Raw genomic sequence first — 57333 nt, 5'->3', positions numbered from 1 at the left:
TGTACATCCAATCTCCGATGGCGCCATAGGCATAATGGTTAAAGGAGTTCATGGAAGTGGCCTGAAAACTGCCATCTGGTTTAATTCCATCCCAACGCTCCCAAATGGTGGTGGCACCTTTCTTAACGGGGTATAACCAGGATGGGTAAGTTTCCTGAAGAAGCAGTTTATAGGCCACATCATTATATCCAAAACGCGTTAAAACATGGCAGAGATAAGGTGTACCCAAGAAGCCTGTAGTGAGGTGATTTTTATATGAAGCTACATTTTCGGCTAGCCTTGCCGCAGCCTGTGTTCTTAGATTTTCGGGCAACATATCAAAATTTAGCGCCAATACATAGGCGGTTTGTGAGCTCGACACCAATCTTCCCGAAGGCGTTACATATTCTCGCATAAAAGCATTCTTGATGTCTTTTAAAAGTGCTTCGTAAATTTTAACCTCTTCATTTTTACCCAGTGCCCTTGCTGCATCAATCACATTCTGTGTGGAGGCAGCATAAAAAATCTGGGCAATTAAAAACTTATCGGTTAAAGCTGCTTTACCATCGCGGTCATCGGCCATGGTGTAAAAAAGCCAGTCGCCATAATGCGGACCGCTGTTCCACAAATTTTCTTTGCTGATACTTTTGATATAACCCACCCAGGCCTTCATACTATTGAATTGCCTTGCCAGTAAATCTCGATCACCGTAAGCCTGATAATAGTTATAAGGAATAATGGTCGCCACATCGCCCCAACCGGCAGAACCAGCATTTACCTTTGCCCTGCAATCGGGAATGACTACCGGAACATTTCCATTCTCATGCTGATCAACGGACAAATCGAGCAGCCATTTGGAAAAAAATCCTGATACATCCATATTAAAAGCCGCTGTATTAAAAAAGACCTGTGCATCGCCTGTCCAGCCCAAACGCTCATCTCTTTGCGGACAATCAGTAGGCACATCTAAAAAGTTTCCCTTTTGCCCCCATTGAATGTTGCTTTGCAGCTGATTAATCAGCGGATTGGAAGAGGTAAATTCACCCGTAGGTTTCATATCCGAATAGATGGCAATTCCTGTTAAGTCATTTTTATCCAATGCTGCTTTATAGCCTGAAATTTTAACGTAGCGAAAGCCCTGAAAAGTAAAATGTGGTTCAAGAATATCTTCCCTCCCCCCTGTTAAAATGTATTTATTTTCCTGTTTGGCTGCACGAAGATTATCGGTATAAAAGTTCCCTTGCTGATCGAGCACTTCTGCATGGTTGACCGTAATGGTATCTCCCTTGTTTCCATGCAATTTCAGTTTCACCCAGCCTACCATGTTTTGACCGAAATCCGCAACCGTTTCGCCTTTTGGCGTTTTAAATATTTTAATGGGTGATATGTTTTCGTGTTTACTCACCGCAGGTCCAACAGGAGCAACGAGGTTATCTTTGTTATAACTTGCTACTTTTACAGTTTTCCAGGAAGAGGATTTTAGGTTTGTAGCCGTTTTTACCAAAAGCGCATTAAAGGTTTCTCCATTGTAGATATCTGATTTTTTTACTGGCCCATCAAACGATACTTTCCAGCTGCCATCTGAATTGATTGTGGTTACTGATCCATCGGCATGGGTAACTTCAAGCTGATAAAGCAATCCTACCTCCTTACCATAGGTATTTCTTTTGCCCTTAAATTCGAGGTTTCCCCTGTACCAACCGTCGCCTACTGTAACAAAAGTTTCATTGCTTCCTGCTTTTAAAAGCGAAGTAACATCATATGTTTGATATTGAAGTCGTTTGTGATAACTGGTCCAGCCAGGTGTAAAATATTGATCACCTACGCGTTTACCATTAATAGTGGCTTCATACAAACCGTGTGAGGTGATGTAAAGCCTGGCAGATTTGATGTTTTTGGTCAGCTCAAATTGCCTGGCAAATATGGGTGCTGGCCCTACTTTACCTTCAGTGGCAATCTCACTTTCTATCCAATCTGCCGTCCAATTTGCATTGCTAAGCATGCCTGTTTCAAAGAATTGAACTTCGCTCCATGCAGAGCTGTTTTTCTTTTCATCGGTAATTTTAACCTGCCAGAAATAGCGTTGCCTGTCTTTCAGCTTGGGTCCGTTATAAACTACATGAGTAGACTGATCACTATTAACCTTTCCCGTATTCCAAACCAGATTTTTGTTGTTTAACAGATCGTTTTGTGAGCGGGCCAGCCTTATTTCATATGATTTTTGCATCGTCTGCCTCAAATTAGTTTTGATTTTCCAGCCAAACCTGATTGCAGCCGTATCAATACCAATGGGGTTTGATTTGTAGTTTAAGGTTAATCCCGATAAACTCAAGTTCTGAGCAAATGTAAAAATCGAAGCAAATTGAAATAAGAAAAATAGTAGGCTTTTTTTCGTTCTCATAAAATTAGTTTGTAATCAACCTTCAGTTGGTTTTAAAAAATAGATGTTTAATTCGAATTAAATCATCGATTTTTGTAGTATTTGGTTAACTAAAGATAGTATTCTAAATATGAAAATCTTATAGGAAGCCTAATGTATCTGAAATTTTATACAACATTATGAAATAAAATTAAACTTAATGTTAAATAAAATTAAAGTTTATCATTCATTAACAAATGAGGATCACCTCTACGCTTAGCAGTTTCGCTAGCTTTTTTATTTTGCCACTAATGTGTCCAAGGCCAACTGCACAATGGTGCGCAGGACCAGCGTTATTCCATTCTTCAACAAATTTTCTTGCACCAATTTCGAAACGATATCTGCTATTTGTATTTCCGATTTCAAGAATTGGACCGGCTACTGATTCACCCTCAGCGATCAGAAAAAATATTTTCCCCTTATTTTCTACAACAGAAAGTAGTGTTACTGCGCCATGTTTTACCGACATTTCTACTGAAAGGCCACTTCCCACCTTGCCATGATAAACCTGTAACGGTTTTACTTTTATTTTGCCTTCGGCGATACCCAAATGCCCCGGTCCGTCATGCCCCATCAACACCACATCATCATCAAAATCTAAAGCATAATATTCAGTAAATGAACCGCCGGCACCAAAACCATCCATAATTTTCATAGCCTGTGCATTTTTAATCTCATATTCACCTGCAACAGGTACCCCACCGGCAGTTAAGAGCGAATTCCCTAATATGATGGAGCTCATGGTTTCGCCGTTAGCATTTCCAGTACCTTTATGATAATAGGCCATCGATCCGAGGCCATATTGCTCAACCAATTGATCAAGCGCAACTGAAGTCCTGGCTGCTTTTTTCAACTCATTTTCTTCACAGGCAGGATCTATTTCAAAAACAGCGTTGAATTCTTTCAGTTTGTCATCGATTTGCTGACTTGAAACGCCTTCAGCCAAAGCGGTAAGTTCATCGGGTTCGATAATTTCAACATGGTTTCCGAAAACAGCACATTGTAAGGTGATGTCTAAATAGATATCAAGCATTCCACTATAATAATTTCCCATCAAACCCAATGTATTATGACTCATCAGGTGCGCAACCTTTGCCGCATCTACCCATTGCTCAATTTCTTCCCAGGTTTGTTGATCGGTTAGGGTTCCGGTAACCTGCTCGAAAGGAATAGCAGCCCGTTTAAAAACATTTGCAATTTCCGGCACCGGACAAGCAGAACAGAATGCCAGCCATTCGCCAGTCATTTTGGTGCGGTCGTTCAATTTATTGAAACTATGATAATCGATAGCAGCAGATGGAGATAGATTTAATATGATTACCGGAACTTTTGCCCGCCTCACCACCGGCAGCACTGTTGAAGAAAGCGCATAAGTAGTAACATATAGAAAAATGATATCCACATCCCCTTTTCGAAAATCATGCCCTGCCGTGAATGCTTTTTCAGCATTTTCAATCAAACCTAAATTCAACACTTCTGCACCATAACTGTTCAATTTTTCCGCCACCTGATCGAGATAACCAATCAGGCGATTTTCCAGTCCTTCGAATTGCGGCCAATAAGTATCCAGACCGATACCGAACAAGCCGACCTTTAAATCATGTTTTGTTATATACCTAAATTATGTAAAGCATTTAATAACAAGTTCATGGAAGTTAATTTTTTGTTCTGGAACTTTGTAAAATATTCATTGCTGAACATTCATCCTGATGAGCATCTAAAATTCAGCCATTCCAAACCTTATCTGTCTTTTCAAGGTATAGCTATTATGGATTTCAAAAACAAGAATATTTTAGTAGTAGGTGGCAGCTCAGGAATAGGTCTGGCTTTGGTAAAAGATTTAGCCGCAAAAGGCGCTCAGGTTTATAATGTTTCCAGAACCAGTAGCGAGGAATGGCCAGAAGGCATAAGACACAGCGAGATGAACGTGTTAGACAATCTTGATTCGTTAGTTGATTTTTTGCCGGAAGCATTACACGGATTGGTTTATGCAGTAGGCAGTATTACCTTAAAGCCATTCGGCCGGATTGCGCCAGAAGATTTTTTGAATGATTACCAGCTAAATGTTATTGGGGCTGCAAAGATTATTCAACAGGCACTTAAGCCGCTCAAAAATTCAGGCTCATCTGCCATTGTACTCATCAGTTCTGTTGCCGCACAAACAGGCATGGGTTTTCACAGTAGCATCGCTGCAGCAAAAGCTGGCGTAGAAGGTTTGACAAAATCGCTTGCGGCAGAATTCTCAGCTTTGAAAATCAGGGTAAATGCTGTGGCACCATCGCTAACTGAAACGCGGTTATCTTCGAGCCTGCTCAATACCGATGATAAAAAGACCGCTTCAGCCAAAAGACATCCACTGGGAAAATACGGACAGCCTGAAGATATTGCCTCGGCAATTGCTTTTTTACTTTCGGACGAAAGCAGCTGGATGACCGGCCAAATTATTAATATTGATGGTGGTATGGGAAACCTAAGAACCAATCTATAATGGTTAGCGGTAATTTATTGCGTAAGAAAACGCAAGTTAACCACCGCCAACTTTTAGGTATAGCAAAATTATACTAAATGCGATTTTAAATCAGCAGGTGAATAATTGATGGATTTCAAAGTTTTATCATCCGCCTTTCTAAATACCAGGAACAATCCATCAACTTCTTTGTAATAAGATTCGGTTTGATCTTTATCGAAATAATGTTTAATCGTTAACTCCGCCTCCTCAACGGTTTTACAGGCTTTACTCATATTGGAGCGGTGAACCTCATCAAATAAGGTTTTGAACTTGCCGCCCAAACCAAATTCGTGAATAGCACCTGCCAAAACGTATTGCAAATCGCAAAGTGCATCTGCAACTTCAACTAAATCATCGTTTTCAATCGCTTCCTGTAATTCTTTTAATTCTTCTGCTAAAAGTGCCACACGCAGATTTGCCCGTTGGCGAGATGGAATAATTGGTGATTCTAAAATTGGATGTTTAAAAGTAGTATGAAATTCTGCAACCTGGTTTAATGAGTTCGTTTCCTGCATAATGTTGTTGATCTGTATTTAGGCTGGCAAACTTAAGAAATATTGCGCTATTGTTAAATTGCTGTAGTGACTTAGCTGTTCACTTTCAGAAAATGGCTGGTTTATTAAGCAGATGCACTTTCCATTGCAAGCATTTAGATTTATTTTTTATCCCTGATAACTTTGAAAAACTCCTCCTTGTAAGTATCTCCGACTGGTATAGACTGATCGTTAATATAAACGGTATTGCCATCTATCATTTTAATTTTTTCTAATGATATGATATAAGATTTATGAATACGATAAAACGGAGGCTTGGGTAAGTCTATTTCCAATTCTCGGAGTGCCTGATAAGTGATAATTCGCTGAGAAGCGGTGTAAACGGAAACATAATTTTTTAGTCCTTCGATGTAAAGGATGTCATCATAATTAACCTTTATAAATTTATTCTTCGTATCACCTTTAATGAAAATAAAACCATTGCTGCTTGCTGGAGGAGGAACATTTACCACATCATATTGTGCAGGAGAAATGATTTGCTGTGCCTTTGTTGCCGCTTTATAAAAACGCTCGTATGAAATTGGCTTTAAAAGATAATCTACTACATCCAGATCGAAACCTTCCAGGGCATATTCGGGGTAAGCGGTGGTTAAGATTACTTTGCATTTGCCTCCGCATATTTTCAGAAACTGGATTCCGGTGAGTTCAGGCATCTGGATATCCAGAAAAACCAAATCCACCTTTCCCTCCTGTACCAGGTTAAGCGCCTCGAACGCATTTGTCGTGGTGCCAACCAACTCTAGAAAAGGCGTTTTATTAATAAATGTTGCAATAATGTCTGATGCGTAAGATTCGTCATCAACAGCTAAACAGCGGATCATCATGTTATGGTTTATAATTGTCGGCCTATTTTTGGGATAAAATTTTCAAAGTTCATTCTCTTGTTAGGATAATTTCCCATTCTGACAATGATGACCTTATTTTCAGGATTAACATACAAAAACTGACCTAAAATCCCCTCTGCGGTATAGTCATGAGCTTTTAGTTTAAAATAATAACCATTGTATTTTGTTTTTTTAATCGGTACGCTAGCCCCGACTTTTGTTAGTGCAGCTGTTGCACTTAACGAATCTTTGAAATAACGATAATCATAACATGCCCACCATTGATTTTTATAACCTAAGGCATCCAGCGTATCGGCATTTGTAGTCGTTTCAATCCATCTTTGCGAGATGATTTGTTTCCCGTTCCAGTTTCCTTCATTCAGGTAAAGTCTACCTAATTTAGCAAAATCTGCTGCGGTAGCGTTTAAACAACAAAAGGCTTTTGCTGTTCCCTGGCCATCTAAACTCCAAAGTGCATTCGATTCTGCACCCAAAGGTTGCCACAAATATTCAGCAAAAAGATCCTGAATTTTTCTACCACTTGCTTTTTCTAAAATATTGGCCAGAAGTTGCGTATTTACACTTTGATACTCGAACTTTAAGCCTGGCTCTCCTTTCATTTTTAACCCGGCGATTTGATTTTTCAGGGAGCTTCCATAATACAATTTGGTGATGGCAGAAAATGGAGTTTCTTTATTCTCATCATAATCAATGGCCGAACGCATATCAAGAACATGTTGTATGGTTAACTTCTTAAAGCGATGATCATTCTTTTCCAGCTCCGGAAGATATTTAATAACCAAATCATTTGGAGATGAGATTATACCCTTATCAATGGCAATGCCGATTAAAGTCGCCACAAAAGATTTGGCAACTGAAAAGCTGGAGTGTAGCGTATTCTGATTGACCTGATCTTCATAGCGCTCGTAAATGATCGTATCGTTTTTAATGATGATAAATGCATTTGTATTGCTTCTTTTGAGGAAAGTGTCCAAATAGTTTTTCAGCTGCTGATGTTTTAGCTGCCTGGTGTTAGCGATAAACCGGAATGGCATTTTAGCCGGCATTATTCTGGCTTTCCTGAATTTGCTGCTATCACTCAAATCGGGTTGCCACCACCTTACCGCCCTGATGGGCGCACAAGCCGAAATGAATAATCCAATTAAAATCAAAACAGCAGCAATCGCTTTATTTAATGAACCCGTCTTCATATACTTAAAATCAAAGTGGTTTTGTAGGTATTGCCATTGTTCGAAATCAGCAATTCATGTTTTTCAGGATATATTAAATCCAATCTTCTGTGTACGTTCACCAAACCTACTCCACTCGAATGGTCTTTCTGCGCATGACTAATTTTATTACTCACTTCAAAACTCAATCGTTTCCCGTTTAATTTAAGTTTAATCCGTATCGGATGTTTTTCATCACTCACTACGCCATGTTTAAATGCGTTTTCTACAAAAGGAATGAGCATGAGTGCAGCAATTTTTTGTTCGGCAATACCGTCTGTGCTGAAATCTACGTAGAAATGAGGCTCAAAACGCATCTTAAAAAGTGCAATATAACTCTCCAGATATTCAACCTCTTTACTTAGGGTTACCATTCCATCCGGACTCTCGTTTAAAGTGTATCGCATCAAATCAGAAAGCCTTAATACAGCACTCGCCAACTGATCAGAAACCGGAATCGCCAGTGAATACACATAATTCAAAGTATTATAAAGAAAATGAGGATTTATCTGAGATTTTAAGAAAGCAAGTTCTGATTTTACCACCTCAGCTTTCAGCTTTCGGTTAGCAATTTCGGTTTTAAAATTTTGTTGAACACTATAAATTGCTGCAGGAACCACCAGGAATGCCAGACTGTAATAAATATTATCTGCAATGTATCTAGATATCGGTGTTTCATCTGGATAATTTTGCATACCAAACCAGTTTTTGTATAACACTTGCTCAATTAAATACCGCGAAGCGATAAACACGGCAATGGTAAAAATTATGGCTCCAATTAGCTGAGGAATTTTTTCACGTTTTAAAAAACGGGGATAAATCCATAAATAACAGATGTAAAACTCCACAATCTGAATAAAATTCATGGAAATATCAAAGGCCGATTGGCGTAACGTAACGCCTCTAATTAATGCCTCGCCATAAAAATAGGCTAAAACTGTTATCCAACAGATGAGATGTATCAATATAACTTTGGTTCCTTTCATCCTGTAAACTTAGCCTAACACCTTAAAATTTCCGATTTTGTTATCCCAACGGGTTAAAAAATTATCCTAATCCCTAATTTCCTTCTAAATATTTTAAAGTAATAGCAGCATCCACACATTGCAGGCAAAATGCCCAGAGTTGCCCAACGGTGCCGACAGATATTTAAATCCTGCTTTTTCATACATCGATATGGCGGTGGTTAACTCAGGAAACGACTCGAGGTAAATTTCATTATAGCCAAAATGCTGAGCGGATTCAATGCTTTTCTGCATCAATGTTTTGCCAACACCTTTACCTCTTGCTGCGGCTGATGTATAAAGTTTCACCAGCTCCACACAACCATCAGGCAGGCCATCGGTAGGATAAATGCCGCAACCGCCAATAATTTTTCCATCCTCTTCAGCCACCCAGTAGATTGATTGTTCTGTTTTGAACACTTCAGATAAGTGATCGGTAGTCGGATCGGTGTAAACCGTACCAGGCTGATCTATTTTGAATTCCCGGAATATTGTTCTGATTACTGCTGCGAGTTCTTGATTATCTTTTTCTTCTATATTTCTGTAAGTGATGGCCATGGCTTTTTTTCTCAAAGCTAACATTTAAGAAAATCCAAACAAAACGGCTATTGATTCTATTTAATTAAGAAAAAGAAAAGTTATGGAAAACGAAAAAGATAAAACACCACAGGAAAATACGAACGCACAACCCAAACCTACAGATGATGTGCAACTGGATATTGAAACGGTTGTGCCTGAAGCCCATAAACAAGAGGTTGATCCTTCTAAACCGGTAGATGAATCTCCAAAAAAAACTACTGATAACGACCCTGACGAGCATCGTGATGATGAAAGTGAATCTCCTGAAAGTAAAACAGAAGCGAGTAAAGAGCAGTCTGGAGCAGAAAGCAAATCGCCGGAAAGCGAAGGCAAAGAAGTTACTGAAGGAGAAGATGATCCATCTACAGAACAACAGGATGATAGGAGCCAGAACGACAAACCAGAAAATAATGAAGCGGCATCCGAATCAGGTGATGATGATTCAAAGGATGATGATGCGAACGATGAGCGCAGCAATATCGAAACCATCACCCCAAGTGCTTAATGGTAATTTTTGTTAAACCAATACACACGCTGAAATAGTTTTGCTAATTTGGCGTTATGATAAACATGAAAAACACACTATTGCTATGCCTGTTCACACTAACACTGTTTAGTTGCGGGATAAACAGGCAAGCGCAGCAAATAAAAGCGCTCGAAGATTGTACTTATAAAATCACAGGCATTCAACAGGTTTCCATTGCCGGAACAGATGTGAAGAAGCTAATGGATGAGCAAAGTTTTAGTTTAACGAGTTTGCCGGGTGTTGCACTTGGGTTACTAAGAAAAGACATCCCGTTAAAGGCCAACCTTAATTTAGAGATTACCAATCCATCGGCAAATTTGGCAGCCATTAATCAGTTTGAATATAAAATCCTGGTTAACAATACAGATTTGGCTCAGGGTATTGTGAACCAAAATGTAAGCATTGCGCAAGGGCAAACCGTTACTGTACCCGTTCAATTAATCAGTAACATTTACGGGCTGGTTTCAAATGGAAATGTTTTCAACGATGTTTTAAAGGCCGCTCAAAGAGGATCTGCTTCGAAAGACGAAAAACTAGGACTTTTAACCATTAAAATTAAGCCAACTTTTATGCTTGGGAATACACCGGTGAAATATCCTGGTTACATTACCATAAATAAAGACATTAGCAGCAAGATATTGCTCTAAACAAAAAACTCCCTTAAGCTTACTTACGGGAGTTTTTTTTCGTTTAAAATTTATGGTCAGGCACCATGATCATGCCTTTAATCCCGATCGGATCAAGATTTTCCCTTACCACCTTAATCTCCGTTGATGATAATTTATCAGGCATAGTGGTAGAAGTTGCAGAGAGGCTGGCTGTTTTAGCAGCCGTTGTTACGAAACTTCCTGTTCTGGCATATAGCAATGCATACCCTAATAAAGTTTCCGTTTCATCACCCCATGCCTTGGTTAAATCTTCAAAGGCACTTTTATCTACGCTGAGGCCAGCATAATATCCGCCAACGCCAAGCTGATTTTTGGTTTCAAACTCGGGAATATACAAATCGAGTTTATCAATTCTGATGGGGAAAAAGCCAACCGGTTTCCCGTAAGTGGTTTCTCCAATCAGCTTAACATCAATTACCGGTTTTAAACTATTAATTGTTAATTCGCTGGCAGAAGCCGTAGATCCGGTGACAATAAAATAGATCCTGCTTAAGGCTAAAGAACCTGATTTTGCAAACTTTTCAATATTATCCGCTGCACTAGCCGAATAATTTAAATCTGCGTAGGTGGCGTATTTGCCGTTTATTCCTGTGGTAAAACTTTGAATATCACCGCTTGCATCGAGCAAAGGCTGATGCGCTAGTACCGATGCCTTCCGTTGTGCTGTTGTCAGTCGTTGCAAATAGCTATTATAAAAGGTGGTGTACATGGTATTTCCGTTCTGACCAACAGGCGCTGCCAGATTAATGATCTCTGTAGCGGTAGAAACATAACCGCCGCCGTTATAACGAAGATCCACAACCAACTCCGTTACGCCTTGCGACGAAAAATTAGCGAAAACGGTTTTCAAAGCTGCGGAAACGTTATTAGTGAAACTATTAAAAACAAGATAACCTACTTTTTTGCTGCCCACGGTGTAAACATTGGTAAATAAAATTGGGTTAACCGTATAGCTGCTGCTGTTCACCACTACACTTTTGCTGGCACCATTTAAATCAGTAAATGTTAAGCTAACTGAAGGACTGCTCCCAAAAATCGCTTCGTTTAAAAAACTGATAATGCCGCTGGTGGTGCTATAAGTTAAACTGGTTCTTCCGTTAATACTGGTGATTCTGCAACCCCTTGTTAATCCTTGCTGGCTGGCCGGAGAGTTTGGATAAACATATTTCACCCTTAAATCATTAGTAGTATTGTACATTACTGAAAAGCCATAGTCGTTAGCTGTTCCGTTTACATCAGCTTTTAAATTCAATACCGAAACCTTTCCATTCGTAGCGGTGTAATCTAAAAAAGAATATTTAGGCTCAGCAGCATTACTAACATATTCATAAGGCTTACCTGTTGTAGGATCAGTTGAATACTGCGTTAAGGCATAAAGTTCGGATTCATTTGAGCTATAACTGCGTGGGTTAAATGCTGCGTAGGTAGGTAGAGAAGTGTTCCAATAATATAGTTCTTTGCTATAAAGAAAAATAGAATCCTTTGTCAACTCAGCTCTGGAAGCCGTTGCCGCTGTCGTTGTTCCCGGCGTCTCTGCCGGGGCAGTAGCATCTTTTTTGCAAGCGGAAATAAAGCCAAAAAGGCTTAGCAATACAACCGTATGGAAGCAAAAATTTTTGTTTATCATGTGTGTTTTGTTTGCTTATTTTTTTGTGATATACGTTTATTAATCGAGAGTGGTTGTCAGCGCATAACTTTTTCTGTATCAACAAACTAAATTTAAATTAAAATATTGTTGTTCAGTCTTGATGTACCGTCGAATAACTCAAATCTACCGATTAAATTACAATGAGGTGAAAAAGCAAAACGCCTACTCAATAATAATATAGCACCTGCTATTTCCGCCATTTTATTTTAAAGATTAATAGTAGGCTGATTAGGCCATTAGAAATGTCGCTTTTGCACCGTAGCATTTTACTTTGCGTTACAGATATTTGAGTAAAGAAAAATACGATGAGCAAAAATGAAAAAATAACTGAATTTATGGCTAATTTAACTCATCCATTAAAAAAAGAAATGGAGGAAGTTATTGAAATAATCTTAAATGCCAATTCAAAAGTTGAAGGACATATTAAGTGGGGCGGGCCAAGCTTTAGTTTTAACGGCGACATGGCCACAATCAATCCAAAAATAACAAAGTATGTAATGGTTATTTTTCATAAAGCTGCTTTGCTCGAAGATGACTTTAACTTTTTGGAAGCGCAAACGAAAGGCAAAGCATATGCAAAGTTTTATTGTATGGATGATGTGAATAAACACCGAAAAGATTTAGAACAAGCCGTAAACGCCTGGGTAACATTAATGGAAAATTCTTAACTAAATTCAAATACCATGGAAAAAATCGAATTCAAAACCGAAATTAACGCCAGTCCGGAACAAGTTTGGAACATACTTTTAGGAACCGATACTTATCCTAAATGGACTGCAGCATTTGCTGAAAATTCTTCAGTAGAAACCGATTGGCAGAAAGGAAGCAAAGCTATATTTGGAGATGGTTCTGGCAATGGCATGGTTGCCACGATTGAAGAAAATATTCCAAATAAATATCTATCCATCAAACATATTGGAGAAATAAAAGATGGTAAAGAGAATTTGGATGTAGATTGGGGCCCTGCCTTTGAGAATTACACTTTAGAAGATAAGGATGGCAAAACAGCGCTACTGGTTGATTTAAATATTACTGCCGAGTGGAAAGATTATTTTGAAAAAACCTGGCCAAAAGCATTGGCTATAGTAAGAGAGTTGGCTGAAAAACCACACATCGAAACATAAAAAAACGAAAGCCTCTGAAAAATTAATTTCAGAGGCTTTTTTGATGTGGTGCCACCTGGATTCGAACCAGGGACACAAGGATTTTCAGTCCTTTGCTCTACCGACTGAGCTATGGCACCATCCGTTTGGGATTGCAAATGTAAGATTCTTTTTATCAAATGCAACAACGTCTTTTAATTTTTTTCTCAATCGCTGAGATCCCGCTAATCAAAAAAGCCCATCATTACTGAAAGGCTTTGGAAGTGGTGCCACCTGGATTCGAACCAGGGACACAAGGATTTTCAGTCCTTTGCTCTACCGACTGAGCTATGGCACCTCCCGTTTGGGATTGCAAATGTAGTGTTCTTTTTGCAAAAGCAAAACTTTTTTTCCATTATTTCAGTTGCATGCTGATTATCAATTAATTAATTTTTATCAGGAAAAAACACGCCTAATCTTTCCGCTTAGAATCAATACAAACAATAAATTTAAATGATTTTTTTATGCATGCATAGCATTTTATTTAGATTAATATCCTAATTTAGCATAAACAATATAATATTGCATGGTGGCTCAGATCCTATTTCTAGTAATAACACTTGCAGCAATTGCGCTGTTTACGGTTAATTTTCGCAAAATTATCCGCAATATCCGCTTGGGAAAATCAGTTGATCGCAGTGATCAGCCTCAAAAAAGATTAATTACCATGTTAAGGGTTGCTTTTGGCCAATCGAAGATGGTGGTGCGTCCAATCCCCGCTTTCCTTCACTTTTTTGTTTACATCGGTTTTGTAATCATTAACATCGAAGTGTTGGAAATTATGATCGATGGAATTTTTGGAACTCACCGTATATTTCATGGCCTTGGCGGACTTTATAATTTTTTAATCGGGTCATTTGAAATACTGGCCTTAACCGTTTGGGTATCCTGCGTTATCTTCCTGATCCGCAGAAATGTGTTGAAACTAAAACGCTTCCGCGGTGTAGAAATGACGAACTGGCCAAAATCTGATGCCAACTATATTTTAATTACCGAAATTTTGCTGATGAGTGCTTTTCTGTTAATGAATGCTGCCGATGCAAAACTTCAATTTTTAGGTTCATCGCACTATACGCTTGCAGGATCGTTTCCGGTAAGTCAGTATTTAATGGATTTGTTGCCTTCATCGGAAGGCGCATTGATTACGATCGAAAGGGCATGTTGGTGGTTTCACATCATCGGAATATTGGCCTTTTTAAATTACCTGCCATACTCTAAACACTTTCACATTCTCTTTGCCTTTCCAAATACCTATTTCTCTAATTTGGAACCAAAGGGTGAATTTACAAATATGGCTTCGGTTACAAACGAGGTGAAAGCCATGCTCGATCCTTCATTTGTTCATGCTGAAACTGAACCTGGAAAATTTGGGGCAAAAGATGCAACTGATTTAAGTTGGGTAAACCTGATGAATGCCTATACCTGCACAGAATGTGGCCGATGCACCTCAGTTTGCCCGGCAAATATCACAGGAAAACTTTTATCGCCCCGAAAAATTATGATGGATACCCGCGACCGGATTACTGAGATCGGAAAAAACATTGATAAAAACGGCGCAGAACATCAGGATGGAAAAGCTTTGCTTGATGATTACATTACCAGAGAAGAAATTTGGGCCTGCACCAGCTGTAATGCCTGCGTAGAGGCTTGCCCCGTAAATATCGATCCGTTGCAGATTATTACTGAACTGCGTCGTTATTCAGTAATGGAAGAATCTCAGGCACCTGGAAGTATTAATGCAATGTTTGGCAATATCGAAAACAATCAGGCACCTTGGAAATATTCTCCTGCTGATCGTTTTAACTGGGCACAGGAAAGATAGTTTTCAGCTGAAAGCCATCATTGATGAAGTGAGTTTCGAAACTCCATAAAATAAAACTATAAAAATTCAGGTCTAAATGCCTGACACTAAATATTTGATACTTAAACATGGAATTTAAAGTACCAACAATGGCCGAATTGATGGCCGCAGGAGAAGAGCCAGAAATATTATTTTGGGTAGGATGTGCAGGGAGTTACGATGAACGGGCGCAAAAAATCACCCGCGACATTTGTAAGATTCTGCATCACGTGGGCATTAAATACGCGGTTTTAGGCACAGAAGAAAGTTGTACCGGAGATCCGGCAAAAAGAGCCGGCAACGAATTCCTTTTTCAAATGCAGGCCATGACCAATATTGAGGTATTAAATGCTTATAATATTAAAAAAATCGTTACTGGCTGCCCGCACTGCTTCAACACCATCAAAAACGAATATCCGGGATTGGGCGGAACTTACGAGGTGATCCACCATACCCAACTCATCCAAGATTTAATTAATGAAGGCAAGTTAAAAGCGGAAGGCGGCGAAAGCTTCAAAGGCAAAAAAATTACTTACCACGATCCTTGTTATTTGGGCCGTGGAAATGGGATCTACGAAGCACCAAGGAAAGCGCTGGAGGTTTTAGATGCACAGTTGGTGGAAATGAAACGTTGCAAAAGCAATGGGTTATGCTGTGGAGCAGGTGGCGCACAAATGTTTAAGGAGCCAGAAAAAGGCAAAAAAGATATTAACGTAGAACGGATTGACGAAGCCCTAGAAACCAATCCTCAGTTTATTGCAGCAGGTTGCCCGTTTTGTATGACGATGTTAAGTGATGGCATTAAACTTAAAGATAAAGAACAGGAAGTAAAGGTGCTGGATATTGCAGAAATTACCGCCAGAGCAAACGGACTTTAAGCTGCAAATAAAATCAAAAGGGATAAGTCTTAGTCAAAAGCTGAGACTTATTTCATTTTAGGGCAGTTTAATGATTCGCTCCAGATTATCACGAATCAGATTAAGATCTTCAGCTTCGATATTTTTTAACGGAATCACTACCTGCGTGGCCATAGAATCTACATCGCCACCCCTATCCTTGTAGGTTTGAACAATTACATCATCGCCTTTGGTTTTCAAATACAGTTTCCCGGCAGTTGTGTTTCCGAGGTAGTCCATATCTTTAAATTTTGATAATTTAAAGGCAAAATATTCCGTTTTACCATTGTTAAAATATCTTTTGTAACGACAAAAGCCATTGTTAGTAATGTTGAGTTCGTAACGTTTAATTTTGCCATTTTCCTGGCCACTATCGTAATGATCGGTTAGTGATTTTTGCAAAAAACCTACATACTGTTCAATAGACTCCGGATCTGAAAAAGCGCATAAAATGATGCATAGAGCTGAAAGAAAGGATATTTCCAAGCCGATTGTAAACTTTTTCATTGGGATGTCGTTTTAAACACAGCAATTTAATTAAAATAGTAAATTTGTATATGAGTTTTTCTCCACAATCAAGAGTTTGGGTTTACCAGAGTGATCGCAAATTCACTCCTGCTGAAGAAATTGCAATTTTAGATAAGTTATCATCCTTTACCAACCAATGGAAAGCACATGGAAATGAATTGCTGGCTAAAGCAGAAATCAGACATGGATTTTTCATCATCCTTACTGTTGATGAATCGCAGGCTAACGTGACCGGTTGCTCTATTGATAGCTCTGTCAGGTTAATCAAAGAAATAGAACAAGAATATCAGGTAGATTTATTTAATCGCTTCAACATGGCTTATAAAGTTGGCAATGATGTGGTGGTAAATAGCAAAGAAGATTTCGAAACGTTGATCAACATTAAGCAAATCAATTCAGAAACGATCGTATTTAATAATATGGTGCAAACCCTGGCCGAATTGGAAAACAAATGGGAGGTGCCTTTTAAAAATAGCTGGCACTCTACTGTTTTTGCACACCTAATTCCATAAAAATTCACGCAAACTGAAAAATACATAAATTGCGTTAGAGGTAACCTTTTCTTTGGGTCGTTAGCACCCGGTTTAATCTTTTAAATTGCAGCGGCATAAAACAATTATGCATTAAATAACATTATATTGCTTATATCAAATAATGTTTATGAAACGCTGGCTGAAAATTTCTTTAGGTATATTATCTGGTCTGATTATTTTAGTAATCCTTACCTGGCTTGCGGGGGCGTTTTACATTAGCAGAAACAAAAAAGAAATTTTAACTTCTATTTTGGGCCAGTTAAACAAAAATTTAAACGGTAAAATTACGGCTACCGGGATGGAGCCTACTTTACTAAAAAGCTTCCCTGGTGTTTCCGTTTCACTAAATGGCATTTTACTGCGAGATAGTTTATGGTCGCAACATAAACACGATTTAATCAAAGCAAAAGATATTAATGTTTCGCTAAATGTGCTCTCATTAATCGTTGGAAATGTTAACATTAATCAAATCGCAATTAATGATGCATCAATTTACATCTATACCGATTCGAACGGCTACAGCAACACCAGTATCTTTAAAAGCAAAAAAACCGATACAACTAAAAAATCAGATTCAAAAACACCAGATTTAGCGGTAAAAAAAATCGATCTCAATCGTGTTACGCTTATACTCGACAATCAAAAAAGGCACAAGCTTTTTAATTTTAATATTGATCAGGTAGCAGGAAGAATGCAATACCCGGATAGTGGCTGGACTGGTAAAATAAAATTGAAGACCCAGGTAAATAGCTTTGCTTTCAATACGAGAAAAGGAAGCTTTTTAAAAGATAAATCTTTAGAGGGAACACTTTCAGCACACTATTCCCGAGAGCTTGATGCTATTATTTTGGATCCTGAAATATTGAAAATCGGAGGTCATCCTTTCAAAATCGGCGCTAAAGTTGAACTTGATAAATCAGCTTTTGCAATTAGCATTGCCGTTGATGATATCTTATTTAAAGATGTAGCCATGTTGCTTTCTCCAAACATCTCGTCGAAGCTTTTGAAATTTGGCATTGAGAAACCCATCAATATTAGGGGAAAAATTATTGATGATGGATCAGGAAAATACGGCGATCCCTTAATTAATGTTGGCATCACTGTTCGCGATAATGTAATATCTATTCCTGCGGGCAAACTCACGGCTGCTAACTTCGATGGGTCTTTTACTAACCTTGACACCGCCGGCGGAATTATTGGTGATGAAAATTCGGCTATAAAATTTCATCGTTTAACAGCCAAATATTACAATGCGCCCCTTAAAATTGATACTTTCACCGTAACAAACCTGGCCAGACCAATTGCAACGGGATTGGTAACTTCGCAGTTCCCGCTATCAAACCTAAATAATTCTTTGGGTACACAAGATTTTGAGTTTAAACAAGGTACAGCCGATTTAAGATTATATTGCAAGGCCGATATTGATAATTTTCGCTTCACCAAACCGGTAGTATCCGGGAAAATAAAAATCGATAATGCTGATATTCTTTACATCCCCAGAAAACTCCGACTGGTTAAAAGCGCCTTAAATATCAACTTCGATCAAAATGATTTATCTATTCAGAACGGTCATTTTCAGCTAGGTAAAAGTGAATTGAATGTAAGCTGTAACATCGCAAACTTTGCCAATCTGTATTATACTGATCCGGATAAAATTCTGGTGAATTTGAAGATGCACAGTCCGCAACTATATTTAAACGAATTTTTGCCTTTTTTAGGCCCAAGAACAAGCAAGAAAAAAACGAGCGGAGGCAGTTCAATTAAAACAGCATCAAAAGAACTGAGCAATGTTTTAGAGGTTTCGAAGATGAATATTAACCTTACCGTAGGAAAAGCGATATACGATAACTTCCTGGCGAAAAATCTGGTTGCCGATATTTCTTTACGTGGTGAAGGAATTTACTTCAACAAAATAAGTGTGGCGCATGCAGGCGGAACATTGGCTTTAACCGGAAACATTATTCAGGAACCGAGTTCAAACAGTTTCAAAATCAACTCGAAAATTAACCACGTAAGCGTAAAAGATTTCTTTTATTCATTTGATAATTTCGGTCAGAAAACGATCACCAATAAAAATTTAAAAGGTTACTTATCTTCAACTGTAAACATAGGAGGAAGAATCTCTCACACAGGTAAAATATTGCCTCGTTCCATTAATGGTAAGGTTGTTTTTAACTTAAATAATGCGGCGTTAGTAAATTTTGAACCAATGGTAAAGGTTGGTAAGTTTGCTTTTGCTAACCGAAACCTATCGAATGTAGAAATTAAAAACCTGGATGGAACCCTAAACATCCGTGGCGACAAGATAGACATCAGTCCGATGCAGATTAACTCAAGCGCCATGAATTTTAATGTTAAAGGTGTTTATGCTTTAGGCAACGGAACTAATGTAGCTTTAGATATCCCGTTGAGAAATCCCAAAGGGGATGAGAACCTTACCCGTCAGGAAAAGCGTGAGGCCAGAATGCGGGGAATTGTACTGCATTTAAAAGCGGTTGATGATGAAAAAGGTGGAATCAAAATCAGGTGGAATAAGGATCATGATTAGTCCTTTCTGTTTTTTTGGCTTGATAGTTTTTTGGTTGTTTGGGTTTAAACAAATAAAAAACTCAACACCCGAAACAACTAAAAAACCAAACATCTAAAGACTGAATACTAAAAATCCAGTGGTCCCAGCCTATTCATATTTCTTAAAATCAAATATTGGCGGTGTCTGATATATCGTGTAGGATTTTTGGGTGTCCACCTGATGGGATTAGGGAAGCAAGCCGCAATTAATGCCGCCTGAGCTTTAGAAAGCTTATGGCATGATTTACCATAATAACTTTGCGCTGCTGCTTCGGCACCGTAAATCCCATCCCCCATTTCAATCACGTTTAAATAAACTTCCAATATCCGCTCTTTACTCCATAACATTTCGATGAGTAAAGTGAAATACGCTTCGAAACCTTTTCTAACCCATGATCGGCCTGGCCATAAAAAAACATTTTTTGCCGTTTGCTGCGATATGGTACTTCCGCCTTTAACTTTTTTGCTTTTCGCATTTGCGGCAAAGGCTTTCTCGATGGCTTTAACATCGAAACCAATGTGTTTTAAAAACAGCTGATCCTCGGCCGAAACCGCAGCACGTTTCATATTATCAGACATGTCTTCAAAATCAACCCATTTTTTCTCGGTTTTAAAAGACTTACCGTCAGATTTGCGCTCAATGTTCCGCAACACCATCAACAACGTAATTGGCGGATTGATGAAGCGATAGGCCAATACCCATAAAAACGAAACCATCAAAAAGTACAAAAATACCTTCGTGGCAATATTGGTAATCTTTTTTAATAAAGGTTGCTTGCTTTTTGATTTGGTAGAACGCGATTTAGCCATGGCGCAAAGGTAGCAAAATATGAAAACATTTATTTCGAATGATGGGCCTTACGATCTTTATCCGGAAACAGAAAACCGTATGGAAACATATTTGTTGTCTTTTGAGAAGATAAAAACAAAAAAATCATGAGTATAAAAGTCGCCCTGATAACAGGAGGAAGTAAAGGTATTGGTTATGGCATTGCCGAATCACTTTTAAAAAATGGCTATAAAGTTGCCATCACAAGCAGAACCATCAATAGCGCAAATGAGGCAGCAGCAAAATTAGTAGAGTTTGGAGATGTTTTAGCCATCGAAGCTGACGTAAAAAATTTCCAGTCTCAACAAGGTGCCGTAAACCTGGTGATTGAAAAATGGGGACAGCTCGATGCACTCATTGCTAATGCAGGCGTAGGAAATTTTGCACCAATAGATGAGATGGATGTTGAACTCTGGAATGATATCATCGACACCAACCTTACCGGGGTGTTCTACAGCATAAAAGCCAGTGTAGAGGAAATTAAAAAAACCAAAGGAAGCATTTTTACCATATCCAGTTTGGCAGGCACAAACTTTTTTGCTGGCGGCGCCGCTTATAATGCCAGCAAGTTTGGCTTAACAGGTTTTACACAATCTGTAATGCTCGACTTAAGAAAATATGGAGTAAAAGTGAGTACCATTATGCCGGGTTCAGTAGCCAGTCATTTTAACGACCATCATCCCGATGCTGAAAATGATGCCTGGAAAATTCAACCCGAAGATATGGGAAAACTAATTGTTGATCTTTTGGCGATGCCAGCGAGAACGTTGCCTAGCAAAGTGGAGATCAGACCTACTACACCGAAAGGATAAAAAAAAATAGCCTCCAATAAAATTAGAGGCTATTTTTTTTAAAGCGTATCAGCAGGTACGCGTGGATTAACAAAATGTCGGGTATTGGTATTATTGGTTTTCATCTGCCCTTCAGCGTAATCAATTTCTTTAATAATATCCTTACTATCTTTTTTATCGTAATCATTCTCAAAAAGGCCATCTGCTTCTTTTCTTGCATTTGTATAGTCTTCAAGCATTACATAAATAAATCCCAGATTAAAGAAAGCAGAATAACGCATTTTCTTATCCGTTTTTTCATCCTTATTGAAACGTACTTTAACATCATTAAAATAATCAATAACAGGCTTAAAATTTTCTTTGATTTCAGGGGTAATGGGTTGATTTGCCTTTATTGATAATGCAGCAGTTTTTAGTTGCTCAATCATCTTATTATTAAGCTCATATTCAGGATGTTTTTTCTCTCCCTGAAACCAAATAAGATAGTTATATTTAGTTTGGCGGTATCCATAAAGATTAGTCAAAGTGTTGCTAGCCTGATCTACCCTACCTTTAATGGCATCAGTTAACAATTTCGATTTGATTGCTTCTTTATTGTTATTCCAGTAACCAGCAGCGTCTGCTCTGTTCGCATATTCGCTTGAACTGTGTGTAGATTTGGATGAAGGAGATTGTAGAACGTTATTTAACAAATCTTTTCCCAAAACATTATTGGCTAAACGCATACTACCTGAAAATGAATAGGTAATTACCGACCAGTAATAATACTTCCTTCCGGTTTCCTTTCCTGCTTTGTCTTTTACAATTTCTACACGCTCTTTTACTTCTGCACCATCAATCATAAAATCACCAAATGTTAAATAAAGAGATAAGTCGGCTTTAGTACCTTTATTAATTTTTTGGAATCCGGCAATACTCGCCCGGTCTTCAATTTCGGCAGTTGAAACATTGCTTGCCGATGAATTTAAAGTGGCAGATACGTTAAAGGTTTTGTATTCGGGAGGTAGTGGAGCTGTAGGCAGCAGCGTATAAGCATAAGTGGCATAGGCCCGATCGAGATCAATTTTTTGCGCATTTAGTCTTGCACAAACAAAAATTGATAAAATTAAGAAGGTAAGTCTCAGTTTCATATTTGATTTTATCTCGCATAAACAAAAATAAAACCATAAAACACAACCTTTACTACACAATCATTTGACACCTAAAGTCATTGTAAATGGGTATAAAATACCACGTTATCTTCACGAAACGTGAAAAACATTCAACAGTATCGCCCATAAAAAAAGTCCTTCCAGAAAACTGAAAGGACTTTTTATTGATTCGTTTAAGAATGCTTATTCAGCAATTACTTCAAAAGGAACCTGAACTTTAACTTCTTTGTGTAAGTTTAAGTTAGCAACATATTCGCCAACAAATTTAGGTTCAGTTTCGAAAGTAATGCGACGACGATCTACATCAAAACCTTGCGCTTTTAATGCTTCAGCGATTTGGATGGTATTAACCGCTCCAAAGATTTTTCCGCTTTCGCCAGCTTTAGCACCGATAGAAAGTTTAACAGCAGTTAAACGCTCAGCAATACCTTCAGCATCTTTCTTAATTTTATCTTGTTTAAAAGCAGCTTGCTTTAAGTTTTCAGCTAAAACTTTTTTAGCAGAAGAAGTAGCCAAAGCGCCAAATCCTTGAGGGATTAAATAGTTACGACCATAACCTGGTTTTACTGTAACTACATCATCTTTCTCACCAAGGCCTTTAATATCTTGTTTTAAAATAATTTCCATATCTCTGAGCCTCCTATTTTAATTGATCTGCAACGAATGGTAACAAACCGATGTGACGAGCACGTTTAACAGCTTGAGCAACTTTACGTTGGAATTTTAACGAAGTACCAGTAAGGCGTCTTGGTAATAATTTACCTTGATCGTTGATAAATTTCAACAAGAAGTTTGCATCCTTGTAATCGATGTATTTAATACCATTTTTCTTAAAACGGCAATATTTTTTACGGTTATCCTCTACTTTAGGGGCAGTAACGTATTGAATTTGTTCTCTTGCCATTACGCTGCAACCTCCTTAGTTTTTTTGTTAAACGCACCACTACGTTTTTTCTCATTGTAAGCAACAGCGTGTTTATCTAAACGGATAGTTAAGAAACGTAACACACGCTCATCGCGTTTTAATTGAAGCTCTAATTTTGCGATCAAATCTCCTGAAGCTTTGTATTCAGTTAAGTTGAAGAATCCGTTTGATTTTTTCTCAATTGGATACGCTAATTTTCTCAAACCCCAATTATCCTCTTGGATAATTTCGGCACCGTTATCTACAAGAACCGCTTTGAATTTAGCTAATGCCTCTTTCGCTGCTTCTTCAGATAACAATGGGGTTAGAACGATAACAGTTTCGTACTGATTCATTGTTATAAATTATGTTTTTAATTTTTTAATCCCGAGGTATATTACGGGGTTGCAAAAGTAACAATATATTTCTTAAAATCAAATGATTGAGCAGAAAAAAGTCGTTAGCTAGTGGCGTGTAATACAGTGCGCATATTTAAGATGCAAAATACAAATGATTTGGAAAGCAGTTTTAGTACCAATCGGTTCCCTCAGCCCCGCTCTCACTACAATCTTTTTATAAACACCTGTCATGCTGAGGCACGACGGCTTATTTGCGTTGATGGTAATAAAAAGTATTTCCGTTAAATCGGGTTTAATAACTACGGCCTCTGCCTTGTAAGGCGCCTTAACAAATCATCATCAATCGATATTCACCCTCTTTCTCCTGAGGAGCCCGGTGGATGCTAGGCAAAACCTTTCCTTCCGGAGAGTCTGTTGCCAACCTCCACAAATTACCCAAACCCAAACTCAAGGTCGAAGCTTCTTGTTTCGCCTGATAATGCAAGTCAAAAAAATGTTCGCTCAGGAATGTATCAAAACCCACCTCTGGTCCATCATATAGCGCTTTAAGCTGCTCGCGAATTTCCGGGATCAGGATTTTCTGTTCTGCTTCGTTGTTGGCTAAAATTTCACTGGCAGCACCAAAGTATGTGCAGAGAAAAGTATCGGTACCAATGGGCGAACGATCTACATGAAAAGAATATACATCTGTTGAAATAAAATCCAGTTCCTCATCACGCTGATAGGTTTTAATCAAATTAAGCGAAGGCGACGCCCCATAATCACTTAGGCACTGAAAATCGCTGATGATGATTTCCCTGGCTCTACTCCCCTCCTTCGACAACTGCAAGGCACTGAGTTCTCCCATCGAAACTTCGGTTAAATCTTCCTTGAGTTGAAGCTTAGAAACGATCTCTGAAAAATCTCCGGTTAAATTCCGATGCCAGCAAACTGCATTTACTTCTCCTTTCATTTCTAAATCAATCAACTCAGAAAAAGATGAAACCACCTCAACATAGTTGTAACCTGAAAAACCGTGTTCCATACGCAGGAAAAATCAATAAGTTGTTTATTTCCTCGCAAAAATAGAGAATAGATTAATCATGAATGAATTTGTTTTTGCAGTTGCTTAAAACTAAATCAGCAGTAAAACAAAAAAGGAGATGACTTGATGAGCATCTCCTTCGTTAGTTTGGTTTATTTTAAAAATTAGCGGGTTTGTATTGTATTGGTAAAAGATTCGTTATTGTGTTTCACCACGAATGTTAGCGAATCACCATCTGCCTTACCGATGTTGAATTTTTTAATCAGCTTTGTTCTATCTTTAAAAACCTGAGAGTAAAGTTCATCGTTACGCTCATTAAATACCGCAACTTCAATTGGCATATTATCTTTTACCTGATAATCCAAAGTAATTAAATCTTTATTTTTTGTGATTTTAGGTTTAATCACTTCAGTGATTTTAGCTGTTGAAATTGCAGCTTTATTGCTTGAAATCTTCACGGCATATTCTGCAACCGTAGCACCAGATTCTACTTTAATCAGATAAGCGCCATCAGGCAAAGAATTTAGATCGTATGTTTTGGTAAGGCCAGCAATGCCGTTAAATTTTTGTTCAAAAACTAAATCATTATTATCAGAAAAAACAGAAAAATTAAATTCTTTGTTATTTCTCATCAAAAAACTAATTGTTTTCTGCTTTTCATCTTTAACTTTCAAAGAAAATTCATTGTCATTTGCCTGAGCAAGGGAAACAGTTAGCGATAATGCAGCAATTAAACCGATTTTAAAGAACTTTTTCATAACTAAATCAATTAATGGGTGAACAATTATTTTATACCGCTAAATTACAATGAGAATTAACACGCAAATTGCGCTATATTTTCAAATTTATATGTAAAATTACCCCTGTTATCATTAATTTTATATCCGATCATCAATTAAGCATATTATTTAATCTTAATTTAACATAAAATTGTCATGAAAACTTTAAAACCGAGCTTCGAAATCGTTGAACCCTCCTTCGGAAGCTCGTTTTATTATTCGAAATATGTCGAGAATGAAAATAACAAAGCGCATTTATGGCATTACCATCCAGAAATTGAAATGGTTTTTGTAAATGGTGGTGCCGGAAAGCGGCAGATTGGTAGCCATGTTTCTTATTATACCGATGGAGATTTAATTCTGATCGGCAGCAACCTTCCACATTGTGGCTTTACTGATAACAACACGGGTAATAAAAATGAAACCGTTATTCAATTCAAAGCAGACTTTTTAGGTGCTGAATTTCTAAATCTGCAAGAAAGCAAATGGATCAAAGCCTTGTTTAACAAAGCTAAAGGTGGCATAGCCTTTGGTGAGGCGACTAAAAAAGCTGTAGGCAATAAAATTGAGGGAATGGCCGACCAGCCTCCATTTAAAAGGTTAATTACACTATTATCTGTTTTGAAATCACTAGATTCTTCTAAAGATTTCACCATTCTAAATGCCACCGGTTTCTCGATGGAAATGCAGATCCAGGATAATGATCGGATTAATATGATATTCAACTATGTAAAAGATCATTTTCAGCAGCAGATTAGTTTGGAAGATGTTGCAGAAATGTCTGCAATGACCGTACCTTCATTTTGCCGCTATTTTAAAAAAATCACCAAAAAAACTTTTACCCGTTTTGTTAACGAATACCGTGTGGTACATGCTTCAAAACTCCTTGCCGAAAAACGCATTAGCATTACCGCCATTTCGCTAGAAAGCGGCTTTAACAACTTTAGCCATTTTAATAAGATTTTTCACGAATTCACTGGTAAAAGTGCCTCAGAATATCGAAACGAATTAAAATCAATTATTAAATAATTAGCTATCAAAAACTACCGAATAATATTTCTGTAAATCGTATCTTGTGGGATGACGATTCTCAACTTCAACGGCAAGGGCAAACTTTATATCTTAACCTTTTATCTGCTACCTTTTGCAGTATTCGCTCAGAAAAAAGACGATCTCTTTAAACGCCTAAAAGCAATCCATAATAATGGTGTTACCTATTATAATACTGATGGAATTAATTTTACCAGCCAAACCTTTACCAATGCATTTACAGAAAAGGATTTAAAATACGTTTACAGAAAATATGCTATTGGCAATGAAGATGCTAAAGTAAAAGATAACACATTGCCTTACAATAATTATAGTGTTGTAAAAAGCATAAAGATAACTGATAGCTTAAGCGAAACCTCATCTTACTACTTTATTGAAGACAAGCAAAAAATGGTTACCGTAATTTGCTTTAGCTATTTTGAAAACCCCGGCAAACAGTTTGAACATAGCTTTATCGATTTAATTGTTGAGGATAAAATCCCTATGAATGTTTTTGAAGATAAAAGAATTGACAGTATCGATTTTGCAGGCAGAAAAATCCAATTAAGCAATAGTTGCTACTGGACCAATGTGAACACGGTGCAATGCCCCTATTATGGAGAAATGAATTGGTCTGTCCACCAAACCCGCGAAAGCGCCACAAAAGCAATTCAAAATCAGTTGGCACTCACCAAAACCAGAAAAGGCCTCAAACTCATATCTGAAGAGGAAGTTGATGTTATTTTTGAACATACGCCTGCGAAAGCCCGGAAAGTGGTTTATGGTTTCACCGGACTCACCAATTTGGCAGTTAAAACTTCGGGAGGAAAAACATTGACCGCTTATTATGTTGCCTGTGAGGTGAGGAATAATTACGTGAGCTGTGTAATGAGCTTTTGGAATAACGATCAAATCAATGAAAGCGGCTTACCACCTTTACTGGAAAAAGTAATGCAACTGCCCAAATAGTCAACTTTTCAACATTCCAGAAATCGACATTTTAACTCCACAAAATTTTCCTATTTTCGTGGCGATGGAAAATTTTATTGTTTCTGCCCGTAAATACCGTCCGGCCACGTTTGAAACCGTAGTTGGGCAGCAGCATATTACCGGAACACTAAAAAATGCCATCAAAAATAATCAGCTTGCCCAGGCATTTTTATTCTGTGGACCAAGAGGTGTAGGTAAAACAACCTGTGCCCGTATCCTGGCCAAAACGATTAATTGTACCAACCCTACTCCAGAAATGGAGGCTTGCGGCCAATGCGATAACTGCCTTTCTTTTCAGAACGGGCATTCATTTAATGTTCATGAATTAGATGCGGCATCAAATAACTCTGTTGATGATATCCGCAGCCTGATTGAACAGGTTCGCATACCGCCACAAGCCGGAAAATACAAAATTTACATCATTGATGAGGTTCACATGTTATCGCAAAGTGCATTTAATGCCTTTCTGAAAACTTTGGAAGAACCACCATCGTACGCTATTTTTATTTTAGCAACCACTGAGAAGCATAAAATTCTGCCAACTATCTTATCACGTTGCCAGATTTTTGATTTCAATCGCATTCAGGTTGAAGACATTGCAAATCATCTGACCAAAATCGCCCAGCGTGAAAACATTGCTTTTGAAAGTGATGGCTTACACATTATTGCGCAAAAGGCTGACGGAGGGTTACGTGATGCCCTTTCAATGTTTGACCAGATTGCCAGTTACGCTAACAAGAATATCACTTATAAAGCCGTAATCGATAACCTGAACATTCTTGATTATGATTATTTCTTTAAGCTTACCTCTTTTTTAACTGCGGCAGAAGTAAGCCAAACATTATTATTATTTGATGAGATATTAAATAATGGCTTTGATGGGAATAATTTTATCAATGGACTGGCTACCCACTTCCGTAATTTGCTGGTTGGGAAAGATGCTGCAACCATAAAACTTTTAGAGGTTAGTGAAAATATTAAACAAAAATATTTAGATCAGTGCAGGCAAACTGAACTGTCTTTTTTGTTAACCGCTTTAAATCTGGCGAATACCTGCGATTTAAATTATAAAAACTCAAAAAACCAAAGGCTGCAGGTAGAACTGGCATTAATTAAAATGTGCCATATCCGATCGGTAGTACATTTAGCCCAACAACCTTTAAGCACAAGTAACACAGCAACTGACGGAGATCAGGATAAAAAAAAAACTAATGTCGTAGCTGAGAAAGCAGAAAGCGGAAAGCCTAAGACAGAAAGTGAAAACACACCACCAGTAGCTATAACCCCTCCAAAAACAGAAGTTCCGGTAAGTATTCCATTAGATAAACCGAAGGAAAATCCTAAACCTGCAATTTCATCTGCTACTTCGATCAGCATCAATATTCCTAAAAAGACGGTTGGCACATTGATTCCATCTTTAAATGATTTGGAGCGACTTGCAGCTGGTGAAGATGATGGAAGTCCGAAAACCGTAACCGGAGAAGCCCGCGAATCTTTTACTTACGACCGGTTATTAGAAGTATGGAATAACTATATTCAGATACTAAAAGAGGCAGATAAGATTAACCTTTTTACGATCTTAAACAACTTTGCCCCTACGCTTGTCAATCCTACTTTAATTGAGATTTCGGTAGAGAGCAAAACTCAGGAACAATTCGTGGTTCAGGAATCTGTTGAACTGATGAACTATTTAAGGAATACCCTTCAAAATTTCGCAGTAGACATTACTTTTAGACAAGTGGAGCGGAAAATTGAGAACAGGCTTTACGGTAATCGGGAAAAATATGATTACCTGGTAAACAAAAACCCTAAACTTGATGAATTACGCAAAAGGTTCAATTTAGACATTAATCCATAATTTATGAATGATGATAAAAAAGCAACCTTAAAGGCGCTGGTCATTTCCTCAATTGGTTTTACCGTTTTGTTTGGGGTAATCATGGCATTGATGAATGGAATGGGTTATGCGCTAGTTGCAGCACCAATTGCCGGTTTACTGTGGGGCCTTTTGATGTACTTTTTCATCAACTCAAAAAAAGTAAAACAGCAAACCCAAATTACTGGTGTTGAAGAGAGCGACATCATTTACTCGGGCGGTGCCAATCATTTTAAAAACGCAGAGGCCGTTGGTGGAAAACTTTATCTGCTTAAAAATAAACTGGAATTTAAATCACACGGCTTCAACATTCAGAATCATGCATTCATCATTAATACTGATGAGATTGCAGAAGTCATCTTTTTTAACACATTAGGATTAGTACCCAATGGATTGAAACTGATCCTGAAAGATGGCGATGAAGAGAAATTTGTAGTGAACAACAGAAGTTTGTGGAAAACGGCAATCACAGCACAGATGCAAAATCAACCATCATAAAAAAAAGCAGGCTAAAACATTTATAGGTTAGCCTGATTTTAATTCCAAATTGAATTGCCCGTTCAAACCATTGTTAGGATGGTTTTTTCTGGCTATTTTTGGGGTGTATCATTAATTGGATAACCTTCCTCATCTAAATCGTCACGATTATCTTCATCGGTACGGGCCAAAATTTCATCTTCCGGACTCAGCTTTACGCTTTCTCCATTATCCACATGCATGCCTAACTCATCCAGATTATCTTCAGCAATTTCTTCATTTCGGGCGTACTCGTCACCAACATAAGGGTTTGCCTCATCATAAGTCGAATCGTCATCACGGGCACCTGCAGCAACTGTTTCATATCCCATTGGATGATCATAATCTTTATCTGTACCTTTTACGTCTAACTCGTAACTCTGCTTATTTTTATCATAAGCCAGATTTTCCTTATTAATTTCCGGGTTTTCCGTAGTACTGTGTATTTTATCTTGTGATCCTTTGTTCTCGTTAATTGACATGGTATTTTCTCCTATTTTAGTTAAAGTTATAACAATTCCCTACTCGTATGGTTTTTCAGGGAGAAAATTTTGTGATCTGTAACGAAGAATTAAATCGCCAGAAAATTTAAATTCTCTAAAATAGCTGTAAAATCCTCACAGAAAAGTAGCATTGAAAATTTACCGGTCTTAATTTTATTGGGCAGAAAACCGAAGTACTTCTTAAATGCATTGGTGAAATGAGTGGCATGTTTGTAGCCCATTTTTTTTGAGGTTTCGGCCACTGTAATATCTTCTTCAATCAACATACTTTTTGCCTGCTCCATTTTATGCTGATTCAGATAAGCGTAGACTGTTTTACCGAAAACTGCTTTAAAATCGCGTTTCAAATTAAACTCATTTGTGCCAACCAAGTGTGCCAATGCCCTTAAGGAAAGTTGATTACCGGTTTGAGCGATTAGAATTTCGCGGGCCTGATACATTCGCTCCACCTCTAATTTTTTAATTTTCGCCCCTGCGTTATGGGTTTGCAGCTGTTCGAATTGTGAAATTTGCAGCGCAAAAAGTTCAATCGCCTTCGACTCGAGCAATAACTGGTCGGAAAATGCGCTTTGCGATGAATTACCCAAACGCTGCAGAACCGCAGCGATTTCGGGACTAATTTGCATGTTTGCTTCTGATAACGGGAATGGGGCGCCCGATTGATCATCGAACCATAAGCGTTGGTACGCAGCATGATCGCTTGGCAAAAACCGATCTATAAATTCAGGGCTGATATTGATACAGATAATATCATCGTCAGCACCTACCAACATTTTGCTCGATTTAAGAGCTGTACGATAAATATTATGCTGGTACTGATCAATTTGACTGTAAGTTTCGATGGCGCCCGACTTGCTTAGTCTAACGGCCCCTTGCAGAACGAAAATCATCTGAAAGGTAACATACCGCGAAGCGTCAGGGTGACTTAGCCTGATCTCCAGTTTCGTCCGGTCATTAATATAATTTCGGTAGCTCACTTCCATATTTTGATTATACAGAAACACACTCTCCAAATTCCCATTAAAAACTCCCTCCTGCGTTACTATTTCTTCCGATTGCGTCATATTCAGATTTTATCTTTGCGCAAAGTTATTCTTATTAAGACCTATTCTAAAGAACAACTTGAAAAAGTTACAAACTAATCAATGAAATTACTTCTTCTTTCTACGCTTTTTCTTTGCTTTTCTTTTGTTGCATTTGCGCAAACGGCTACGTTATCGGGCAAAATAACAAATCATAATGGGCAGCCATTGGATGGGGCAACAGTAAATATTAAGGAGCTGAACCGCAGTACCATGACAGATGAAAGAGGAAGGTATGAATTCAGTGGTTTAAAATACGGCACTTACACCCTATTAATTAGCTCAGTAATTTCCGAGCGAAAAATTCAAACGGTAAATATTAATTCAGCCAGCGTAATTTTTAACGCCAAGGTAAAAGAGCATGTAGATCGCGATTTGCAAGAGGTAAGTGTGGCAGGTAAAACAGAAAAACGAAAAATGGAAACCAGCGGTTTTGCCATGTCGATTATCGAAACCAAAGAGGCATCGCTCAGAAATCTTACCACCAATGAACTTTTAGACCGGGCAGTTGGTGTGCGTGTTCGGCAGAACGGCGGCGAAGGTTCGCCGATAGAATACAACTTAAACGGCATGTCGGGCAGTACGATTGGGCTTTTTCTCGATGGAATTGAAATTTCCACCTACGGATCTTCCTTCAATTTGAATAATATCCCGCCATCTATGATAGAACGGATCGAAGTATACAAAGGTGTGCTCCCATCTCACTTAAGCGGTAATTATGTTGGTGGCGCCATCAACGTCATTATGAAAAAAGACGCCTCTGCCAATAACATTACCGCGGCAGTTTCCTATGGTTCATTTAATACTTACCGGGCTGATGTGAGTGCTTTGTATCGCAATCAGAAAAATGGTTTCACTGCTAGGGCTTCCGGTTTTTACAGTCACTCTGATAACAATTATGAGATGTGGGGTAAATTTTCCAAATATACTTTACCTGGCGGAAGAATTGTTCGAAACTATAGAACCAAACGACCAAATGATGAATTTGAAACTGTTGGCGGGCGTTTTGAGGCTGGCTTTACCAATGTAAAATGGGCCGATCAGTTTTTTGTTGGCTATAATGTATCTGATTCTTACAAACAAATCCCTCATGGAATAACCATGACTAAGCCCTATTTCGGCCGATTTAATAAATACCAGGCGCATGTTTTCAGTTTAAATTATAATAAAAATAACTTTTTGGTTGATGGGCTTGCGCTTACCGTAAATGCGGTTCACAGTAGAAGAACAACCTATCTAGAAGATACCGTTAGCCTGAAATATAATTGGGATGGCACTTTACTCGTAAAAAATTCTGAAGGGCCACCAGAAACTTATGGTTACAGCCCAGGGCAGGGACAACAGGGAGCAGCGGTAATGAGTAATATCGAGCGGCAGATTTCTAATATCAGATCTAACCTGGCCTACACGATTGTTTCAGGTCACAGGTTGTCCCTTAATCATAAGTTCGAACAATCTGACCGCAATGATCAGGATCTACTTATTCCGGAGAGAAGCAGGTGGATCACTCAAAACGGATTAACCACCAACATTTTTGCGATGAACTATGAAGCCGAACTGTTCAAAGGCAAGCTCAAAACCAACATATTCGGTAAATATGCCATCTATCAAACAGATCAGAACAGACCGATAAATGAAGTTAACGGGCAATTAATCTATCAAAATAGCAGCACCACCAGAGATAATAAGGGATTTGGCGGTACACTTTCTTATGAAGCCATACGCAATGGCTTTTTAATCCTGTCTGCTGAGAAATCGTTCATCATGCCGACTGACAGACACATTTACGGTGAACCGGAAAACAACCTTCTAGCAAACCCCAACATTCTACCTGAACTCGCAATTAACTATAACCTTGGTGGACGCTACCAGTTCGTCGCAGCTGATAAACATAAATTCTCTCTTTATGGTAACGCGTTTTGGAGGAATGGCTACGATAAAATTATTCAGCAAACGCGAATCGATCCGGTAATTGAGGGACGGGAAAATCAGGTAGAAGATATTCAGGTGACTCAATTTGTTAACCTTTCGAAAACCCAATCGGTAGGTTTTGAGGCTGAAGTCAACTACATCTACAACAACCGGCTGAATGCTATGCTGAACTTCTCGAAATTCAATTCGCTTTATAAAGTAGAACTTGATGAGCGTGGAAATCCAAATAGTTTATATAACAAACAGGTTCCAAACGAACCCTTCTTTACCGTGAATGGTAACCTTCAATATCGTTTCAACAATGTTTTTCAAAAGAAATCGGTAATGAACGTGTATTATAACGCCGGTTATGTAGCCTCATTCAGCACCATCTGGATCGAATCAGAATGGTTTACTACGCCAAATCAATTTACGCATGACCTGGGTGCAAGTTACCGTTTCCCCAGCGGAAAACTCGTAGCCAGCTTAGATTGTAAAAATATGCTGAACGCGGAAGTGTATGACAATTTCGGCGTTCAAAAACCCGGAAGGGCATTCTATTTCAAATTAAACTACACTATAAATAATTTTAAATAAATAACGTATGAAAACTAATTTATTAAAAACCGCAATCTTCGTTTTAGCTATCGGTGCGCTTACTGCCTGTAAAAAAGATGGTGGAGACACCTCAGAAACAGGAGTTTCTGGGGCTGACATCTGGGACAGAAAGTACATCACATTAACTGCTGCTTTCCCAGATGCTGAAGGTACCGCAGGAAATGGAGGCACGAGGGCCTTTGCCATTACAACAGCGCAGGCAATTAATCCAAACTTCGAAGTAAATGTATTTACGAATGGTTATGGGCTAAGGTCGCAGCGTACTGCCCGTGTACAGGGTTCTGCTAATGGAAATTTTCTATACAACATTCAATATACAGGTACAGATGGTGGTATCTTCAACAAATATAAAGTAGATGGTGATAAAAACTTTGTAGATACGCGTGAGGAGGTGAACACCGAGCCAATTTTGGGTACTGCGCCTCGCTGGGTAGTAGCTGCTGACGGTATTGGTATTGGCGTTTTTGCCTCTTCAGTAATAACAGGTGCTCCGGCTACAGGTGCGGGTGCAGACTTTGTTGATGTGAAAAGCACAGCGAAAATAGCGGTACTGAACTTAAATGATCCTCAGATTACCCGTCAGACGGAATTTACCATTCCTTTTACCGCAGAACAAACTAAGGCAGGTTATCAAATCGGCCGCATCGATGTACCGGTATTAAATGCAGCTAAAACAAAAATTTTTATTGGCTGTAACCTGACCAGAACAGATGTAACTAAAAAATCTGGTGTCAACACTGCGGGTACCGCTCAAACCTGGTCTACAGGCACAAGAGAATTGGGAACAGCTACATTGGTTGTAGATTATCCTTCTTTAGCTAACCCTAAATTAATTTTTGTTGATCCGAACATCAGTAAAATAAACAACCACTCTTATCGCACCATGACACAATATGTAGGTACTGATGGAAACGTTTATCAGGCCACGGCAACTTCCGGTAGTCAGATTTTACGCATCAACGCGTCAACAAACGAGTACGACAACAATTATAATTTCAACCTGAAAACAGCGCTTGGTACATCGAACAATGTGGCAATCAGTGCCTGGAGGTATATAAAAGATGGAATCGGAATTGTTTTATTTACAGAAACAGGCGTTCAGGGCGGATATTTGGCTTTAATAGATTTAAATGCCAAAACTGCTACCAGGTTAACTACAGAAAATCAAAACAATAGTGGGTACTCTGGATTAACAGCAGCTCAAAACGGAGGAACTGCTTTAACTGGTACTTTTGGTCAATTCCAAAATATTGGTCTTGCAGGTGATAATGTGTATGTTCCTTTAACACCAAATGGCCTTGATGGAAACTTATATGTAATTAATTACAAAACGAAAACCATCACAAAAGGTGCAAAATTGAAAAATCAATCAGGCAGCTTTTACTTAGGCGCTTACTAAATTAACCAATCTTTTTCGTGAATGGGCGATCATAACGATCGCCCATTTTTTTTGCATTTTAAATCCATATTGCCATCCCCCATCATTATCACAAATGTTTATTTTTTTTTTAAATTCATGAGATGATTTGCCGCTCTCATGAATAATAAATTTCAAAATAAATACAGAATACCCTCTGCCCGATTACAATCTTGGGATTATACCAATGCAGGGGCATATTTTATTACCATTTGTACAGAGGATAGACACCACTATTTTGGCAAGGTGATTAATGGCAAAATGGTGCTGACAAATGCTGGGGTAATTGCCGATATTCTATGGCATGAAATCAAACATCACAATAAAAACATCGAATTGGGCGAATTTATCGTGATGCCTAATCATATACACGGCATATTGATTTTGAATGATAATGGCATGAAAAATATAGAGACAGGGCATGCCCTGTCTCTAGCGCCCAAACGCCCCAACCGCCCCCACCCGATCCCATCGACGAAAACCCAAAATCACCTGGACAAAAACGATTTCAAAACCAGGGCAAAAATTCCGTCTCATCTATCATTGGCGGCTATAAATCTGCCGTAACCAAACATTGTAACAGATTGGGAATTGAATTTGGTTGGCAAACCCGCTTCTACGATAATATCATTCGTGACCAGCAAGCATTCGAAAATATTTCCAATTATATTTTAAATAATGCCGCTAAATGGGAAATGGATAAATTCCACGCAAATAAATAAGATAACAAAAAATCCCCGGCTGAAAATTAATCAACCGGGGATTTAACACTAATAAATCTTTTACTATAACGAAGCTAATGCAGCATTTAATGTCTCACTAGGACGCATTGCTTTGCCTGCCAATTCATCATTTGGATGATAATAACCACCAATTTCCTGCGCTTTACCCTGAGCACCAATTAATTCTTCTTTAATTTTTGATTCGTTTTCAGTTAACGCTCTTGCGAGTGGCGCAAATCTAGCCTGCAACTCAGCATCTTTGGTTTGTGCGGCTAATGCTTCAGCCCAATATAAAGCCAGATAGAAATGAGAACCGCGGTTATCAATTGTACCTAATTTTCTACCTGGAGATTTATCCTCAGCTAAAAATTTAGCATTTGCTTCATCTAATGCATCTGCTAAAACTTGTGCTTTTGCATTGTTTTGTGTTTGCGATAAATGCTCTAATGAAGCCTGAAGCGCTAAAAACTCTCCCAATGAATCCCAACGTAAATAACCTTCGTGGATAAACTGCTCAATGTGTTTCGGAGCAGAACCTCCGGCACCGGTTTCAAATAAACCGCCACCATTCATCAAAGGAACGATAGATAACATTTTAGCAGAAGTTCCTAACTCTAAGATTGGGAATAAATCCGTCAGGTAATCACGTAATACGTTACCGGTAACAGAAATGGTATCTTCCCCCTTACGAATACGAGCTAAAGTAAATTTTGTTGCTTCAATTGGAGCAAGAATACGAATATCTAAACCAGTGGTATCGTGGTCTTTTAAATAATGATTTACTTTTTTAATGATTTCTCTATCATGTGCTCTGTTTTCATCCAACCAGAAAACTGCTGGCGTTTCAGATAAGCGAGCCCTGTTTACTGCCAGTTTAACCCAATCCTGAATAGGTGCATCTTTAGTTTGGCACATGCGGAAAATATCTCCTGTGGAAACCTTTTGATCGAAGAAAACTTTTCCGTCAGCATTGGTCACACGGATTACACCATTTGCAGCTGCCTGGAAAGTTTTATCGTGAGAACCATACTCTTCAGCTTTTTGTGCCATTAACCCAACATTTGGAACCGAACCAATCGACGTAACATCAAAAGCACCATTTGCCTTGCAGTCATCAATTGTAGCCGTGTAAACACCAGCGTAAGAACGATCAGGAATTAAAGCGATGGTATCTTCTGGTTGTCCATCTTTGTTCCACATTTGCCCTGAAGTGCGAATCATCGCAGGCATAGATGCATCTACAATTACATCACTTGGCACATGCAAATTGGTAATTCCCTTATCAGAATTCACCATGGCTAAAGCTGGTCCGTTTTCAATTGCCTGAGCAAGGGCAGCCTCAATTTCCGCTTGTTGAGCGTTGCCTGCAATTTTAGCATAGACATCACCTAAACCATTGCGGGTATCAATATTTAACGTTTTAAAAAGATCGGCATATTTTGTAAAAACATCTGCAAAATAAACTTCCACGATGGCACCGAAAATAATCGGGTCAGAAACTTTCATCATGGTTGCCTTTAAATGCGCTGACAACAATACGCCTGCAGCTTTAGCTTCCTCAATTTCTTTAGCAACAAAAGTTTTTAGTGCTGATAAACTAAGTGCAGAGCTATCAATCACCTCTCCTGCTTTCAATGGCGAAAGGCCTTTTAGTTCAGTTACAGCTCCATCTTCAGCAACAAACTCAATTTTAAACTGCGAAGCCGCTTCAACAGTTGTAGATTTTTCTGAACCATAGAAATCACCTTCACTCATGCTGGCAACTTTGGTTTTCGAATCTGCAGACCATTTACCCATTGAATGTGGGTTTTGCTTAGCATAGTTCTTAACCGCTTTAGGCGCTCTTCTGTCAGAGTTTCCTTCACGTAAAACTGGATTAACTGCCGAACCTAAAACTTTAGCATATTTAGCTTTGATTACTTTTTCTTCCTCAGTTTGAGCGTTATCCGGGTAATTCGGTAACGCAAAACCTTGCTGCTGCAATTCGGTAATGGCATCAACCAATTGCGGAATAGATGCTGATATATTTGGTAACTTGATGATGTTTGCCTCTGGAGTTGTTGCTAATGCACCAAGCTCAGCCAAAGCATCGCCAATTTTTTGATCGTCTTTTAAATACTCCGGAAAGTTAGCCAAAATTCTTCCTGCTAAAGAAATATCTCTGGTTTCTACATCAATACCAGCTGATGCGGTAAAAGCTTGTACGATAGGTAAAAGTGAATAAGTTGCCAACATTGGCGCCTCATCGGTTTTGGTGTAGATAATTTTTGATGTATTTGACATATTTATATTGATTTTGCTTAAAAGGTTAACATTTTGCCTGATTTAGGTTGTAAACCAGGTATTTTTTAAAATCGCCTAAAGATAAAATAATCGAATGAATTAAGGAACATTGTAATGTTATTTATGGTTTGCTTGTTTTTCTAATAACTTAATCCAGTATTGTTTATTCAAAAACATCTATACATTTTTTCTGTTGTAATTGCTGTGAAACATATCCCATTTTTTTGAAAAACATAAACTATGAAAAATCAGATTTTATACGCAACAATGTTATCGGCTTCAGTTTTAGTCAGCTGCCAGTCGAATTCTAACAAAACTTCCGAGCCGCAAGGCGATTCGACAACTTTAAGTACAGAAACTCAGCAAGTAGAACTGCCAGCACCAGACACCACAGCATCAAAAGACAAGTTTAGTAAGGTGCTCGGCTGGCCGGAGAACAAAACTCCGGTTGCACCCGCAGGATTTGTGGTGACTAAATTTGCATCCGATATTAAAAGTCCGCGAAATACCTACATTGCACCGAATGGGGATGTATTGATTGTTTTAAGTAATTCTGAACGCAGTACCAAAGAAAAGATTGCCAACACCGTAACCGGAAAAGCAAAATCGGAGGTAGCCGGTGCCAGTGCCAATACCATTTTATTATACCGCGATGCCAATAAAGATGGCGTAGCAGAAATTAAAACCACTTTTTTATCTGGACTTAACCAACCTTATGGGGTAACCATTATTGGTAATTCATTTTATGTAGCCAATACCGACGGCTTGTGGCAATATCCTTACAAAACCGGCGACACGAAAATCTCTGGCACAGGAAAGAAAATTTTAAGTTTGCCTGCTGGAGGTTACAATAATCACTGGACAAGAAACCTGATTACCAATGAAGACAAAAGCAAAATCTATATAACAGTGGGTTCAGGAAGTAATGTGGGTGAAAATGGCATGGAAAACGAAGTTCGACGTGCTAATATTCTGGAGATTAACCCAGATGGTACCGGCGAAAAGATATATGCCTCTGGTTTAAGAAATCCGGTTGGTGTAGATTGGGCGCCTGGAACCAATATGTTGTGGACGGCTGTTAACGAGCGTGACGGATTAGGAGATGATTTAGTTCCTGACTACATTACCAGTGTAAAACCAGGTGCTTTCTATGGGTGGCCTTATGCTTATTTCGGCCCAAATGAAGATCCAAGATTGAAAGGTAAAAACCCAGAATTGGTCAAAAAAACCATTGCACCTGATGTTCCGGTTGGTTCACATACTGCCTCTTTAGGCCTTGCTTTTTACAAAGACAATAAATTCCCTGCAAAATATCATGGGGGTGCTTTTATCGGGCAACATGGTTCATGGAACCGTTCGGCCATATCAGGATATAAAGTTTTATTTGTTCCTTTTAAAGATGGAAAACCGGCAGGAAAACCTGAAGACTTTTTAACTGGTTTTATTGCTGATCGAGATAAAGCAGAAGTTTACGGAAGACCGGTTGGTGTAACCCAAACACCAGATGGCGCTTTGCTTGTTGCTGATGATGTAAGTGGCATAGTGTGGCGAGTAGCTGCAAAATAATTTAAACCCTAACATCCGCAGTTATGATTAATTTTATCTGCGGATGTTTTTCTGTTTTTTAAACCAACAAATATTGAAATATACATTTACTACACTTCTGTTGCTTTGTTGCGGCATTAGCTTCGCTCAAATCACAAAAACCGACAGCACCAGAAAACTTAATGAGGTAGTTATCCAGGGCTATTATAATACCCAACCACTTTTAAGATCAGTATCTGCGGTAAGTTTATTGGACAGCAATCAGCTCAAAAACCAGCAGAACAATTCATTGGTAAGTGCCTTCAATACCATTACAGGGGTGCGAATGGAAGAAAGATCGCCGGGAAGTTACCGTTTATCTTTGCGTGGAAGTTTATTGCGTTCACCTTTTGGCATTAGAAACATCAAAATTTATCTTGATGAACTTCCCTTAACTGATGCTGGCGGAAATACCTATTTAAATGCCCTTGATCCAACGGCCCTCCAGTCTGTTGAAGTGTATAAAGGCCCGGAGGCCAATATTTTCGGCGCCAATACCGGCGGAGCGGTCTTAATCCGATCCACAAATTTAGATCAGAATAAAGCAGAAGTATCACTCACAGCTGGATCTTATGGCCTGTTTCACCAAACCGCAAATATCGAAAGGAGCTTTAAAAATTACAGTTTTAGCGTTGTTGAAGGTTATCAGCGAAGTGATGGCTACCGCCAGAATAGTGGCATGGAGCGCAAATACCTGCAAACTTCGCACCGTTGGAATTATAACAACAAAGGCAGTTTGAAACTTTTCGCCTTTTACAGCGATTTAAGTTATAATACTCCGGGAGGATTAACTTCAGCTCAATTGATGCAAGACCCCAGATCTGCCAGGCCAGCTACCCCGACATTGCCCGGTGCCATTACCCAGCAAGCCGGAATCTACAACAAAACCACTTTTGCAGGGCTGACCAATACTTATCAATTTGCTCAAAATCTAAAACATGTAGTTTCAATTTTCACTACTTATACTGATTTCAAAAATCCGTTTATAACCAATTACGAAAAACGTTATGAAAGTACTTTGGGCCTGAGGACATTCCTCGAATATATACATGCAAAGGAAAACTTTAAAGTAAATGCCCAGCTAGGTATTGAAAGTGCAGGAACCACAACACAGGTTCGAAATTTTAATAACAATGCAGGCGAGGCAACATCAATGCAAGCATCAGACTGGTTAAACGCTAACCAGGATTTTGCTTTCTTAAGGTTGAATTTTGACCTCAACCAAAAACTTTTAATAGAGCTCGCTTCAAGCATAAACTTTTACAATTACCAATATGAAAGCTTCTTCCCCACCCCTGTTGCAAAGCAAAAACGTAAATTTAGCGAACAATGGATGCCAAAACTGGCCGCTTCCTATCTGCTAAACAATAGTCTTTCCTTACGGGCTTCTATCAGTAAAGGTTATTCGCCACCTACCATTGCTGAGGTAAGATCATCTGATAATAACATCAATAACAATCTCCAGGCCGAATTGGGTTGGAATTATGAAGCTGGCCTAAGATTTAACAGCAGAAACAATCGTTTTTATGCCAATGTAAATGTTTTCCAGTTTGAATTGCGTGATGCCATTGTGAGAAGGTTAAATGCGAATGACACTGAATTTTTCATTAATGCCGGCGGTACCAGGCAAAAAGGCGTTGAGTTAGAAACATCCCTTTGGATTATAAAAAACGAAGAATCATTTTTAACGGGCATTCAATTAAGAAGCAGTTATAGCTACAGTCATTTTCGTTTCAGTAATTTCCAAAATGGAAATACTAATTTTACAGGAAACAAACTCACAGGAGTGCCAGCAAATGTGATCGTTAGTCATTTACTGTTCGAATCGAAAATTGGAGTTTATCTCTTTGCACAACATAATTATACGAGTATGATTCCATTAAATGATGCCAATACAGCTTTTGCGGCAAAATATCATTTGGTAGAGCTAAAAACAGGTATTCGCGATTTAAATGTAGGCAAAACAAAAATCGAACTTTTTGCAGGCATAAATAATCTCCTAAACGAAAAATATAGCCTGGGCAACGATTTAAATGCTGTAGGTAACCGGTATTACAACCCGGCGGCAGGCATCAATTTCTATTCGGGATTAGCTGTAAAACTGTAAGCTTTGATTGAAATGCAGTCACCATTTTAGGCACTGCATTTCAATCGGCGCCGGTTTTCAGTTCGTTAACGCCATTTCCTTTACGATTAGTTCATTTACTACAATATCTGTTGTAAATCTTTTCGAACCGTCTTTTGCTTCGTAACTACCAGTTTGTAACCTGCCTTCAATGGTTAATTGTGTTCCTTTTTTAATCTGAGCTAAAGCCAGCTCTGCTTTTGCATTCCAAAAAGTTAAAGTAAACCATTGCGTCTTCTTTACCTCTTCGCCCGAAGCGCTTCTAAAATATTCATTTACCGCCAAATTAACTCTTGCTAATTTTTGATTTCCCGATAGGTTTTTTAATTCTGCATCTGCTCCTGCAAATCCACTTAATACCACTTTGTTAATTGCACTTTCCATAATTTCAAAATTTAAATAACTTGATATTTAACGAGCAGTAGCCACCACGACTACCGACAGAACAAAGTTGCAACAAGCGGTGAAACTTAGCCGGAGTTTAAGTATTTATAGTCGGGTATAAGCGTTTAAAACGGATAATGTGCGAATATTACGTAATCTGCGGGCTAATTGACCCCGGAAAATTTAAATTTTCGAAGATCAATTTTGAAATGCTTACAATTCTTTTTAGTTTTAACCATCATCCCATAATAAATTAATAAAATTATTATGGAACGCTTCTGTTTAGATTGTGGCAAAGCCCTGGTTGGCAGAGCCGATAAAAAATTCTGCGACGATTCTTGTCGAAACAATTATAATAACCGCATAAAGGGTGACTATTCTATCGTGGTTAAAAAAATAAACATGATTTTGAAAAAAAACCGTGCGATTTTGGCTGAATTCAATCCCGATGGCAAAGTAAAAATAAAGAAAGGCAAACTCGCTTCCGTAGGATTTAATTTTGACTACCATACCCATATCTATATCACTCAGGCCGGTAAAACCTACCAATTCTGTTATGAATATGGTTTTCTGCTGCTAAATGATGTTGAACTCCTGCTCGTAAAACGTGAAGAGAAATTATGGCTTACCTGATTTACTGAAAACCGCTGGTTGCATTTAAAGTAAAGCAACTAAACTGTATCACATTTTCCCAAATACCGCGTGATGAGGAAAGCGGATAATAACTGAATCCAGACACATTCAGGGTTGAACACAATCGAATTTAAACTGTTGGATTTTTTTTAAAACAGGCTGGCTAAATTCAAACTGTTAACTGATTATAAACGGTTCTAAACGTTTACAAACGGCTAATTGCGCAAAGCCCCGAAACGGTGTGCATCAGCTTTCCAGCCAACGTAAAACACCAAAACTACGTTTTAGTTTGATTGCACACCAATTACCAAATTATCAGCAATAATTAAAATGAAAACGATTGCCACAAGTATATTGATCTTTGCAGTGACCTTTGTTTACGGGCAGGAAATCCTTCGATTCAGAATAACTACGCCAAAAGCCATATATGGTCCGATAGTAAAAACTATGACTATTGACCATTCGGGAAAGTTAGACTTTGACTTCTATAGAAAACACTTTTTTACCCCTTATCACTACCCGCAACAAATGGTTGACCCAAACCATAAAAATGATACGGTGACGATATCGAATGACACGGCCAAAATTGGCAATTTTATTAACAATTGGAGTTATACTATAACTTACGATGCTCAATCTCGGGTCACTTCGTATAAATATTCGCCATGTATGCGTTGTTCGCAATTACCTTATCACTATTACTTTTTCTATAACCAACTTGGACAGGTAATAAAAATAAAAAATAATCTTAATGAAGATAATACCATCGAATTCAAATATGATACTAATGGAAATATTGTGAGTTTGAAGGAGTATAAATTTTCAGATTTGCGGCAAGAAATAGAATTAAAGAGTAAAAAATAATTACATCCTTTCCTAGATTTGAATCAGCCAAGTACATAGGCAAACTGTGTACATTTGATTAACTTTATTTGTAAATTAAATTGGTGCTTCCCTGCATACCGCAGGCAGGAATTGCCCCACTATCGCCAAGCCCCGAAACGTTAGCGGTCAGGCAAAAGCGAAACGTCAAAAACAGAAGAAATGAATAATATTTTAATTATAATTTTGACATTAACATTGTTGACTAACTGCAATAAATTGCAAAAACAAACTACGGGCGAAAATGAAAGAACTGCGCTTATTCCCGAACCAGACAAAGTGGAACGATTAAAGTATGAAGCAATTGAAAAACTAAAGCAAACAAATTGCATTTTTAGCGAACCTGACAAATCTATTTCTGGAATAATTTTAAGAAATTCTGAAAGTGCTACAAAAATTGTTGGTTCAGAAAATATTATTGACAAATTAGACCGTTATCGATTTTATTCAAAACTTGAAAGCGAAACGCTAACATTAACACAACATGCTGGAGATAGTAAAAACCAAATTTCAATTATTAAAGTTGAGAAATCGAATAAAGCAAGTTATGGATTTAAAGAGTTAAACATTGATGCTTTTCAAACAGAAAAAGGAATAAAATTAGGATTGACAAAAAAACAAATTATTGAAAAACTTGGGAATTGTTATACACCAATTGACAGTACAAAAGGTTATATCGAACTCTATTATGTAGTTGAACAACCAAAAGACAGCAAGTCGAAAATTTTAGAAAATAATAATATGCCTAAATATTTTGCGAGTTATAAATTATGGAATGACAGATTAGAAAAATTTGAATTTGGATTTGAATATCCGTGACAAAAAAGTCCGAACAGCTAACAAGAGTTTAGCTTCGCTGAAGACTTCGCCGTTTGCAATTCTGGGCGAAACTGTCATAAAGTGATGCACATGGCCCAAAATTCAATCCCATATTTACGGGAATCTTCAGTTCAACTTTTTTACAATGTTGAAGATTTCCCGATGTAAAATCAGTAAGCGTTGCACTTCCCTACCTGCAGCAAGCGGGCGTTGCCACGCCAAAGTGAAGAAAAAATATGGTCACCTTAACCAAGGTTTACTCACCCCTATCAATTTTCAGGTGCCTATCAGCCGAAAATATAAAACGAATAAAAATTTAATCCCGACACTTTTTTTGTAAAACCTAATCGAATTCTAATTAATCTGAATTTTTAGGGAATATGACTATAGATTTGATTAGACCTGATATTTTGGATAAGGTAAAGATTTGAAAATGGCATGATTGGATAACGGTAAATATTTGATTACCATACCCAAGAAGCAACAAAAGTCTAAGAACAACTAATGAAAAAAATCCTAGCATTCATCACACTATTGTTTGTACATTTTTTTGCTTTCGGACAAGTTGAACAAAAAAATTTTCATAGCAATGGCAAATTAAGACAAGTTGGTTTCTTAGATGCAAATCAGCTCCAAACTGGTGAATGGAAACTGTATCACGAGAATGGTCAGTTAGCGCAAATCGGAAAATACCTCAATGGATTAGAAATTGGAGAATGGAAACTTTACCACGAAAACGGGAAACCCTCAAGTGTAGAATTTTATAACAATGGAAAATTAATCGGAGAATCAAAAAGTTATGATGATAATGGCGGTTTAGAAATCATCGGAAATTATGATGATGGAAGAAAAACCGGTGAATGGAAATGGTATCACAACAATGGGAAACTGGAAAAAATAGGCTATTATAAAAATGATGAGCAAACAGGCGAATGAAAAGAATATTTCCCAAACGGTAAATTATCTCAGATATCAAACTGGGATCAGGGTAAATGCTCAGGAAAATTGGAAAGCTATAACATTGATGGGAAATTATTGAGTACAGGAATGTATGCTGATGGAAATAAAATTAATGAGTGGAAAGAATATTCGGAGAACGGTCAATTGTTGGAAATAGGAAATTTTGAAAACGGAAATGAAATTGGCGAATGGAAAAAGTATCACGAAAACGGACAGCTCTTATCTATTGGAAAATTTGAGAACAATCATAAAACAGGAGAATGGAAATGGTATGACGAAAGTGGTCAGTTAGATTTAATTGGAACCTATCAAAATGGAAAGCAAGTCGGCGAATGGAAATCATATTATGAAAACGGAAAAACTGCAAGCTTAGAATGCTATAACGATGGTAAATTATCAGGAGAATCAAAAAGATACAATACAAATGGCCAATTGTGGATTGTTGGAAAGTATGAAGATGGCAAACAGACCGGAGAGTGGAAGTGGTTCCACGACAATGGTAAAATGAAAACAGTTGGCAGTTATATTCAAGGAAAAAGCTCAGGAGAATGGCGTAGCTATCACGAAAATGGAAAATTGGAAAAAACTGGGCAATATGATGAGAGTGGAAAGCGAACAGGCGAATGGAAAACTTATCACAATAATGGGCAATTAGAAAGCGTCGGACAATCTAAAAATGGAAAGCAGCTGGGCGAATGGAAATACTTCGATAAAAAAGTAAAGTTTATAAAAAAAGAATTCAATAAATGATTACGAGTATGAACAGATCAGTTAAACGGAATAATCTTTTTCGCATTAAGTGGATGTCAAAAATTTCGATCGCAATATTGCTTTCATTTTCTTTTTGTTCATTTGCTCAGCAAAAAATACCTCCACCACCTATACCATCTTCAAAAAAGGTCTCAAATAAAAACCCTGGTTATAAGCCTATTTTATTAGAAAACAGGTTGGCGAAATTTCCATTTAAAAATGCATCAAAAGTCGATATAATTTCCTTCAACCTTGAAGCTGATAGACAGCTGGATGTTCCCATTTTAATCTCTAAAGATAGCTTTGTTAAAGATGATAAAAAGACAGACAATGCAGTTTTTATAGAACTTGCCACGCTAATTGCGCAAAAAAATTTAGACGGGATTAATCAAAGGAAAACACTCACATTGAGTTCGATTAACAAATTAACAGACATTTTATACAATACCTGTTCAAAATATAGCATTTACAGTTATTATCAATCAGGATGTTACAATCCCCGAAACGCCATCTTGTTTTATAATGATTCAGGCGAAGTTTTTGAGTATTTGGAAATCTGTTTCGAGTGTAATCAGATGTTAGCAGAACCACAGAAAATAGCTGGCTTACAAGATTATTGTAACAATACCTACACCGCTCTAAAAGCATTTTTTACGCAAAATGGTATGAAGACCCAAAAACGAACCAAAAATGAACCTTGAAAAATATGCCCTATTTTATGAAATCACAAGCATAATTTTCGGTATTTCAGTCTTTCTGGGATTATTGGGTTGGCTAATAGCTTTTGTATCTCAATTCGAAATGAGGTTTTTAAAATTTAAAAAAACTGGGTTAATATTAATATTCAATGCCATTTTCTGGGGTTTTGCCACATTAGGCATCTACACAAAATTGTATAACAACATTAGAGATGAGATCGCAACCCTTATGAAGGATCCAGCTACTGAAATATATCAAGAAGATTTTACTTATGGCAAATTATCATCAACCGAACTTAAAAATGAAATAAAGAAAATTAACGATCATAATTCAGGTCATTCTAACTATGGAAAATGTATGTTGTTAACCGTTATTAATAAAAAAACAAAGACATTTCATCTAACCATTTGTAAAGACACTCAACGAAATCACATATATTCGATATTCACAGATAAATACGATTTTATCGACCACGGCACTGAAATTGGAAGGATCTATAGTTAACTATAAAACGCCACCACCACTTTCATTAAGCGGTCAGCTTCTCACCCATGAAAAAATTACAACTGCTGAGGAAATTGCTTTTGCATATGAATCCAAAGCGTGGGATATTATACAAAACAGATGCTCAAGCGATAGGCATTAATTTAAAACAACAGAAAATCAAAGCTAAAATGAAACCGATGCTTTTTATATCGTTGATCCTGTTAACAATTTCTTGTAGCTACAGGAAACCGGAAAAAATACATACCGTTCAAAGTAACGGCACATTTGCTAAAGATAGTTTGACACCGGAAAAACCTGCTTTAAAAACAAGCCGTAATCAGCATATTAATATTGGATATGATGAAAATTACCAAAAGTTGCCGAAATTAATTTTCGAAACTGCCGATGAAGCTGAATTTTTAGCTCTTGAACAGAAAAGATATATTGAAACTTTTAAGCCTGAAGAAAAAGGTAATTTCTTCTACATTCAAAGCAGGTTAAAAAAGCATAAATTCAAAAAATATGATGATTATGGCGGCAAACTAAGTTGGAGCGGATTTGAGTTTTCAGGATATTATCCGGCTACTAAACTTTATGCCATTACAGAACATTCAACATCCGAAAATTTAAACTTTAGTCAGTTGTTTTTATTAGATAGTTTGAATGGTTATCACTATAATATCATTTCGTTTGGTGATGCAAGCGTGTCCTTACCTGTTCCATCCATCAATAATAAATACTTTGTTTATTTCTACAACGCGGTTTATGATCATTAAAACTGCGACATTGGAATCTTAAAAATAAATGATAAATCAAATCCTGAAACTTATTTAAGTGAATATGCCAGCTATCTCTCTGCTGATTTTGCAGTCGAAAAAATTATATGGAAAACAGACAATAGTTTCATTGTGAAAGGCTACGAGGAAGTTTATGAGCATAATGAATGGATAAAAAAATATAAATATTTCAAAACAGTATTTAAATAAATGGATTAACTCTCGGTTGAGCTGCGCTGGTGTCGCTCTGCGGAAAAGAAACTGAACATATTTATCCCCATGAAATAAGGTACACCTCTATGATAAGTTTTCAGACTAAATAAATAAGCCCTCGAATTCAACAAGCAAAAGAAATCGTAAAAATTCGTAAATTCAATATCTTAGTTAAAAGAATATTAATATGCCAACAACATCAAATTGTAACAGGCATTGACTATCGGATATGAAAACAACTCCTGAACACGACAAGCGAATTGCAAACATCACTTTTGCATCGGTTTATCCACATTACATCAAAAAGGCGGAAAGCAAAGGCAGAACCTTGGCAGAATTACATCAGGTTATTGAGTGGCTTACAGGTTTCGACACTGAAAAGCTGCAAGAACTTATAGAAGAGAAAGCCACATTTGAATTTTTTTTTAATAAAGCAGAATTGAATCCAAATGCACATTTAATAACGGGTGTAATTTGCGGCTACCGTATCGAAGAAATTGAAACGCCATTAACGAAACAAATACGGTATTTAGATAAGCTAATTGACGAGTTAGCGAAAGGAAAAAAGATGGAAAAAATTTTAAGGACTTAGTTTAATCAATATTATGGCGAAAACAAAAACAACTTATACCGGGCAAAATGTAGCAGATTTTATAAATTCTTATGTTGATAACGAGCAGAAAAAGACTGATAGTTTTCAACTGATTAAATTGATGGAAGCATGGTCAGCCGAAGAACCTAAAATGTTTGGTCCGAGCATCATTGGCTTCGGAAATTATCATTACAAGTACGCCAGCGGACATGAAGGAGATGCGCCAATTATTGGTTTTTCGCCCAGAAAAACTGCACTTACTTTATATGTTTGTGCTGAAACAGAAGTAAGTAAATTGTTGCTGCCAAACCTTGGCAAATTCAAAATGAGTAAAGCTTGTATTTACGTTAAAAAACTTTCTGATATTAACCTCGAGGTTTTGAAAGACCTTTGTTTGGACTCAATAAAATACATTAGTGAGCACAATGAATGTTCATGCAGGTAAAAGACTTAAATCTATTGAAGGAATCCATCTTCTTTCTAGGCAGCATCATTATTATTCTACTTATTTTGGTGAATAGGTTACAAACGCTTCAAAGCTAAAAAATGGCCGATATTAATTTTAACTCCTTTCCTATTTTAACAAGTGAAAGACTTACACTCAGGCAATTATCATTGACAGATCAGCAGGATATTTTCTCCTTACGTTCTGACAAAGAAATTAACCAATATCTGGACAGGAAACCAGCCGAAACGATTGAAGATGCCATCAGCTTTATCAATGTTATTAATGAAAACATCAAAAACAATAATTCGGTTTATTGGGTAATTACGCTCACAGAAACCAGAGAATTTGTTGGCACCATCTGTCTGTTTGATTTTTCGAATGATAAAAATAGTGTTGAAATTGGCTACGAACTCATCACGAGATTTCAAGGCCAAGGAATCATGACCGAGGCAATAGAAAGAGTTATTGACTACGCTTTTACAACCTTAAAAGTTCAAAAAATATTGGCCTACACCCATCATCGTAATCAGCATTCAACTAAATTATTGGCAAAGTTCAACTTTATTTTATCGAACAAAACTGATCAGCAAAATTCTGATTTTAATATCTTTACGTTGGCTTACACAGAGAACAAGTAACACAAACTAACTAATTTCATTAATCATGGCAATCATCAATCCACACATTAACTTCAATGGCAATGCCGAAGAAGCCTTTAATTTTTATAAATCAGCATTTGGCGGCGAGTTCCAAAGAATTGTACGTTTTAAGGATTTATCAAGTGAAGAATTTCCGGTAGACGAAAGTGAAGCAGAGAAAATCATGCACATCGCTTTATCGATCGGTCAAAATACCTTGATGGGCAATGATGTTCCGGCTTTTATGGGTAAGGTTGATGAAAATGAAAACCGATCGAAAATTTCTGTTAGTGCAGAAAGCCGTGAAGAAGCAGATAGGCTTTTTCAAACACTTTCAGCAGGTGGAACTGTTGAAGTGCCGATTGACGACAGCATGTGGGGTTCGTATTTTGGAATGTTCAGAGATAAATTTGGAATTGAATGGATGATAAACTTTGAGCCGGCAGTATAATTGGCAAGCGGCTCAAAACTAATATTAACATCAGTAATTGGTAGCCCCTATAATATAAAGTTTTAAATAAGACTGACCACTGATAGAAAGCCTGCTTAAATATTCTTCCCCGGTTATTTCGAATATTAATTCATCCCTGACGAATCATTAGGCAAATGAAGCGAATTTAAAGTTTAGCCTCAAGGGTTGAAATAGAACCTTTATTTTAGGATTGTTAAACTTATTCTAATTTATCGTTATGGCGAATGCAGCAAACCCGGAAAATAAAAAATTAACAAAGGCGCACATCTTCTTAATGGTGGGTGTGTTAGCGGCATTTATTCTTTATGGTTTTTATGAGGTGGTATGGAAGACAAAACTTAATGGCGCCACCCTGATTGATAACCCCACCGGCAAGCCACTTGCTGTAACCATCGATGGAAAAGATTATGAAATTCCTGCTAATTCTTTTGAAAAAATCGATCTGGAAATCGGTCATCACAAAATTAGTTGTAAAGCCTATCAAATCGCCGATCAGGATTTGCACCTCGACCCTACTGAATATGGCGTAATTAACCCAACAAAATCGAAATACGTTATTTACAACATCATTTACACAAAAAAAGACCTGAGCAGCAAATTCAAAGCCTATCAGGTAGAAGGCAAGGAAATTTATTCCCTGCTTGGGGAGCCAGAAGTGACAACAGCATTATTTATTCCAGACAGAACCCTGGGAAAAGGTAATATTGATGATAAGGAACCTGCTTTTGAGAATTACGATCGCTTTAATCAAGATTATGCCTATCTAGCTAAAATATTCAGGCTGAATGATTTTTTTGAATTTTATGATAAGAACAATAAGTAGTTTTTAATACAGGAGACACACAAACCTGTCGCATTTAACCCTCAATATTGCCGTATTTGCACAGTTGAAGCCATCTGTTATTTGCAGATATTTAACTTATACTTTCTAAATCAATAACATAGAAAAATAAGGAGTTAAATATCATGAGGAAAATTACAGTGTTATCGATGATCACTTTAGATGGCGTGATGCAAGCGCCAGGTGGTCCTGAAGAAGATTTATCTGGCGGTTTTGAATATGGCGGCTGGAGTGCACCTTTCAATGATGAGGAATCGGGGAAGGTAATGCAAAAATTGATGCAGCCTTCTGATTTGCTATTGGGCAGAAAAACGTTCAAAATTTGGGAAGATTACTGGCCTAATCACACCAACTACTGGCCAAGCATAAATACGGTAACAAAATATGTCTTGTCGACTACCACCACAAAATCTGATTGGGAAAATACAGTTTTTGTTAACGGAATCGAAGATATCAAACAAATCAAAAATTCAGATGGATCAGACATACAGGTTTGGGGCAGCAGCGAACTCATTCAGCTATTGTTAAAAAACGATCTGATTGATGAACTGTGGCTTTTTATACATCCTCTAACACTCGGAAAAGGGAAAAAATTATTTGTTGATGGTGCCATCCCAGCATCTTTCACCCTGAAAGAAAGTGTTGTTACGCCAAAGGGATTAATTATGGCTAATTTCTCAAGGGCGGGAGATGTGAAAACCGGTACAAGTGGCGGTTAAATGCAGCATTTTGCCTATCTTTATCACTGAATAATCAAAATTTGAGCATTTAGATTTTGAGATCAGAATATTTATCCCAAATCGAATGAATTCATTTTTACCCATATTGGGTTTGATTATTCTAGCGGTAATTATCATTGGATTTTATCGCATGATCATGATAAAAAGACAACACCGAAAACTGAACGATCTTCGTTTTAACAGGGTGAAGCCCCTTTATGATCAGCTCAATACCGGGGCGGAACTTACGCAGGAGGAGGTAAAGCCATTCGCCGAAAATTTGCTTGCCCGAGAAACGACTTATCAATTGTTAAGTGAACACCAAAAATTATCGCTGTTCCCAAGAGAATTAATTACGATTGAAAAAGCAGCTGAAAGTAATCTGGCAAACTGGTTAGAATTTCCTACAGAACTAGATGCATGTCCTGATGAAATTGAACACATTAAGCGGGTGGGCATTGATTTCGATGGAAAAAGTCACATGGTTTTTTACGAAGTTTTTAAATATAAAACTCACGAGCCACATTGGGCAGCAAAAGACGGATGGATTTTAGGTGTAGTTGGTCCTTATTTTGAAGATAGCAAACCCTATGATTTTCCTCAGGCAACTTTTAGCAGAGTAAGCAGTACCCTGGAAAACACAAGCCCGGATGAGGAAGCAAAATGGGTACACGAACATATTTCTCGAAGACGATAATTTCAAGTTTTTAACAACAATATGGAAACTGAATCAACAACCATTCACAGCCCTTTTGCCCAGGCTTATTTTCATGGCACCAAAGCCGATTTAAAGCCAGGAGATTTGATTACTGTGGGCATTAATTCCAATTACGGACAACAAAAAGCAGCAAAGTATATTTACCTTTCTGCTACTTTAGATGCTGCCATTTGGGGTGCAGAACTTGCTTTGGGCGATGCAAAAGAAAGAATTTATGTGGTTGAACCAACCGGTGCCATCGAGGATGATCCTAATTTGACGGATAAAAAGTTTCCTGGTAATCCAACTAAATCTTACCGTTCAAAAGATCCGTTTAAAGTGATCGCCCAGATCACCATCTGGCATGGACATCCTCAGACACAGATTGATACCATGAAAGCAGCTTTGGCAAAACTCAAAGATCAGGGCATTGAAGCCATTGAGGATTAGTTGACGTTGTTTGGATGGTTCGTTGTTTGGATGGTTGGTTGTTTAGTTAGTTAGGAGCTTGAGTGTTTGGATAGTTGACTGATTTTGTTGATGATGTGCAAAACATTTAACTGGATTGAAAACGTTGCCACCTTCGTCTAAAAAACTAACAAACTAAAAAACCAAAAAACTAACAGATAAAAAAACAAACCAACCAAAAAACTAAAAACCCATTTTTTACCAAATGGCAAATGCTTTAAATATTTCTTTAGCTACCTTGTGCGCATGAAACAATTGTTTGACTTCATCCTTAGGTTTGGAAATCTTAATCCGCAGCAAATAGATTTTATTGGCAGTAAATCGATAACGCTTAAACTTAAAAAAGATGAATATTTTTCTGAAGCCGGAAAAATTGCCCGCCAGGTTGGTTTCATTGTAGATGGGATTTTACGCGTTTGCTATTACAATAACCAGGGAGAGGAAATCACGAAATATTTTATTGAGGAAAATAACCTTGTAGTCGATCTTGAAAGTTTCAATAATGAAATTTGTTCCAGTGCCTACGTTCAGGCGGTTACTGATTGTACAATGATTGTTTTCCAGCGGAAAGACTGGCTGGAGCTTCTGCAAACCATTGTAGGTTGGGATACCATCGTAAATAAAATTACCACCAGAGCTTTAATGCAAAAAGTAGAGCGAAGAAGCCCCTTAGTTTCAGAAGATGCAACTACCCGCTACCTGAAGTTTTTAGAAATCTATCCTACTGTGGTTAACCGCATTCCGCTTTCTTATATTGCGTCATATTTGGGTGTTACTCAATCCTCGCTCAGCAGAATTAGAAAAAATATCCGCTAAAACGCTTTTTGCCAAATGGCAAATGATTTCAGTTTTTAAAGCCGCAGCTTTACCTCATTAATTAAAAGATAAAAAAATGAAATCAGCATTAATAACAGGAGCCAATAGAAGTATCGGTTTAGAAACAGTCAAACAATTATCAAAACAAGGTATTTTCGTTTATTTAGGTAGTCGTGATCTTGCAAAAGGTAACGAAGTGATCAGTACGTTAAACGAAGAAGGATTTGAAAACATCAAAGCCATTGAAATTGATGTGACAAATGCTAACTCAATTGTTGCCGCCAAAAATACCATTGAGCAGGAACAGGGAAAACTCGATATATTAATTAACAATGCGGGCGTTTTGGGTGTAAATCCGCAAACCGCAACAGAAACAGCTGTTGATGACATTAAAGCAGTTTTTGAAACTAATTTTTTTGGCGTGATCCAGGTTACACAAACATTTTTGGATCTGCTTAAAAAATCTGATGCGCCACGCATCAGCAACATCACTTCAGGATTGGGTTCGTTAACGTTGCATGCCGATCCAAGCTGGAAATATTATCAGGTTAAAGCAGCAGCTTATGGGCCATCGAAATCAGCATTAAATGCTTACACCATTGTATTGGCTTACGAATTGAAAGATTCAGCGTTCAAAGTGAATGTGATTGATCCGGGTTATACCGCAACAGATTTTAATCACCACAGCGGACCCGGAACGGTAGAAAGCGCAGCCAGTTTCATCATCAAACATACTTTAACGGATGAAAACGGACCAACCGGACAGTTTTTCAGCAACGATATTGAAGATGAGTCAGGAATTAGTCCATGGTAGATTAATCTTTCAATAAAACTTATAATGCCCTGCGAACATCCGCAGGGCATTTTTTGTAAGATGATTTTGTATTTTCAGTTAATTCCTGAATCAACTACAGGTTGTGGGCTACAAATAATTTTGTTAATTTTATTTAAACCAAAAATACTTGCACCAACTATCATGAGCTCAAATGAGAGAACACTTTTGCCAGAGCAAATAGAAAATTTATTGAACATCTTAAAAGCCCGGTTTGAAAAAAACAAAAATCGTCATGAGCATATCTCATGGGATGATGTACAGGCAAGGCTTCAGGCTCATCCTGAGAAATTATGGTCGCTAAATGAGATGGAAGCAACCGGTGGTGAACCAGATGTTGTAGCCCTTGATAATAATACTGGCGAATATATTTTCTTCGATTTTGTCGCTGAAAGTCCGAAAGGAAGGAGAAGTTTTTGTTACGACCGTGATGCATGGGAATCGAGAAAAGAACATAAACCACAAAACAACGTGTTAGAGGCAGCAAAAGCAATGGGTATAGAAATACTCACCGAAGAGCAATATCGCCAATTACAGGAACTCGGGAAATTCGATTTAAAAACATCAAGTTGGGTGAAAACCCCGGAAGATATCAGAAACCTAGGCGGTGCTATCTTCTGCGACAGACGATATAATAAAGTGTTCACTTACCACAACGGGGCAGAATCTTATTATGGTGCCAGAGGTTTTCGTGGTGTATTGAAAGTTTAGTATTCTTGATACTTTTTAACATATAATTTATGCTCAAAAAAATTATCTTACTCTCACTATTTAGTCTTGCAATGTCTCCGGCATTTAGCCAGGTGCAACGAAAAGTTTCACTTTATCTTTTTTCCCAATACAACAAAACCCTTTCCGATCAAACCAAAGGCAATAACCCCTGGGGTTTTGGATTAGGATTGCAGGCAACGGCCAACACAAAAACAAAACTTAAACCTATGCTCGAAGTTACCGGAGATTGGTATCAGGAAGATGATAAAGTTTTAAGGTTAAACCCTGACGGAAGTTTCCCAGTGAAGGATAATACGGTGAATGAAATGATTAATGTTTTCGCAGGCGCAACTTTCTCCCCTATTCATGAGGTTTATACCATGATCTCTACCGGTCCGAGTTTTATTGGTGATAAAGTTCTACTCGGCATTAAACCGACGGTTGGCTTTTATTTTTCAAAATCGCAAAGGATAACGGCAAAGCTCGCTTACATTAACATTTTTAACCGGGATAAATTATCTGGCAAAGATTTCGGCACACTAAGTTTTGGACTTGGAATAAAGCTATTGTAGCAGTTACCCGCAATTATCTTAAATGCCGCCAAAAAATTGCCGCTTTTACCCTTTCAGATATCTTTAAGCGCATTTAAATTTGAGCAAGAAAAAGCACAGCGATGAATACAAACAAAACCGATATTGAAAGCTACATTGCAGACTTTCCGGAGGAAACACGAGCAAAACTTCAGTTCATTAAAGAAGTAATTCAAAAAGCTGCTCCTGACGCTACAGAAAAAATAAGTTACGCCATCCCGACTTTTGATTTGAAAGGAAATTTGGTGCATTTTGCTGGATATAAAAACCACATTGGTTTTTACCCGGGCAGTGCTGCAATTGAAGTATTTAAGGAAGAACTTTCGACCTATGAAACTTCTAAAGGAACGGTGCAATTCCCATTGACTCAACCCATACCAACAGATTTAGTAACCAAAATTACGTTGTTTAGAGTGGCTCAAAACCTGGAGAAAGCTGCCCAGAAAACCAAAAAGAAATCAGGTTAATATTAAACAAAGCAAGTTTCGGGTGGTATAGCTTTTAAATCTGAAGTACTTTTGTTAAAATATTGATCATGAAATATACAAAATGGAATTATTTAGCAGAGCAGTAGATCCATCCAAAAACTTACTGCCATACAACGGCACGGTAAATTATTATGGAAAGCTTTTTTCATTAGAACAAGCCAATGTTTACTTCGATGAACTAATGCAGCATATCGAATGGAGAAATGATGAAGCCTTCATTATGGGCAAACACATCATTACCAAAAGAAAAGTAGCCTGGTATGGCGATCAGGATTATGCTTATACTTATTCAAAAAGCACCAAACATGCTTTACCCTGGACAGAGACTTTACTGAAGCTTAAAAATATTGCAGAAGAAAAAACAGGAACATTGTTCAACTCATGTTTACTCAACTTATATCATAATGGCGATGAGGGAATGGCTTATCATAGTGACGATGAAAAAACACTAGGTAAACATACGGCTATCGCATCAATGAG

62 protein-coding genes and 2 tRNA genes (2 of these 64 cut by a window edge) are annotated in these 57333 nt (G+C 37.8%); 42 read left to right on the top strand and 22 right to left on the bottom strand.

What is annotated here, in order from left to right; genetic code table 11:
- Together R2Q70_RS07510 and R2Q70_RS07505 are read right to left on the bottom strand one after the other, a co-directional pair.
- Positions 1-2380 carry the 5' portion of a glycoside hydrolase family 78 protein gene (locus R2Q70_RS07510; RefSeq protein WP_316807018.1) on the bottom strand. The gene continues 362 nt to the left of window position 1, outside the view, so only the first 2380 of its 2742 coding nucleotides appear in the window; the start codon lies at positions 2378-2380; its stop codon lies off the left edge, out of view.
- A gap of 208 nt (positions 2381-2588) precedes the next feature.
- Entirely contained in the window at positions 2589-3983 is a 1395-nt protein-coding gene (locus R2Q70_RS07505) for an arabinose isomerase (protein ID WP_316807017.1), read from the bottom strand.
- 63 nt (positions 3984-4046) lie between these two features.
- Here R2Q70_RS07505 and R2Q70_RS07500 point away from each other — a divergent pair, with 63 nt between their 5' ends.
- Positions 4047-4886, top strand: coding sequence for an SDR family NAD(P)-dependent oxidoreductase (locus R2Q70_RS07500; protein ID WP_316807016.1), 840 nt, complete (start codon positions 4047-4049; stop codon positions 4884-4886).
- A 68-nt stretch (positions 4887-4954) separates the two neighbouring features.
- Here R2Q70_RS07500 and R2Q70_RS07495 read toward each other — a convergent pair whose 3' ends face one another.
- From R2Q70_RS07495 to R2Q70_RS07475, 5 genes are all read right to left on the bottom strand, one after another.
- Positions 4955-5422 carry a nucleoside triphosphate pyrophosphohydrolase family protein gene (locus R2Q70_RS07495; protein WP_316807015.1) on the bottom strand — a complete coding sequence of 156 codons (468 nt, stop codon included), beginning with the start codon at positions 5420-5422 and terminating at the stop codon, positions 4955-4957.
- 140 nt (positions 5423-5562) lie between these two features.
- Positions 5563-6285, bottom strand: a complete 723-nt coding sequence (locus R2Q70_RS07490) for a LytR/AlgR family response regulator transcription factor (protein WP_410478362.1) — start codon at positions 6283-6285, stop codon at positions 5563-5565.
- Positions 6286-6293: 8 nt separating this feature from the next.
- Positions 6294-7496: a serine hydrolase gene (locus tag R2Q70_RS07485; protein ID WP_316807014.1), complete on the bottom strand. Its 1203-nt coding sequence runs from the start codon at positions 7494-7496 to the stop codon at positions 6294-6296.
- The gene (locus R2Q70_RS07480) at positions 7493-8500 is read right to left on the bottom strand and encodes a sensor histidine kinase (protein ID WP_316807013.1); all 1008 of its coding nucleotides are present in this window, start codon (positions 8498-8500) and stop codon (positions 7493-7495) included. The genes R2Q70_RS07485 and R2Q70_RS07480 overlap by 4 nt, the downstream gene beginning before the upstream one ends.
- Before the next feature lie 93 nt (positions 8501-8593).
- Positions 8594-9091: a GNAT family N-acetyltransferase gene (locus tag R2Q70_RS07475; protein WP_316807012.1), complete on the bottom strand. Its 498-nt coding sequence runs from the start codon at positions 9089-9091 to the stop codon at positions 8594-8596.
- A 67-nt stretch (positions 9092-9158) separates the two neighbouring features.
- On the opposite strand from R2Q70_RS07475, the gene R2Q70_RS07470 reads away from it, so the two are divergent.
- The gene (locus R2Q70_RS07470; protein WP_316807011.1) at positions 9159-9602 is read left to right on the top strand and encodes a hypothetical protein; all 444 of its coding nucleotides are present in this window, start codon (positions 9159-9161) and stop codon (positions 9600-9602) included.
- A gap of 65 nt (positions 9603-9667) precedes the next feature.
- Positions 9668-10270 carry a hypothetical protein gene (locus R2Q70_RS07465; protein ID WP_316807010.1) on the top strand — a complete coding sequence of 201 codons (603 nt, stop codon included), beginning with the start codon at positions 9668-9670 and terminating at the stop codon, positions 10268-10270.
- 43 nt (positions 10271-10313) lie between these two features.
- On the opposite strand, the gene R2Q70_RS07460 is transcribed toward R2Q70_RS07465, so the two are convergent.
- Positions 10314-11918 carry a S41 family peptidase gene (locus R2Q70_RS07460; RefSeq protein WP_316807009.1) on the bottom strand — a complete coding sequence of 535 codons (1605 nt, stop codon included), beginning with the start codon at positions 11916-11918 and terminating at the stop codon, positions 10314-10316.
- A 326-nt stretch (positions 11919-12244) separates the two neighbouring features.
- Between R2Q70_RS07460 and R2Q70_RS07455 the strand changes: the two genes are divergently transcribed.
- Positions 12245-12607 (top strand): DUF1801 domain-containing protein, encoded by a 363-nt coding sequence (locus tag R2Q70_RS07455; protein WP_316807008.1) that lies wholly within the window; start codon positions 12245-12247, stop codon positions 12605-12607.
- Between the two features lie 15 nt (positions 12608-12622).
- Entirely contained in the window at positions 12623-13063 is a 441-nt protein-coding gene (locus R2Q70_RS07450) for an SRPBCC domain-containing protein (protein ID WP_316807007.1), read from the top strand.
- A 46-nt stretch (positions 13064-13109) separates the two neighbouring features.
- Here the strand turns inward: R2Q70_RS07450 and R2Q70_RS07445 are convergent.
- Positions 13110-13182, bottom strand: a tRNA-Phe gene (locus R2Q70_RS07445).
- 124 nt (positions 13183-13306) lie between these two features.
- Positions 13307-13379, bottom strand: a tRNA-Phe gene (locus tag R2Q70_RS07440).
- A 228-nt stretch (positions 13380-13607) separates the two neighbouring features.
- Between R2Q70_RS07440 and R2Q70_RS07435 the strand changes: the two genes are divergently transcribed.
- Both R2Q70_RS07435 and R2Q70_RS07430 read left to right on the top strand, forming a co-directional pair.
- Positions 13608-14903, top strand: a complete 1296-nt coding sequence (locus R2Q70_RS07435; protein ID WP_316807006.1) for a (Fe-S)-binding protein — start codon at positions 13608-13610, stop codon at positions 14901-14903.
- Between the two features lie 107 nt (positions 14904-15010).
- Positions 15011-15799, top strand: coding sequence for a (Fe-S)-binding protein (locus R2Q70_RS07430; RefSeq protein WP_316807005.1), 789 nt, complete (start codon positions 15011-15013; stop codon positions 15797-15799).
- A 57-nt stretch (positions 15800-15856) separates the two neighbouring features.
- Here the strand turns inward: R2Q70_RS07430 and R2Q70_RS07425 are convergent, their stop codons facing one another.
- The gene (locus R2Q70_RS07425) at positions 15857-16324 is read right to left on the bottom strand and encodes a hypothetical protein (RefSeq protein ID WP_316807004.1); all 468 of its coding nucleotides are present in this window, start codon (positions 16322-16324) and stop codon (positions 15857-15859) included.
- 50 nt (positions 16325-16374) lie between these two features.
- Between R2Q70_RS07425 and R2Q70_RS07420 the strand changes: the two genes are divergently transcribed.
- Entirely contained in the window at positions 16375-16857 is a 483-nt protein-coding gene (locus R2Q70_RS07420; RefSeq protein ID WP_316807003.1) for an ABC transporter ATPase, read from the top strand.
- Between the two features lie 148 nt (positions 16858-17005).
- Positions 17006-19426 carry an AsmA-like C-terminal region-containing protein gene (locus R2Q70_RS07415; protein ID WP_316807002.1) on the top strand — a complete coding sequence of 807 codons (2421 nt, stop codon included), beginning with the start codon at positions 17006-17008 and terminating at the stop codon, positions 19424-19426.
- A 107-nt stretch (positions 19427-19533) separates the two neighbouring features.
- Here R2Q70_RS07415 and mtgA read toward each other — a convergent pair whose 3' ends face one another.
- Positions 19534-20256, bottom strand: a complete 723-nt coding sequence (gene mtgA / locus R2Q70_RS07410; protein WP_316807001.1) for a monofunctional biosynthetic peptidoglycan transglycosylase — start codon at positions 20254-20256, stop codon at positions 19534-19536.
- 126 nt (positions 20257-20382) lie between these two features.
- On the opposite strand from mtgA, the gene R2Q70_RS07405 reads away from it, so the two are divergent.
- Positions 20383-21087, top strand: a complete 705-nt coding sequence (locus tag R2Q70_RS07405) for an SDR family oxidoreductase (RefSeq protein WP_316807000.1) — start codon at positions 20383-20385, stop codon at positions 21085-21087.
- Positions 21088-21125: 38 nt separating this feature from the next.
- On the opposite strand, the gene R2Q70_RS07400 is transcribed toward R2Q70_RS07405, so the two are convergent.
- The 6 genes from R2Q70_RS07400 to R2Q70_RS07375 form a co-directional block, all read right to left on the bottom strand.
- A complete protein-coding gene (locus R2Q70_RS07400) occupies positions 21126-22196 on the bottom strand; it encodes a hypothetical protein (RefSeq protein WP_316806999.1) in 1071 nt (356 codons plus the stop codon).
- A gap of 204 nt (positions 22197-22400) precedes the next feature.
- Complete coding sequence (rplI, locus tag R2Q70_RS07395) at positions 22401-22844, bottom strand: 50S ribosomal protein L9 (RefSeq protein WP_010599583.1); 444 nt, start codon at positions 22842-22844, stop codon at positions 22401-22403.
- A gap of 13 nt (positions 22845-22857) precedes the next feature.
- A complete protein-coding gene (rpsR, locus tag R2Q70_RS07390; protein ID WP_010599582.1) occupies positions 22858-23121 on the bottom strand; it encodes a 30S ribosomal protein S18 in 264 nt (87 codons plus the stop codon).
- Positions 23121-23477 (bottom strand): 30S ribosomal protein S6, encoded by a 357-nt coding sequence (rpsF, locus tag R2Q70_RS07385; protein ID WP_010599581.1) that lies wholly within the window; start codon positions 23475-23477, stop codon positions 23121-23123. Before rpsF ends, rpsR begins: the two co-directional genes overlap by 1 nt.
- A gap of 328 nt (positions 23478-23805) precedes the next feature.
- Positions 23806-24504, bottom strand: a complete 699-nt coding sequence (locus R2Q70_RS07380; protein ID WP_316806998.1) for a DUF1826 domain-containing protein — start codon at positions 24502-24504, stop codon at positions 23806-23808.
- 164 nt (positions 24505-24668) lie between these two features.
- A complete protein-coding gene (locus R2Q70_RS07375; RefSeq protein WP_316806997.1) occupies positions 24669-25262 on the bottom strand; it encodes a hypothetical protein in 594 nt (197 codons plus the stop codon).
- Positions 25263-25439: 177 nt separating this feature from the next.
- Here R2Q70_RS07375 and R2Q70_RS07370 point away from each other — a divergent pair, with 177 nt between their 5' ends.
- From R2Q70_RS07370 to R2Q70_RS07355, 4 genes are all read left to right on the top strand, one after another.
- Positions 25440-26312, top strand: a complete 873-nt coding sequence (locus tag R2Q70_RS07370; RefSeq protein ID WP_316806996.1) for an AraC family transcriptional regulator — start codon at positions 25440-25442, stop codon at positions 26310-26312.
- A gap of 51 nt (positions 26313-26363) precedes the next feature.
- Entirely contained in the window at positions 26364-27281 is a 918-nt protein-coding gene (locus R2Q70_RS07365; protein ID WP_316806995.1) for a hypothetical protein, read from the top strand.
- A gap of 64 nt (positions 27282-27345) precedes the next feature.
- Positions 27346-29160, top strand: coding sequence for a DNA polymerase III subunit gamma/tau (locus R2Q70_RS07360; RefSeq protein ID WP_316806994.1), 1815 nt, complete (start codon positions 27346-27348; stop codon positions 29158-29160).
- 3 nt (positions 29161-29163) lie between these two features.
- A complete protein-coding gene (locus tag R2Q70_RS07355) occupies positions 29164-29676 on the top strand; it encodes a hypothetical protein (RefSeq protein ID WP_316806993.1) in 513 nt (170 codons plus the stop codon).
- A 92-nt stretch (positions 29677-29768) separates the two neighbouring features.
- Here the strand turns inward: R2Q70_RS07355 and R2Q70_RS07350 are convergent, their stop codons facing one another.
- Both R2Q70_RS07350 and R2Q70_RS07345 read right to left on the bottom strand, forming a co-directional pair.
- Positions 29769-30176 carry a hypothetical protein gene (locus R2Q70_RS07350; protein WP_316806992.1) on the bottom strand — a complete coding sequence of 136 codons (408 nt, stop codon included), beginning with the start codon at positions 30174-30176 and terminating at the stop codon, positions 29769-29771.
- Positions 30177-30265: 89 nt separating this feature from the next.
- Positions 30266-31261 carry an AraC family transcriptional regulator gene (locus R2Q70_RS07345; protein ID WP_316806991.1) on the bottom strand — a complete coding sequence of 332 codons (996 nt, stop codon included), beginning with the start codon at positions 31259-31261 and terminating at the stop codon, positions 30266-30268.
- An 81-nt stretch (positions 31262-31342) separates the two neighbouring features.
- On the opposite strand from R2Q70_RS07345, the gene R2Q70_RS07340 reads away from it, so the two are divergent.
- From R2Q70_RS07340 to R2Q70_RS07325, 4 genes are all read left to right on the top strand, one after another.
- Positions 31343-33787 carry a TonB-dependent receptor gene (locus tag R2Q70_RS07340; protein ID WP_316806990.1) on the top strand — a complete coding sequence of 815 codons (2445 nt, stop codon included), beginning with the start codon at positions 31343-31345 and terminating at the stop codon, positions 33785-33787.
- A 7-nt stretch (positions 33788-33794) separates the two neighbouring features.
- Positions 33795-35207 (top strand): hypothetical protein, encoded by a 1413-nt coding sequence (locus tag R2Q70_RS07335; protein WP_316806989.1) that lies wholly within the window; start codon positions 33795-33797, stop codon positions 35205-35207.
- A gap of 138 nt (positions 35208-35345) precedes the next feature.
- A complete protein-coding gene (locus tag R2Q70_RS07330; RefSeq protein WP_316806988.1) occupies positions 35346-35792 on the top strand; it encodes a transposase in 447 nt (148 codons plus the stop codon).
- Positions 35793-35809: 17 nt separating this feature from the next.
- Complete coding sequence (locus R2Q70_RS07325) at positions 35810-35947, top strand: hypothetical protein (protein ID WP_316806987.1); 138 nt, start codon at positions 35810-35812, stop codon at positions 35945-35947.
- A gap of 63 nt (positions 35948-36010) precedes the next feature.
- Here the strand turns inward: R2Q70_RS07325 and R2Q70_RS07320 are convergent, their stop codons facing one another.
- Complete coding sequence (locus tag R2Q70_RS07320) at positions 36011-38230, bottom strand: NADP-dependent isocitrate dehydrogenase (RefSeq protein WP_316806986.1); 2220 nt, start codon at positions 38228-38230, stop codon at positions 36011-36013.
- 240 nt (positions 38231-38470) lie between these two features.
- On the opposite strand from R2Q70_RS07320, the gene R2Q70_RS07315 reads away from it, so the two are divergent.
- Positions 38471-39796, top strand: coding sequence for a sorbosone dehydrogenase family protein (locus R2Q70_RS07315; protein ID WP_316806985.1), 1326 nt, complete (start codon positions 38471-38473; stop codon positions 39794-39796).
- A 73-nt stretch (positions 39797-39869) separates the two neighbouring features.
- Positions 39870-41921 (top strand): TonB-dependent receptor, encoded by a 2052-nt coding sequence (locus R2Q70_RS07310; RefSeq protein WP_316806984.1) that lies wholly within the window; start codon positions 39870-39872, stop codon positions 41919-41921.
- A gap of 57 nt (positions 41922-41978) precedes the next feature.
- Here R2Q70_RS07310 and R2Q70_RS07305 read toward each other — a convergent pair whose 3' ends face one another.
- On the bottom strand, positions 41979-42323 hold the full coding sequence (locus R2Q70_RS07305; protein ID WP_316806983.1) for a single-stranded DNA-binding protein: 345 nt from the start codon (positions 42321-42323) through the stop codon (positions 41979-41981).
- Between the two features lie 267 nt (positions 42324-42590).
- Between R2Q70_RS07305 and R2Q70_RS07300 the strand changes: the two genes are divergently transcribed.
- From R2Q70_RS07300 to R2Q70_RS07195, 22 genes are all read left to right on the top strand, one after another.
- Positions 42591-42956 carry a hypothetical protein gene (locus R2Q70_RS07300; protein WP_316806982.1) on the top strand — a complete coding sequence of 122 codons (366 nt, stop codon included), beginning with the start codon at positions 42591-42593 and terminating at the stop codon, positions 42954-42956.
- Positions 42957-43286: 330 nt separating this feature from the next.
- Positions 43287-43820, top strand: coding sequence for a hypothetical protein (locus tag R2Q70_RS07295; protein WP_316806981.1), 534 nt, complete (start codon positions 43287-43289; stop codon positions 43818-43820).
- A gap of 180 nt (positions 43821-44000) precedes the next feature.
- A complete protein-coding gene (locus R2Q70_RS07290) occupies positions 44001-44657 on the top strand; it encodes a hypothetical protein (RefSeq protein ID WP_316806980.1) in 657 nt (218 codons plus the stop codon).
- Positions 44658-45161: 504 nt separating this feature from the next.
- Positions 45162-45593, top strand: a complete 432-nt coding sequence (locus R2Q70_RS07285) for a toxin-antitoxin system YwqK family antitoxin (RefSeq protein WP_316806979.1) — start codon at positions 45162-45164, stop codon at positions 45591-45593.
- Between the two features lie 69 nt (positions 45594-45662).
- A complete protein-coding gene (locus tag R2Q70_RS07280; protein ID WP_316806978.1) occupies positions 45663-46367 on the top strand; it encodes a hypothetical protein in 705 nt (234 codons plus the stop codon).
- A 53-nt stretch (positions 46368-46420) separates the two neighbouring features.
- On the top strand, positions 46421-47068 hold the full coding sequence (locus R2Q70_RS07275) for a hypothetical protein (protein WP_316806977.1): 648 nt from the start codon (positions 46421-46423) through the stop codon (positions 47066-47068).
- Positions 47058-47570 carry a hypothetical protein gene (locus R2Q70_RS07270; protein WP_316806976.1) on the top strand — a complete coding sequence of 171 codons (513 nt, stop codon included), beginning with the start codon at positions 47058-47060 and terminating at the stop codon, positions 47568-47570. Before R2Q70_RS07275 ends, R2Q70_RS07270 begins: the two co-directional genes overlap by 11 nt.
- Before the next feature lie 47 nt (positions 47571-47617).
- A complete protein-coding gene (locus R2Q70_RS07265) occupies positions 47618-48328 on the top strand; it encodes a hypothetical protein (protein ID WP_316806975.1) in 711 nt (236 codons plus the stop codon).
- 442 nt (positions 48329-48770) lie between these two features.
- The gene (locus tag R2Q70_RS07260; RefSeq protein ID WP_316806974.1) at positions 48771-49133 is read left to right on the top strand and encodes a DUF2200 domain-containing protein; all 363 of its coding nucleotides are present in this window, start codon (positions 48771-48773) and stop codon (positions 49131-49133) included.
- A 13-nt stretch (positions 49134-49146) separates the two neighbouring features.
- Positions 49147-49578, top strand: coding sequence for a DUF1801 domain-containing protein (locus R2Q70_RS07255; protein WP_316806973.1), 432 nt, complete (start codon positions 49147-49149; stop codon positions 49576-49578).
- A gap of 101 nt (positions 49579-49679) precedes the next feature.
- Positions 49680-50219, top strand: a complete 540-nt coding sequence (locus R2Q70_RS07250; protein WP_316806972.1) for a GNAT family N-acetyltransferase — start codon at positions 49680-49682, stop codon at positions 50217-50219.
- 25 nt (positions 50220-50244) lie between these two features.
- Complete coding sequence (locus R2Q70_RS07245; RefSeq protein ID WP_316806971.1) at positions 50245-50670, top strand: VOC family protein; 426 nt, start codon at positions 50245-50247, stop codon at positions 50668-50670.
- Positions 50671-50908: 238 nt separating this feature from the next.
- A complete protein-coding gene (locus R2Q70_RS07240) occupies positions 50909-51514 on the top strand; it encodes a hypothetical protein (RefSeq protein WP_316806970.1) in 606 nt (201 codons plus the stop codon).
- A gap of 143 nt (positions 51515-51657) precedes the next feature.
- Positions 51658-52251, top strand: a complete 594-nt coding sequence (locus tag R2Q70_RS07235; RefSeq protein WP_316806969.1) for a dihydrofolate reductase family protein — start codon at positions 51658-51660, stop codon at positions 52249-52251.
- A gap of 85 nt (positions 52252-52336) precedes the next feature.
- Complete coding sequence (locus R2Q70_RS07230) at positions 52337-52948, top strand: hypothetical protein (RefSeq protein ID WP_316806968.1); 612 nt, start codon at positions 52337-52339, stop codon at positions 52946-52948.
- A gap of 21 nt (positions 52949-52969) precedes the next feature.
- Positions 52970-53398, top strand: a complete 429-nt coding sequence (gene arr / locus R2Q70_RS07225; RefSeq protein ID WP_316806967.1) for an NAD(+)--rifampin ADP-ribosyltransferase — start codon at positions 52970-52972, stop codon at positions 53396-53398.
- Between the two features lie 264 nt (positions 53399-53662).
- Entirely contained in the window at positions 53663-54232 is a 570-nt protein-coding gene (locus R2Q70_RS07220; protein WP_316806966.1) for a Crp/Fnr family transcriptional regulator, read from the top strand.
- Positions 54233-54308: 76 nt separating this feature from the next.
- Positions 54309-55046, top strand: coding sequence for an SDR family NAD(P)-dependent oxidoreductase (locus R2Q70_RS07215; RefSeq protein ID WP_316806965.1), 738 nt, complete (start codon positions 54309-54311; stop codon positions 55044-55046).
- A 162-nt stretch (positions 55047-55208) separates the two neighbouring features.
- Positions 55209-55775 (top strand): DUF4256 domain-containing protein, encoded by a 567-nt coding sequence (locus R2Q70_RS07210; RefSeq protein WP_316806964.1) that lies wholly within the window; start codon positions 55209-55211, stop codon positions 55773-55775.
- 29 nt (positions 55776-55804) lie between these two features.
- Complete coding sequence (locus R2Q70_RS07205) at positions 55805-56347, top strand: hypothetical protein (RefSeq protein ID WP_316806963.1); 543 nt, start codon at positions 55805-55807, stop codon at positions 56345-56347.
- Between the two features lie 101 nt (positions 56348-56448).
- Entirely contained in the window at positions 56449-56832 is a 384-nt protein-coding gene (locus R2Q70_RS07200) for an iron chaperone (RefSeq protein WP_316806962.1), read from the top strand.
- Between the two features lie 82 nt (positions 56833-56914).
- Positions 56915-57333, top strand: the 5' portion of a protein-coding gene (locus tag R2Q70_RS07195) for an alpha-ketoglutarate-dependent dioxygenase AlkB family protein (protein WP_316806961.1). The gene runs 190 nt beyond the window's last position; 419 of the gene's 609 nt are visible here — the first part of the coding sequence; it begins with the start codon at positions 56915-56917; its stop codon lies beyond the right edge, outside the window.

Source organism: Pedobacter agri, assembly GCF_032678665.1.
Lineage (GTDB): Bacteria > Bacteroidota > Bacteroidia > Sphingobacteriales > Sphingobacteriaceae > Pedobacter > Pedobacter agri_A.
The sequence above is the reverse complement of the archived record's forward strand: the minus strand, read 5'-3'. Positions and strand labels throughout refer to the sequence as shown.

What these genes read in the sequence shown, in the direction of transcription:
- R2Q70_RS07500 (WP_316807016.1), top strand. Translation starts at nt 4,047, where the DNA reads ATGGAAGTTAATTTTTTGTTCTGGAACTTTGTAAAATATTCATTGCTG.
- R2Q70_RS07495 (WP_316807015.1), bottom strand. Translation starts at nt 5,422, where the DNA reads ATGCAGGAAACGAACTCATTAAACCAGGTTGCAGAATTTCATACTACT.
- R2Q70_RS07490 (WP_410478362.1), bottom strand. Translation starts at nt 6,285, where the DNA reads ATGATGATCCGCTGTTTAGCTGTTGATGACGAATCTTACGCATCAGAC.
- R2Q70_RS07485 (WP_316807014.1), bottom strand. Translation starts at nt 7,496, where the DNA reads ATGAAGACGGGTTCATTAAATAAAGCGATTGCTGCTGTTTTGATTTTA.
- R2Q70_RS07480 (WP_316807013.1), bottom strand. Translation starts at nt 8,500, where the DNA reads ATGAAAGGAACCAAAGTTATATTGATACATCTCATCTGTTGGATAACA.
- R2Q70_RS07470 (WP_316807011.1), top strand. Translation starts at nt 9,159, where the DNA reads ATGGAAAACGAAAAAGATAAAACACCACAGGAAAATACGAACGCACAA.
- R2Q70_RS07465 (WP_316807010.1), top strand. Translation starts at nt 9,668, where the DNA reads ATGAAAAACACACTATTGCTATGCCTGTTCACACTAACACTGTTTAGT.
- R2Q70_RS07460 (WP_316807009.1), bottom strand. Translation starts at nt 11,918, where the DNA reads ATGATAAACAAAAATTTTTGCTTCCATACGGTTGTATTGCTAAGCCTT.
- R2Q70_RS07455 (WP_316807008.1), top strand. Translation starts at nt 12,245, where the DNA reads ATGAGCAAAAATGAAAAAATAACTGAATTTATGGCTAATTTAACTCAT.
- R2Q70_RS07450 (WP_316807007.1), top strand. Translation starts at nt 12,623, where the DNA reads ATGGAAAAAATCGAATTCAAAACCGAAATTAACGCCAGTCCGGAACAA.
- R2Q70_RS07435 (WP_316807006.1), top strand. Translation starts at nt 13,608, where the DNA reads ATGGTGGCTCAGATCCTATTTCTAGTAATAACACTTGCAGCAATTGCG.
- R2Q70_RS07430 (WP_316807005.1), top strand. Translation starts at nt 15,011, where the DNA reads ATGGAATTTAAAGTACCAACAATGGCCGAATTGATGGCCGCAGGAGAA.
- R2Q70_RS07425 (WP_316807004.1), bottom strand. Translation starts at nt 16,324, where the DNA reads ATGAAAAAGTTTACAATCGGCTTGGAAATATCCTTTCTTTCAGCTCTA.
- R2Q70_RS07420 (WP_316807003.1), top strand. Translation starts at nt 16,375, where the DNA reads ATGAGTTTTTCTCCACAATCAAGAGTTTGGGTTTACCAGAGTGATCGC.
- R2Q70_RS07415 (WP_316807002.1), top strand. Translation starts at nt 17,006, where the DNA reads ATGAAACGCTGGCTGAAAATTTCTTTAGGTATATTATCTGGTCTGATT.
- mtgA (WP_316807001.1), bottom strand. Translation starts at nt 20,256, where the DNA reads ATGGCTAAATCGCGTTCTACCAAATCAAAAAGCAAGCAACCTTTATTA.
- R2Q70_RS07405 (WP_316807000.1), top strand. Translation starts at nt 20,383, where the DNA reads ATGAGTATAAAAGTCGCCCTGATAACAGGAGGAAGTAAAGGTATTGGT.
- R2Q70_RS07400 (WP_316806999.1), bottom strand. Translation starts at nt 22,196, where the DNA reads ATGAAACTGAGACTTACCTTCTTAATTTTATCAATTTTTGTTTGTGCA.
- rplI (WP_010599583.1), bottom strand. Translation starts at nt 22,844, where the DNA reads ATGGAAATTATTTTAAAACAAGATATTAAAGGCCTTGGTGAGAAAGAT.
- rpsR (WP_010599582.1), bottom strand. Translation starts at nt 23,121, where the DNA reads ATGGCAAGAGAACAAATTCAATACGTTACTGCCCCTAAAGTAGAGGAT.
- rpsF (WP_010599581.1), bottom strand. Translation starts at nt 23,477, where the DNA reads ATGAATCAGTACGAAACTGTTATCGTTCTAACCCCATTGTTATCTGAA.
- R2Q70_RS07380 (WP_316806998.1), bottom strand. Translation starts at nt 24,504, where the DNA reads ATGGAACACGGTTTTTCAGGTTACAACTATGTTGAGGTGGTTTCATCT.
- R2Q70_RS07375 (WP_316806997.1), bottom strand. Translation starts at nt 25,262, where the DNA reads ATGAAAAAGTTCTTTAAAATCGGTTTAATTGCTGCATTATCGCTAACT.
- R2Q70_RS07370 (WP_316806996.1), top strand. Translation starts at nt 25,440, where the DNA reads ATGAAAACTTTAAAACCGAGCTTCGAAATCGTTGAACCCTCCTTCGGA.
- R2Q70_RS07365 (WP_316806995.1), top strand. Translation starts at nt 26,364, where the DNA reads ATGACGATTCTCAACTTCAACGGCAAGGGCAAACTTTATATCTTAACC.
- R2Q70_RS07360 (WP_316806994.1), top strand. Translation starts at nt 27,346, where the DNA reads ATGGAAAATTTTATTGTTTCTGCCCGTAAATACCGTCCGGCCACGTTT.
- R2Q70_RS07355 (WP_316806993.1), top strand. Translation starts at nt 29,164, where the DNA reads ATGAATGATGATAAAAAAGCAACCTTAAAGGCGCTGGTCATTTCCTCA.
- R2Q70_RS07350 (WP_316806992.1), bottom strand. Translation starts at nt 30,176, where the DNA reads ATGTCAATTAACGAGAACAAAGGATCACAAGATAAAATACACAGTACT.
- R2Q70_RS07345 (WP_316806991.1), bottom strand. Translation starts at nt 31,261, where the DNA reads ATGACGCAATCGGAAGAAATAGTAACGCAGGAGGGAGTTTTTAATGGG.
- R2Q70_RS07340 (WP_316806990.1), top strand. Translation starts at nt 31,343, where the DNA reads ATGAAATTACTTCTTCTTTCTACGCTTTTTCTTTGCTTTTCTTTTGTT.
- R2Q70_RS07335 (WP_316806989.1), top strand. Translation starts at nt 33,795, where the DNA reads ATGAAAACTAATTTATTAAAAACCGCAATCTTCGTTTTAGCTATCGGT.
- R2Q70_RS07330 (WP_316806988.1), top strand. Translation starts at nt 35,346, where the DNA reads ATGAATAATAAATTTCAAAATAAATACAGAATACCCTCTGCCCGATTA.
- R2Q70_RS07320 (WP_316806986.1), bottom strand. Translation starts at nt 38,230, where the DNA reads ATGTCAAATACATCAAAAATTATCTACACCAAAACCGATGAGGCGCCA.
- R2Q70_RS07315 (WP_316806985.1), top strand. Translation starts at nt 38,471, where the DNA reads ATGAAAAATCAGATTTTATACGCAACAATGTTATCGGCTTCAGTTTTA.
- R2Q70_RS07305 (WP_316806983.1), bottom strand. Translation starts at nt 42,323, where the DNA reads ATGGAAAGTGCAATTAACAAAGTGGTATTAAGTGGATTTGCAGGAGCA.
- R2Q70_RS07300 (WP_316806982.1), top strand. Translation starts at nt 42,591, where the DNA reads ATGGAACGCTTCTGTTTAGATTGTGGCAAAGCCCTGGTTGGCAGAGCC.
- R2Q70_RS07295 (WP_316806981.1), top strand. Translation starts at nt 43,287, where the DNA reads ATGAAAACGATTGCCACAAGTATATTGATCTTTGCAGTGACCTTTGTT.
- R2Q70_RS07290 (WP_316806980.1), top strand. Translation starts at nt 44,001, where the DNA reads ATGAATAATATTTTAATTATAATTTTGACATTAACATTGTTGACTAAC.
- R2Q70_RS07285 (WP_316806979.1), top strand. Translation starts at nt 45,162, where the DNA reads ATGAAAAAAATCCTAGCATTCATCACACTATTGTTTGTACATTTTTTT.
- R2Q70_RS07275 (WP_316806977.1), top strand. Translation starts at nt 46,421, where the DNA reads ATGTCAAAAATTTCGATCGCAATATTGCTTTCATTTTCTTTTTGTTCA.
- R2Q70_RS07270 (WP_316806976.1), top strand. Translation starts at nt 47,058, where the DNA reads ATGAACCTTGAAAAATATGCCCTATTTTATGAAATCACAAGCATAATT.
- R2Q70_RS07265 (WP_316806975.1), top strand. Translation starts at nt 47,618, where the DNA reads ATGAAAAAATTACAACTGCTGAGGAAATTGCTTTTGCATATGAATCCA.
- R2Q70_RS07260 (WP_316806974.1), top strand. Translation starts at nt 48,771, where the DNA reads ATGAAAACAACTCCTGAACACGACAAGCGAATTGCAAACATCACTTTT.
- R2Q70_RS07255 (WP_316806973.1), top strand. Translation starts at nt 49,147, where the DNA reads ATGGCGAAAACAAAAACAACTTATACCGGGCAAAATGTAGCAGATTTT.
- R2Q70_RS07250 (WP_316806972.1), top strand. Translation starts at nt 49,680, where the DNA reads ATGGCCGATATTAATTTTAACTCCTTTCCTATTTTAACAAGTGAAAGA.
- R2Q70_RS07245 (WP_316806971.1), top strand. Translation starts at nt 50,245, where the DNA reads ATGGCAATCATCAATCCACACATTAACTTCAATGGCAATGCCGAAGAA.
- R2Q70_RS07240 (WP_316806970.1), top strand. Translation starts at nt 50,909, where the DNA reads ATGGCGAATGCAGCAAACCCGGAAAATAAAAAATTAACAAAGGCGCAC.
- R2Q70_RS07235 (WP_316806969.1), top strand. Translation starts at nt 51,658, where the DNA reads ATGAGGAAAATTACAGTGTTATCGATGATCACTTTAGATGGCGTGATG.
- R2Q70_RS07230 (WP_316806968.1), top strand. Translation starts at nt 52,337, where the DNA reads ATGAATTCATTTTTACCCATATTGGGTTTGATTATTCTAGCGGTAATT.
- arr (WP_316806967.1), top strand. Translation starts at nt 52,970, where the DNA reads ATGGAAACTGAATCAACAACCATTCACAGCCCTTTTGCCCAGGCTTAT.
- R2Q70_RS07220 (WP_316806966.1), top strand. Translation starts at nt 53,663, where the DNA reads ATGAAACAATTGTTTGACTTCATCCTTAGGTTTGGAAATCTTAATCCG.
- R2Q70_RS07215 (WP_316806965.1), top strand. Translation starts at nt 54,309, where the DNA reads ATGAAATCAGCATTAATAACAGGAGCCAATAGAAGTATCGGTTTAGAA.
- R2Q70_RS07210 (WP_316806964.1), top strand. Translation starts at nt 55,209, where the DNA reads ATGAGCTCAAATGAGAGAACACTTTTGCCAGAGCAAATAGAAAATTTA.
- R2Q70_RS07205 (WP_316806963.1), top strand. Translation starts at nt 55,805, where the DNA reads ATGCTCAAAAAAATTATCTTACTCTCACTATTTAGTCTTGCAATGTCT.
- R2Q70_RS07200 (WP_316806962.1), top strand. Translation starts at nt 56,449, where the DNA reads ATGAATACAAACAAAACCGATATTGAAAGCTACATTGCAGACTTTCCG.